General features: G+C 70.7%; 42 protein-coding genes (1 of these 42 running past the window's edge). 23 read left to right on the forward strand and 19 right to left on the reverse strand.

The window, feature by feature from the left end; all coding sequences use genetic code 11:
• From WG209_RS02025 to WG209_RS02035, 3 genes are all read right to left on the reverse strand, one after another.
• The coding region (locus WG209_RS02025; protein WP_337173323.1) for a S8 family serine peptidase at positions 1 to 10,503 on the reverse strand (10,503 nt) is incomplete at its 3' end.
• A gap of 667 nt (positions 10,504 to 11,170) precedes the next feature.
• Positions 11,171 to 11,812: an HAD family phosphatase gene (locus WG209_RS02030; protein WP_337173324.1), complete on the reverse strand. Its 642-nt coding sequence runs from the start codon at positions 11,810 to 11,812 to the stop codon at positions 11,171 to 11,173.
• A 4-nt stretch (positions 11,813 to 11,816) separates the two neighbouring features.
• Complete coding sequence (locus WG209_RS02035) at positions 11,817 to 12,698, reverse strand: DUF1559 domain-containing protein (RefSeq protein ID WP_337173325.1); 882 nt, start codon at positions 12,696 to 12,698, stop codon at positions 11,817 to 11,819.
• 265 nt (positions 12,699 to 12,963) lie between these two features.
• Between WG209_RS02035 and WG209_RS02040 the strand changes: the two genes are divergently transcribed.
• Entirely contained in the window at positions 12,964 to 14,334 is a 1,371-nt protein-coding gene (locus WG209_RS02040) for a DUF1501 domain-containing protein (RefSeq protein WP_337173326.1), read from the forward strand.
• Position 14,335: 1 nt separating this feature from the next.
• On the opposite strand, the gene WG209_RS02045 is transcribed toward WG209_RS02040, so the two are convergent.
• From WG209_RS02045 to tal, 4 genes are all read right to left on the reverse strand, one after another.
• Positions 14,336 to 14,800, reverse strand: a complete 465-nt coding sequence (locus tag WG209_RS02045; protein WP_337173327.1) for a hypothetical protein — start codon at positions 14,798 to 14,800, stop codon at positions 14,336 to 14,338.
• A gap of 28 nt (positions 14,801 to 14,828) precedes the next feature.
• Positions 14,829 to 16,298: a serine/threonine-protein kinase gene (locus WG209_RS02050; RefSeq protein WP_337173328.1), complete on the reverse strand. Its 1,470-nt coding sequence runs from the start codon at positions 16,296 to 16,298 to the stop codon at positions 14,829 to 14,831.
• An 800-nt stretch (positions 16,299 to 17,098) separates the two neighbouring features.
• Positions 17,099 to 17,716, reverse strand: a complete 618-nt coding sequence (locus tag WG209_RS02055; protein ID WP_337173329.1) for a DNA starvation/stationary phase protection protein — start codon at positions 17,714 to 17,716, stop codon at positions 17,099 to 17,101.
• A 221-nt stretch (positions 17,717 to 17,937) separates the two neighbouring features.
• On the reverse strand, positions 17,938 to 18,909 hold the full coding sequence (gene tal / locus WG209_RS02060; RefSeq protein WP_337173330.1) for a transaldolase: 972 nt from the start codon (positions 18,907 to 18,909) through the stop codon (positions 17,938 to 17,940).
• A 395-nt stretch (positions 18,910 to 19,304) separates the two neighbouring features.
• On the opposite strand from tal, the gene WG209_RS02065 reads away from it, so the two are divergent.
• From WG209_RS02065 to WG209_RS02075, 3 genes are read left to right on the forward strand one after another with little or no spacing between them, the layout of a single operon-like run.
• The gene (locus WG209_RS02065) at positions 19,305 to 20,108 is read left to right on the forward strand and encodes an HAD-IIA family hydrolase (protein ID WP_337173331.1); all 804 of its coding nucleotides are present in this window, start codon (positions 19,305 to 19,307) and stop codon (positions 20,106 to 20,108) included.
• A gap of 60 nt (positions 20,109 to 20,168) precedes the next feature.
• Positions 20,169 to 20,747, forward strand: a complete 579-nt coding sequence (locus tag WG209_RS02070; protein WP_337173332.1) for a YceI family protein — start codon at positions 20,169 to 20,171, stop codon at positions 20,745 to 20,747.
• Between the two features lie 40 nt (positions 20,748 to 20,787).
• Positions 20,788 to 21,849 carry a hypothetical protein gene (locus WG209_RS02075; protein ID WP_337173333.1) on the forward strand — a complete coding sequence of 354 codons (1,062 nt, stop codon included), beginning with the start codon at positions 20,788 to 20,790 and terminating at the stop codon, positions 21,847 to 21,849.
• Between the two features lie 13 nt (positions 21,850 to 21,862).
• Here WG209_RS02075 and WG209_RS02080 read toward each other — a convergent pair whose 3' ends face one another.
• The 3 genes from WG209_RS02080 to WG209_RS02090 form a co-directional block, all read right to left on the reverse strand.
• Positions 21,863 to 23,020: a DUF4339 domain-containing protein gene (locus tag WG209_RS02080; RefSeq protein WP_337173334.1), complete on the reverse strand. Its 1,158-nt coding sequence runs from the start codon at positions 23,018 to 23,020 to the stop codon at positions 21,863 to 21,865.
• Positions 23,021 to 23,222: 202 nt separating this feature from the next.
• A complete protein-coding gene (locus WG209_RS02085; RefSeq protein WP_337173335.1) occupies positions 23,223 to 24,098 on the reverse strand; it encodes a DMT family transporter in 876 nt (291 codons plus the stop codon).
• Positions 24,095 to 25,978 (reverse strand): pyrroloquinoline quinone-dependent dehydrogenase, encoded by a 1,884-nt coding sequence (locus tag WG209_RS02090; protein WP_337173336.1) that lies wholly within the window; start codon positions 25,976 to 25,978, stop codon positions 24,095 to 24,097. The genes WG209_RS02085 and WG209_RS02090 overlap by 4 nt, the downstream gene beginning before the upstream one ends.
• 112 nt (positions 25,979 to 26,090) lie before the next feature.
• Between WG209_RS02090 and rsmD the strand changes: the two genes are divergently transcribed.
• From rsmD to WG209_RS02110, 4 genes are read left to right on the forward strand one after another with little or no spacing between them, the layout of a single operon-like run.
• Positions 26,091 to 26,747: a 16S rRNA (guanine(966)-N(2))-methyltransferase RsmD gene (rsmD, locus tag WG209_RS02095; RefSeq protein ID WP_337173337.1), complete on the forward strand. Its 657-nt coding sequence runs from the start codon at positions 26,091 to 26,093 to the stop codon at positions 26,745 to 26,747.
• The gene (locus WG209_RS02100) at positions 26,740 to 27,996 is read left to right on the forward strand and encodes a CCA tRNA nucleotidyltransferase (protein ID WP_337173338.1); all 1,257 of its coding nucleotides are present in this window, start codon (positions 26,740 to 26,742) and stop codon (positions 27,994 to 27,996) included. The genes rsmD and WG209_RS02100 overlap by 8 nt, the downstream gene beginning before the upstream one ends.
• 57 nt (positions 27,997 to 28,053) lie before the next feature.
• Entirely contained in the window at positions 28,054 to 28,719 is a 666-nt protein-coding gene (locus WG209_RS02105) for a 7-cyano-7-deazaguanine synthase (RefSeq protein ID WP_337173339.1), read from the forward strand.
• Positions 28,716 to 29,156 (forward strand): 6-carboxytetrahydropterin synthase, encoded by a 441-nt coding sequence (locus tag WG209_RS02110; RefSeq protein ID WP_337173340.1) that lies wholly within the window; start codon positions 28,716 to 28,718, stop codon positions 29,154 to 29,156. Before WG209_RS02105 ends, WG209_RS02110 begins: the two co-directional genes overlap by 4 nt.
• Before the next feature lie 64 nt (positions 29,157 to 29,220).
• Here WG209_RS02110 and WG209_RS02115 read toward each other — a convergent pair whose 3' ends face one another.
• From WG209_RS02115 to WG209_RS02125, 3 genes are all read right to left on the reverse strand, one after another.
• Positions 29,221 to 30,243: a DUF4190 domain-containing protein gene (locus tag WG209_RS02115; protein ID WP_337173341.1), complete on the reverse strand. Its 1,023-nt coding sequence runs from the start codon at positions 30,241 to 30,243 to the stop codon at positions 29,221 to 29,223.
• A gap of 131 nt (positions 30,244 to 30,374) precedes the next feature.
• Positions 30,375 to 30,905, reverse strand: coding sequence for a hypothetical protein (locus tag WG209_RS02120; RefSeq protein WP_337173342.1), 531 nt, complete (start codon positions 30,903 to 30,905; stop codon positions 30,375 to 30,377).
• Between the two features lie 175 nt (positions 30,906 to 31,080).
• Positions 31,081 to 32,535: an efflux RND transporter periplasmic adaptor subunit gene (locus WG209_RS02125; protein ID WP_337173343.1), complete on the reverse strand. Its 1,455-nt coding sequence runs from the start codon at positions 32,533 to 32,535 to the stop codon at positions 31,081 to 31,083.
• 906 nt (positions 32,536 to 33,441) lie between these two features.
• Between WG209_RS02125 and WG209_RS02130 the strand changes: the two genes are divergently transcribed.
• The 4 genes from WG209_RS02130 (at position 33,442) to WG209_RS02145 (ending at position 38,248) form a co-directional block, all read left to right on the forward strand.
• Positions 33,442 to 35,988: a DUF3656 domain-containing protein gene (locus tag WG209_RS02130; protein ID WP_337173344.1), complete on the forward strand. Its 2,547-nt coding sequence runs from the start codon at positions 33,442 to 33,444 to the stop codon at positions 35,986 to 35,988.
• Positions 35,989 to 36,008: 20 nt separating this feature from the next.
• Positions 36,009 to 37,556, forward strand: coding sequence for a uroporphyrinogen-III C-methyltransferase (cobA, locus tag WG209_RS02135; protein ID WP_337173345.1), 1,548 nt, complete (start codon positions 36,009 to 36,011; stop codon positions 37,554 to 37,556).
• Positions 37,557 to 37,664: 108 nt separating this feature from the next.
• Positions 37,665 to 37,925: a type II toxin-antitoxin system ParD family antitoxin gene (locus tag WG209_RS02140; RefSeq protein ID WP_337173346.1), complete on the forward strand. Its 261-nt coding sequence runs from the start codon at positions 37,665 to 37,667 to the stop codon at positions 37,923 to 37,925.
• Positions 37,925 to 38,248, forward strand: a complete 324-nt coding sequence (locus WG209_RS02145; protein WP_337173347.1) for a type II toxin-antitoxin system RelE/ParE family toxin — start codon at positions 37,925 to 37,927, stop codon at positions 38,246 to 38,248. The genes WG209_RS02140 and WG209_RS02145 overlap by 1 nt, the downstream gene beginning before the upstream one ends.
• A 27-nt stretch (positions 38,249 to 38,275) precedes the next feature.
• On the opposite strand, the gene WG209_RS02150 is transcribed toward WG209_RS02145, so the two are convergent.
• The 4 genes from WG209_RS02150 to WG209_RS02165 form a co-directional block, all read right to left on the reverse strand.
• Positions 38,276 to 39,106 carry a HAMP domain-containing sensor histidine kinase gene (locus WG209_RS02150; protein ID WP_337173348.1) on the reverse strand — a complete coding sequence of 277 codons (831 nt, stop codon included), beginning with the start codon at positions 39,104 to 39,106 and terminating at the stop codon, positions 38,276 to 38,278.
• Between the two features lie 88 nt (positions 39,107 to 39,194).
• The gene (locus WG209_RS02155; protein ID WP_337173349.1) at positions 39,195 to 40,286 is read right to left on the reverse strand and encodes an alpha/beta hydrolase; all 1,092 of its coding nucleotides are present in this window, start codon (positions 40,284 to 40,286) and stop codon (positions 39,195 to 39,197) included.
• 137 nt (positions 40,287 to 40,423) lie between these two features.
• Entirely contained in the window at positions 40,424 to 41,476 is a 1,053-nt protein-coding gene (locus WG209_RS02160) for an iron-containing alcohol dehydrogenase family protein (protein ID WP_337173350.1), read from the reverse strand.
• Entirely contained in the window at positions 41,473 to 42,129 is a 657-nt protein-coding gene (locus WG209_RS02165; protein ID WP_337173351.1) for an MtnX-like HAD-IB family phosphatase, read from the reverse strand. The genes WG209_RS02160 and WG209_RS02165 overlap by 4 nt, the downstream gene beginning before the upstream one ends.
• A gap of 442 nt (positions 42,130 to 42,571) precedes the next feature.
• Between WG209_RS02165 and WG209_RS02170 the strand changes: the two genes are divergently transcribed.
• The 3 genes from WG209_RS02170 to WG209_RS02180 all read left to right on the forward strand — a co-directional run bounded on the left by WG209_RS02170 (position 42,572) and on the right by WG209_RS02180 (position 48,046).
• Positions 42,572 to 43,042 (forward strand): hypothetical protein, encoded by a 471-nt coding sequence (locus WG209_RS02170; RefSeq protein ID WP_337173352.1) that lies wholly within the window; start codon positions 42,572 to 42,574, stop codon positions 43,040 to 43,042.
• A 93-nt stretch (positions 43,043 to 43,135) separates the two neighbouring features.
• Positions 43,136 to 44,689: an efflux RND transporter periplasmic adaptor subunit gene (locus tag WG209_RS02175; RefSeq protein ID WP_337173353.1), complete on the forward strand. Its 1,554-nt coding sequence runs from the start codon at positions 43,136 to 43,138 to the stop codon at positions 44,687 to 44,689.
• Positions 44,690 to 44,968: 279 nt separating this feature from the next.
• On the forward strand, positions 44,969 to 48,046 hold the full coding sequence (locus WG209_RS02180) for a CusA/CzcA family heavy metal efflux RND transporter (protein ID WP_337173354.1): 3,078 nt from the start codon (positions 44,969 to 44,971) through the stop codon (positions 48,044 to 48,046).
• A 104-nt stretch (positions 48,047 to 48,150) separates the two neighbouring features.
• On the opposite strand, the gene WG209_RS02185 is transcribed toward WG209_RS02180, so the two are convergent.
• Positions 48,151 to 50,121: a helicase C-terminal domain-containing protein gene (locus tag WG209_RS02185; RefSeq protein WP_337173355.1), complete on the reverse strand. Its 1,971-nt coding sequence runs from the start codon at positions 50,119 to 50,121 to the stop codon at positions 48,151 to 48,153.
• 34 nt (positions 50,122 to 50,155) lie between these two features.
• Entirely contained in the window at positions 50,156 to 51,193 is a 1,038-nt protein-coding gene (gene thiS / locus WG209_RS02190) for a sulfur carrier protein ThiS (RefSeq protein ID WP_337173356.1), read from the reverse strand.
• A 384-nt stretch (positions 51,194 to 51,577) separates the two neighbouring features.
• On the opposite strand from thiS, the gene WG209_RS02195 reads away from it, so the two are divergent.
• The 8 genes from WG209_RS02195 to treS all read left to right on the forward strand — a co-directional run.
• Positions 51,578 to 52,642, forward strand: coding sequence for a DUF1559 domain-containing protein (locus tag WG209_RS02195; protein ID WP_337173357.1), 1,065 nt, complete (start codon positions 51,578 to 51,580; stop codon positions 52,640 to 52,642).
• 49 nt (positions 52,643 to 52,691) lie between these two features.
• Positions 52,692 to 52,916, forward strand: coding sequence for a hypothetical protein (locus tag WG209_RS02200; protein ID WP_337173358.1), 225 nt, complete (start codon positions 52,692 to 52,694; stop codon positions 52,914 to 52,916).
• Positions 52,917 to 53,038: 122 nt separating this feature from the next.
• Positions 53,039 to 53,434: a response regulator gene (locus WG209_RS02205; RefSeq protein WP_337173359.1), complete on the forward strand. Its 396-nt coding sequence runs from the start codon at positions 53,039 to 53,041 to the stop codon at positions 53,432 to 53,434.
• Between the two features lie 22 nt (positions 53,435 to 53,456).
• Positions 53,457 to 54,851, forward strand: a complete 1,395-nt coding sequence (locus WG209_RS02210; RefSeq protein WP_337173360.1) for a Mur ligase family protein — start codon at positions 53,457 to 53,459, stop codon at positions 54,849 to 54,851.
• Positions 54,852 to 54,880: 29 nt separating this feature from the next.
• Entirely contained in the window at positions 54,881 to 55,318 is a 438-nt protein-coding gene (locus tag WG209_RS02215) for a DUF423 domain-containing protein (RefSeq protein ID WP_337173361.1), read from the forward strand.
• 64 nt (positions 55,319 to 55,382) lie between these two features.
• Positions 55,383 to 55,985: an ACT domain-containing protein gene (locus tag WG209_RS02220; RefSeq protein WP_337173362.1), complete on the forward strand. Its 603-nt coding sequence runs from the start codon at positions 55,383 to 55,385 to the stop codon at positions 55,983 to 55,985.
• Entirely contained in the window at positions 55,972 to 57,348 is a 1,377-nt protein-coding gene (locus WG209_RS02225) for a PFL family protein (RefSeq protein WP_337173363.1), read from the forward strand. The genes WG209_RS02220 and WG209_RS02225 overlap by 14 nt, the downstream gene beginning before the upstream one ends.
• A gap of 127 nt (positions 57,349 to 57,475) precedes the next feature.
• Positions 57,476 to 57,671, forward strand: partial view of a maltose alpha-D-glucosyltransferase gene (treS, locus tag WG209_RS02230; protein ID WP_337173364.1) — the 5' portion only. The gene runs 3,176 nt beyond the window's last position; only the first 196 of its 3,372 coding nucleotides appear in the window; it begins with the start codon at positions 57,476 to 57,478; its stop codon lies off the right edge, out of view.

A 57,671-nucleotide genomic window follows, 5' to 3' on the forward strand; every position in this document is an offset into this window, starting at 1 on the left:
GGGCGTCGGGGCCGGGGCGGGCGCCGGGGTCGGCGTAACGATCACGGCCGGGGCCGGGGCGGGCGTCGCGACCGTGGTCGACGGACGGGCGACCGGCACCGGGGTGGTCGCCCTCGGGTTCGTCGGCGGGTTGGTCGGCGCCGGGGCCGGCGTGGCCGACCCGGAGGCGACGTGCTCGAAGGCGCCGACGTCGCGGGGGCCGTAGCCCGGCAGCTTGAGCCCACGGCTGACCGGGTTGGGGTTCTGGAAGTTCCCCAGGAGGTCGGTCTGGGTGGCGACCGACGCCAGGGCGTTGTTGATGGCGGCCGAGTTCTGCAGGAGCCCGAAGTTGGCGCTCAGGTAGAACTGCGCCGGGCCGTCCGCGCCGGGGCGGGGATCGACGGGCGAGACGAACGCGGGCCAGCCGGTGTAGTTGCCGAGGTTCGCGGCGGCGTCGGCGGCGTTGGGGCCGAGCTTCGCCACGTCGAACCCGTTGCCCACGTTGTAGGCGGCCCACCAGGGGAGCGTGTCGCTCTGGCCGTTGCCCGAGAAGAGGTTGTTGTTGAGGATCAGGTGGTTCGGCGTCGACGACATGACGCCCAGGCCGTTGCGGCTCGGGGTCTGGTCGTGGTTCTGCCAGAAGATGTTGTTCGCCACGTAGGCCTGGTTCGAGCCGGTGGTGGCGTCGTTGATGGCCCGCAGGCCGTAGGTGTTGTAGGCGAACGTGTTGTTGATCACGTTCACGGTGGAGGTGGCGGAGGTCGGCGTGCCGCCGAGGTCCTGGACGATCAGGCCGGTGGTGTTGCCGACGATCGCGTTGTTGACCAGGGTCGGGGCGCCGGGGGCGGAGGCCGAGGTGCCGACGTAGACGCCGACGCCGGAGTTGATGAAGTAGTTGCCCTCGACCCGGACGGCGGAGCCGTCGAGGTACAGGCCGACCGAGTTGAGGTTGGCGAAGCCCAGCGCCGGGTCGCCGATGAGCGACGAGGCGATGGTGAGGCCCTGGATGCGGGTCTCCAGGGCCGCCCCCGTGGTCGGGTCGATGAAGGAGGTCAGGCCGCTGGCGTAGACGCTGACGACGCCGTCGGTGGCGTTCGGGCGGATGACGGTCCGCAGGGCGTCGCCGCGAACGATCGAGGCGTCGGTGCTGGCCACGCCGGCGGAGACCAGGCTGACCTGGTTCCGCATGATGACCGACTCGGTGTAGATGCCGGGCAGGACGTACACCGTGTCGCCGAAGGCGGCGGCCTGGATGGCCTCGTTGATGGTGGCCCAGGGGTTGGCCCGGCTCCCCTCGGGGGCCGTCGGGTCGGTCGTGTAGCCGGCGCCGACGAAGGTCCCCCGCGCCGTCGACGGGCTGTAGACGGCGAAGACCTGGACGAGGTCCTCGCCCGGCATGTTGCCGGCGATGTCGCGGATGCCGTCCTGGCCCGTCCCCAGGATGGTCAGCTGGTACAGGCCGTTGGTCAGCGCGGTCGCGGCGCGGAAGGTGATCCGCTCGCGGCCCTTGCCGCCGCCGCCGCCGAGCGCCGCCGAGTCGAGCAGCTGGACGTCGATGCTGGAGGGGTCGATGGCGATCGTCGTCCCGCTCTCGAACGTCCCGTCGGCCCCGGCCCGCACGAGCTGGATCTGCGTCGCCGTCAGGCGCGTGAGGTCCAGGTTCTTGTTGGCCGAGATCTGGAAGCGGTAGTCCGCGGGGGGGTTGGTGATCACCGAGCCGGCGCCCGGGCTGTCGATCGTGACGACGACGGGGACGCCGCCGTTCTGGGGCAGGGCGTCGTCGACGACGAACGGCGTCTGGGCGGAGGACAGCAGGTTGTTGGAGATGTTGCCGCTCTGGTCGACGATCCGGACGCGGGCGACGTAGTAGCCGCCGACCGAGCCGGGGATCGGGACGAGCTGGCCGCTGCCGCCGACGTTGTAGGGCGACGACCGCAGGGTCGAGCCCACGGCGACCCAGCCGGTCCCCGCGGCGTCCTGGCCGACCGTGACGGCGAAGGAGCCGTCGTCCAGCGTCCGCCCCGTGCCGGCGTTGGGCCGGATGAACGAGCGCAGGTTGGCCGGGGCGGAGTCGGCGGACCAGTAGGTCGTCCGGTCGCCGTTGCCGTTCAGCGAGACGATGCCGATGTCGACGATCGCGGTCTGGCCGCCGAGCGGGACGAGGCCCGTGTTGGTGTTGCTGATCGAGCCGACGAAGGTCGGCGTCGTGTCGCTGGTCACCCGGTCGCCGACGATGTTGCTGTCGCTCTCGGCCGAGAGGCCGAACGTCCCGGGGACGACCTGCGAGGGGACCGTGTTGATGATGAAGGTGCTGTAGAAGTTCCCGCCCGGGTCGCCGTTGCCCGAGGGGAGCGGGCGCTGGACGCCGGTCGCCGGGTCGTTGCCGTTGGTGAGGTTCTCGCCGTCGAGGGCGACGCCCTGCGGGTTGGAGAGGACCTCGGAGCCGGAGCCGACCAGGACGAAGCGGTAGGCGTCGCTCGCCAGGTTGATGCCGCTGTTGGCCAGGCTGACGCGGATGAACCGGCCGTTGACGTCGTAGCTCAGCAGCCCGGCGAGGCTGATGAACGAGCCGGGGACGTTGTTGCCGGTGCGGCCGAGGGCCTGGAGCCGCACGGTGTTGGCGTTCACCGAGTTGGGGTCGATCGGGCTGTCGAAGCTGAACTGGACGTAGTCGGGCGTCCGGTTCGAGCCGGCCGTGCCGCCGACCGAGTAGAAGTCGCGGAAGGTGACGAGCCCCGCGGCGCCGACGTAGATCGCCGTGACGGCGGTGACGCTGGCGGGGTTGAGGTCGACGTACTCGAACGCGCCGATGTCGGTGAACGGGTTGGCGCCCGTCCCGGTGTTGGGCGTGCCGGGGGAGTCGATCCGGATGAAGCCGCGGAGGTCGCGGCGCCCCAGGCGCTGGGCCGGGAGGCGGGAGTAGTAGAACGTCCCCGGGATGTGGTTCGGGTCGGGGATAGCCGGCTCCTCGAGCGTCGGCGCCCAGAGGTCGTCGATCCCGAACGAGCCGGAGCCCGGCAGGGTCAGGATGCCGACCGACGGGTAGACGAGCTGCCCCGCCAGGTTGGGGCCGATCTCGCTGCGGCCGCCGTCGATGGCCGCGGAGCCGGGCTGGATCGCGAAGTTCAGGGTCGCCGGGTCGACGAACATGGGGTCGCCGAACCGGGGGCTGATGTTCCCCGCGAAGCCCTCGCCGGGCGAGGCCTGGACGTTCCGCGCGTTGTCGTCGAACAGGTTGTACTGGAGCTGGGCCCCGTACTGCTGGCCGACCACCTGGATCGCGATCGACGAGGAGGTGCTGAAGATGTTGTTCATCAGCAGCGAGTAGGCGTAGGAGTCCGAGTTCTGGCCGTTGAAGCCGGGGGCCCAGACGTACACGCCGGTGGGGTTGTTGTAGAACGTGTTGTTGAGCAGGACGACGAGCGACGGGATCGGGCCGTCGACGTTGTTGCTCGACTGGGCGTTGCCGCGGACGCCGACGGGCATGTTGGAGATGGTGTTGTTGTACATGTACAACAACGTCGCCTTGCCGGCGAACGGGACGCGCTCGCCGCCGACGATGGCGGTGCTCGCGACGTAGGACATGGCGCCCACGGTGGAGAACGAGTCGAGCTTGGAGCCCGAGATCCGCAGGCCCATGCGGACGACCCGGTCGGTGAGGGCCTCCAGGCCGCCGCCCTCGACCGCGACCCCGCTGATGTAGCGGATGTCGGCGTTGTCGATCAGGCTGCCGCCGCGGGGGTCGGTGAGATCGTCGGTCGTCCGCGAGTTGGCGCCGACGGTGATGAAGCCGCCGTCCCCGGGCTGGGGCTCGGTCAGGCTCTGGCCCGCGTAGCGGGTGTAGGGGCCGACCGGGTAGCTGTTGAGGATGCGGTTGTTGACCACGCCGCGGGCGGTGGTGCCGACGGTGGTGTCGCGGAGCGAGGTGATGATCACCGGCACCCGCTGCTGGCCGATGCTCTGGTCGCCCGGCACGCCGAGGATGCGGATCTGGGAGTTGACGCCCGGGTCGATCAGCGGGTTGACGTCGCTGGTGACGCCGTCGTCCACGCCGATCAGGAAGCCGGCCCCGCCCCAGACGGCCGCGCCGTCGACCGGGCCGTTGTCGACGTTGCCGGACCGGACGTTGGTGTTCTCCGTGAGGAGCTTCACGACCACCGAGGCGCCGGGGTTGGCGATCCTCGTCCCGTCGGCGAGCAGGGTGCCCGGCAGCGCCGACTGGATGGTCAGGGTGCGCCCCTGCGGGACGATGGTCCCGCGGAGGACGTAGGTGATGTCGGTCAGATCCCAGAGGGCGTCGACCGACTGGTTGGAGCCGAACCGGGAGAGGTTCGCCTCGACCGGGCCGACGAGGGCGTAGTCGGACGCGGCGTTCGTGACGAAGGTCCGGTTGGCCAGGACGGCGAGGCCGTCGATGCCGTTCCGCTCCATGACGTTGCCGCGGAGGAACGGGTGGCCGGACAGCAGCGGCCGGAGCGGGTCGCCGGCCAGCAGGCCGTCGGGCTCCACCTGGATCGCCGCGTCGAAGTTGTCGTGGAAGTCGTTGTTGGTGACGTAGACCCGGCTGCCCTGGGCGCCGGGGCCGCGGTTGACGTTGTAGGTCGTCTCGAACGTGATGAGCGAGAGGACCGACTGCATCGGCAGGGTCACGTTGGACGTGTTGACCGAGCCGCCGCCGTACCGGAACTCGGCCGCGTTGATGACGGCGCGGGAGCCGGTGAGGATGCCGACGCTCCCCCACACCCCGGGGCCGAGCTGCACCGGCGGGGTGCCGCCGACGACGTTGATCGGGCTGGGGACGAGGGTCGTGGTCGCGGAGTTGTCGTACAGCGACGTGAACAGGACCTTCGGGTCGTCGGCCGAGAGGGGCTCGAAGTTGTCGCTCTCGGGCGAGTAGTTGTTGTCGGCGTCGAACTTCCGCATGTAGTCGCGCGAGCCGACGTTCAGGCTGGCCTGGTAGTTCAGCACGCTCAGGGCGCTGTTCTGGCCGAACCGGAGCATCGTGCCGGAGTCCACGTTCAGCCGGTCGGCGACCCAGCGGGTCTGGCCGCCGGTGTTGACGGCGAGCTGCTGGCCGACGATCAGCTGGGCGAGCACGACCAGCGGCAGGGGCTGGAAGAAGGTGTACTCGGCGCCCGCGACCTGGCCGTTGACGGCGAGCCGGGTGGCGTCCGTCGGCTGGATCCGGCCGTTGTCCTGGGCGATCAGCCAGAGGCCGTTGATGCTGTTGTTGCGGACGGTGACGCGGCGGATCAGCGGCCCGCGGGCGACCTCGTCCTCGAGGAACGAGTCCATGTCGGCGCCGATGGCGCCCTGGGTCGCCCCCGCGGCGCCGGTGTCGGTGATCGACGTGTTGGTGATGGAGGGGCGGGTGTTGTACAGCGTCACGCCGCTGTAGGTCCGGCCCGAGCTGCGCGGGACGGCGCCGCCGCCGTAGCGGAGCGTCGCGTAGTTGATCCGCGACATCAGCTCGTCGGCCCCGCCGATCGCGGCGCGGACGGGGTCGGACGGGTTCTCGCCGATCCCCTTCAGGACGCCGTCGACGGGGAAGTTGGCGGTGGCCTGGCGGGTGCCGGTCCGCTGGTTGTAGTTGCGGAAGACGACGCCGCCCCAGTCGCCCGGCCTGGGCGTGGTGTTGGGGTTGCCGTTCGTCGGGCCGCCCGCCTCGGCGGAGGCGTCGTTGTACGACGTGATCAGCACGCCGTTGCCGGGGATGGACGAGCCCTGGATCTGCAGCGCCGAGCCCTGGTTCTGGACGAACAGCGAGGCGTTGAACGCCTTGAGGGTCGTCCCCGGGGTGAAGACGAGGGTGGTGTTGAACGGCACCGAGGCGCTGGCGTCGTTGTACGTCTGGGGGCCGGCCGGGGCCTGGAGGACGAACGGCTGCTGGGTGACGACGCCGGTGACCGGGTTGCGCTGGGGCGTCCCGGGGATGGCGATCGTCACGACCGGCCCGGTGTGCGCGAGCTGCGAGGCCGCGTAGAGGACCGAGCGGTCGAACCGGCCGTTGCCGTTGCGGTCGTAGTTCGGGTTGAAGCCCGAGAGGAAGAACCGGCTGTCGTTCAGGCCGCCGTTGGGGTCGCGCGTCGGGTTGGCCGGGGCGCGGGCGGGGTCGCCCTCGGGGGCGAGGGTGGAGTACGGCTTGGCGAGGCTGCCGTCGGGGGCCGTCGAGGGGTCGAACGGATCCTCGACGTAGTCGGGCCGGGCGTAGAGGATGTGGCTGGTGGCCGCGACCACGAAGCCCATCATGTACGCGCCGCCGGCCACGCCGTCGCCGGTCATCCGGCTGACCGGGGCGGGGGTGGCGTACCCCGTCGTCAGGAGGGTCTCGTAGTTGTAGATGTTCCGGTCGCCGGGGAAGATCCGGGCCGGGTTGGTGGAGAAGCCCCTGAACTGCGAGCTGACGGTGCTGGTCGGGTTGCCGAGGAACTCGCCGTCGAGCTGGTTGCCGAAGACGTCGCGGATCGTCCGGTCGTCGCCGCCGGTGCCGGAGTCGTCGGCGTTGGCGATGTAGACGCGGTAGTAGTCCGGCGTCGAGGCGAGCGTCGGGGAGGTCAGGACGAGGCGGGTCCCCTGGGGGGTGCCGGGGCCGGCCGGCCGCCAGACGCCGCTGGCGGGATCCTGGTAGTAGAGGGTCGCGGTGGTGCCGGCGACGATCGTGAAGCCGGAGCCGGTGTCGCGGAGGTCGTCCTGCCCGAGGGTCCCGAAGTTGCCGTCGGGGACCGAGCCGGGGGCGTCGGCCGAGCGGACCAGCGAGAAGAAGTCGGCGTAGTCGATCGGGACGCCGTTGCGGGCGTAGGGGAGCGGGTTGGAGAAGTCGAACATCCAGCCGCGCGGCGGCGCCAGGGCCCGAGTCCCGGCGACGTCGAAGTAGGCGCCCGGCCCGCCGATCGAGTTGTAGGCGTTCGGGTCGGGCGAGTCGGTCATCGCCATGTTGGTGATGTAGACCGGCTGCTGCTGGAGGTTGAAGTTGATGACGTAGCTCGGCACCAGCTCGTTGCCGGCCGCGTCGACCAGGCCGGACCGGCGCTGGCCGTCGATCGTCCGGCTGCCGTAGGCGATGAACGTGTAGCGGCCCGCCGGCAGGCCCGGCGCCAGGGTCAGCCGGACGCGGCCCTTGTAGGAGACGATCGAGCCGCCGCTGACGGACGGGGCGTCGGGGATGTAGGTCGCCTGGGTGATGTACTGGCTGATGTTGATCATCCGGCCGTCGATCTCGACGAACAGCTCATAGTTGCCGAGGTTCTCGGCCGAGCCCGCGGAGAGCGCCGGGTAGATGACGTTGCTGGGGGTCGCCAGGTATCCGGCGGCCTGCCGCGACGGGTCGACGACGTCCAGCTCGATGAACGGCAGCGAGGAGATGGCGCTCTGGCCGTTCGGTTCGATGAGGACGCGGTGCCCCAGCGCGTCGGTGTTGTACGCCGACTGGACGTAGGGGCTCGTCCTGTCGACCCGGAACGCGCGGTCGAGCTGCGAGGCGGCCCCGGGCAGCGGCGGCTGGTCGGACTGGCCGACGACCACCGCGCGGGCGCGCTGGAAGCCCTCGGGCAGGTAGGTGTTCGGGATGAAGCTGAACGCGCCGTTGGCGTCGGTGACGCCCGTGACGTCGGGCGTGCCGGCGAAGCCGCGGCCCCCGGCGCCGACGCTCAGGTTGAAGGAGCCGCCGTGCAGCGAGTTGAACTGGATGTAGTACGCGAGGTTCGCGACCGTCCCCGGGAAGCTGCTGTAGACCTGGCCGCGGAACAGCGGCGTGGTGTTGCGGGTGTTGGAGTCGCCGCCGATCCCGGTGTCGTTGATCGACGAGGAGTCCAGCGCGAACAGCGTGATGACCGGCGCCGAGACCTGGAGGAAGCCCAGGTCCTGGAGGAAGCTGCCGCCGTTGGTCCCGTTGCCCGAGGGGAACGAGCCGGAGAACTCGCCGTCTAGCTGGTTGCCGACCGCGTCCTTCACCCCGTTCGGCCCGCTGATCACCACGATCGCGTAGCTGTCCGAGGGCAGGGCCGTCTGCGGCAGGGCCGAGAGGTCGAGGATGGCGGTGTTCGTCGCCGCGTCGTAGCGGATCGTCGTCCGCGGGTCCAGCGACAGGTTGACCAGCCGGGGGTCGCCCGACCACGAGGACGCGCCGTTGCGGCGCACGATGATGACGTTCTCCCGGGTGATCGTCGCCGGGTTCATGGGCTCGTTGAACTTGACCATGACCTGGCGGCCGAGGGTGCTCGTGGAGGCGACCCTGGGCCCGGAGACGTCATTGAGCCGGAACGAGATCAGCGGCGACTGCCGCAGCGTCTTGCCGTCGACCGAGCGGATCGGCCCGGAGACGACGTACTGGTACAGCCCGTTGGCGGTCGTCGCGGAGTTCGGGTTGTAGGCGATCGAGATCGGGAACCGGACGACGGTCGGGGTGGTCGGGTTGTCGACGGCGATCGGCCGGCCGACGGTCACCGTGACGCCCGCCGGCAGCCCGGGGAACGTGAGGTTCTGGGGGACGACCGTGGAGAAGTTGATCGCCTTGCTGAACGTCACCTCGACGTAGGAGGGCACCGACGTCAGCGTCTGGTTGACGGGCGTGGTGGACGCCACCGTCAGGACGTCGACGGCCGAGATGGCCTCGACCGCGTTGATGAGGCCGTAGCCCGCCTGCGCGTTCCAGTTCCCGGTCCCCGCCCCGTTCATCCCCCGGGCGGAGGCGATCAGGCCGGCGCGGACCTGCGAGACGGTGAGGTCCGGGACGCGCTCCATCATCAGGGCCGCCACGGCGGCCGCGTTGGGCGCGGCGGAGGAAGTCCCGAAGAAGCTGGGGAGATCCTGCGAGAGGTTCGTCTGGGTCGCCGGCTGGCCCGGGAACGGCGGGTTGTTGGTCTGGATGACGTCGCCGAAGAAGGTCGTGTTGCCGCCGTCGGGAGCCGTGAAGACGGGGTTCCGCGGCGTGATCGGCGTCGCCAGCAGGTTGCCCACCGAGTCGCGCACGATCCGGCCGGGCCCGAACGAGCTGAACGGCTCGCTGGCCAGCGGCTGCTGGTTCAGGAACGGGGAGGGGGCCCACCACGGGGTCGCCCCCACGCCCATCGAGTTCGGGGTCGTCTCGTGGCCGAAGGAGGTCACGTAGGCCGTCCCCCCCGCCGTGCCGAACTGCTGCGAGAATTCGACGGGGAAGTCACCCCACTCGCGCATCCAGATGTTGCCCGGGTCGGCACCGCTGACCACCCGGACGACCACCGTGTAGGTGCCGGCGCTGGGGATCGTGACGAACTGCCAGGGCATCTGGGTCGCCGTGGTGTCGTCGGCCCCCTGCGCGACGACGGCGCCGGAGGCGTCCAGGACGTAGACCTGGACGTTGGACGTGACGGCGTTGGTCGAGCCGGCCGGCTGCTGGGTGGCGAACGGCTGGTCGAACTGGAAGATGAAGCTCGAGTTGTCCGCGACCGTCGTGATCGGCAGGCCGGTCGCGACCGCGCCGCTCCCGCCGTTGAAGTTCATGTAGCGGCTGGCCGCGCCGTCGTTAATGGCGGCGATCGTCGCATTGACGCCGCGGAACCGCGACAGATAGCCGTTGTCGGACGAGTTGCCCGCGGAGGTGAAGTAGGGGATGTTCCGCGCCACGACCGAGTTGACGGCCTGCGAGACCATGCCGTCCTGGAAGAACGGCTCGAACGCGTTGGCGACGTCGTCGACGATGATGTCCGACCCGGCGTTCGCCAGGGCGACGATGTTGTTGGCGAAAACCAGAGTGCCGCCGAACGCGGTGGCGAACTGGAGGCCCGCCCCCGGCGCGATGTCATAGATATTCTGGGCCATCGCCCGGCCCTCGTCCGAGGGGTCGGCGGAAGTGCCCTCGGCGACGATGCGGACGTTGGCCGGCAGGTCGCCGCTAGCGACGTCGGCGTCGTAGCCCCCCAGGCGGTTGAAGCTATCGCTGAGCACGCCGACGGTCACCCCGGCGCCGGAGACGTTGTAGCGCGTGGACGCCACGTCGGCGAACATCGACTGCTGCGCCTGGTTGTTCGCCGTCCCCTGGGCGTGCGTGATCGACCTGATCTCGGCCCGGCCGGAGACCAGGCTGGGGATCTGCGCCGTGGCCGGGAGCTGGTTGATCGGCATCCACCCGACCACCATCCCGTAATGGGCGCTCGAGGCGGTGACCCGCATCCCCTGGTTCATCACCGTCCGCTGGAACGACGCGAAGTCGCCCCAGGTCGTGAGGCTCATCAGGACCGCGCCATCGCGGAATTCCAGGTGGGGGAACTTGGCCGCGAGCGCCTGGTCGCCGTGCGTGCCCGACTGGAACGCCTGATAAACCTTGATGAGCTGGCCGCCGAGCGGGGCCATCGGGCCGTTGCTGATGTCGCCGATCTCGGTCGCCGTCGGCCGCCAGATCGGGTTGCCGCCGGCGAAGGCGTCAATCGCCAGGAGGAGCCTCCCCTCCAGCCACTCCAGCCGGGGGGAGGAGCCCTGGCGCTTCACCTGCTTCTTGCCGCGACGCCGATTGGGCCCCTTCTCACCACCATCCGCCTTGAAGCTCCCCATCGACAGACTCCCCCGGTTTGCGTGGGAGGGACCGCCGCGAGGCGACCGCCGCGTTACGCCGCGGCACGCCCCGGACCGGCCCTCCCGCCGTCAAAGGTGACCCAATCCCCTCTCGCGGGCGCGGCGACGTCGAGGAAGTCCCTCGCATCCGTCCCGGCCGCGCGGCGCGTCGCTGCCGTCCCCTAGCGAGACCGCCCGCGCCCGCCCCGGCTCTATCTCCGCACGAGGGCCCCCGGGCGGCCCTCTCGACTGTCACATCCCCGGCCCGGCCCGCCGGCGGCGACCCGACGGCCCTCGCGAGCCGCCCCGTCCCCGCCCCGATCCCCGGCCTCGATCCCTCATCGCCCGCCGTCGCCCGCCCCAAAGGCCGCGCGCCGACCGGTCAACCGAATTGTGTGAATGGCTCCATGCACGCAGTCAATGATGATTGTCGATTTTCCGTTCGTCAATACCCCGCGCCCGGTTTTTTTCGAGGTGTGCGTCGATGGGTGTGGCTTCGGGCGGACGGGGTGCGCGCCATGGTTCGGATATGGCGACTCATTCGAGAGTCTGCAACGCGGCCGGGGGATGTCAAAAATCCAGCGTGAAAGGGGATGCGCGCCGCTCGGGGCTCCATCGGTCGGGAGGGTCGCGCGCCGGGGCGGCCGATTTCCCCGGCCCCGGCGCTTCAGTTTCCGGCGTCGACGGCCGACGCCTCGACGCCCAGCCGTCGCAGCTCGGCGACGAGCCCGGCGGGGTCGCGATAGACGATGCCGAGCAGGCCGGCGTCGCGGGCGCCCTGGACGTTCTCCTCCACGTCGTCGATGAAGACGCACCCGCCGGCCGGGACGCCGACGGCCTCGACGCACGCCCGGAAGAACTCCCGCCCCGGCTTCATCGCCTTGACTACATAAGAGAGGACGACGTGATCGAAGGCCGCGAGGGCCTCGCGGAACTTGTGCCGGTAGAAGGCGGCGTGGAGCGCGTTGGTGTTCGAGCCCAGGACGAGCGTGTAGCCCCGGGCCTTGAGGTCGGCGGCGACGGCGGCCACGGGCTCGTTCAGCTCGAAGATGTCCTCCCAATCGGCGACGAAGTCCGCGAACGGCACGTCCAGGCCGACGGCCGCCTGCACGCGCGTCGAGAACTCCTCGGGCTCGATCGCGCCGGCCTCGAACTCCGCCAGGATGGACTTCATCCCCTTCGCCTCGACCAGCTCCCGGAAGGCGTCGGCCGTCATCCCGAGCCGTGCGCCGAGCTTCCCGAAGATGACGTCGTAATCGAAGAAGCCCAGGACGTTGCCGAAATCGAACATGACGACCGACGGGGGCATGGCGTCAATTCCTCGGTGCGGGGTCGACGTCCGGCTCGGGGCCGACGGACCCCATGGCGCGCCAGACGTCGGCGTCGATGGTGGGGGCGACGAGTCGCGCGGAGCCGTCGAGCATCAGCACGTTCACGCCGCCGACGTGGGCGCTGGTCGAGCCGATGTCGGACGAGCGGCCGTCGCGGGCGACCCTCGGCGAGGCGGCGCCGGGGGGGCGGGCGTGGGAGTAGAGGGTGTACCGGAAGTCGGCCGGGAGCCACGTCGAGCCGGCGTCGCCCCGCCAGTCCACGGCCGAGGGTGCCTCGGCCAGCGACGAGACCAGGCCGTAGTTCACGCGCGAGGGCGCGTCCCGGCCGTCGCCCAGCAGCCGCTCGGCGAAGGCGGCGGTGAAGGCCATGCCGTCGCGGCGTTCGACCTCGTGGAGATCCATCGGCCGGCCGAGCGCGAACGGGCCGTCGGTCCCCTCGGGGTCGGAGCCGACGCTCGCGCGGTAGCTGTTCGGCGCGGGGAAGCGCCCGAAGGCCACGGCGTCGCTGGGGCAGAGGAAGCCCGCGACGATCCCGCCCGCCGGCGCCGCGCCGCCGGAACGGGGCGCGTCCTTCTTCAACGCGTCCACCCCGAGGAAGTCGGCCACGCCGAGCGCGTCGAGCATCTGGCGCTTCGGGCTCGGCGGGGCCTCCTCGATCGGCCGGTCGACGGCGATCGGGAGCCCGACGAACGGCAGCGACCCGGACAGCTCCTGATAGGAGAGGAGGGCCTGCCCGATCTGCGCCAGGTTCCGCCGACAGGACGCCAGCCGCGCCGTCTCCCGCGTGCGCGGCAGCGCCATGAGGACGAACAGGATCACGACCACGACCACGGCGAAGCCGACGACGACGTCGGCCGGGGACACGCCGGCGCGCCGGCGTCGGGACGATGGGGACGGTCGCACGATCGGCGGGCCTTCACGTTCGAGGGGATGTTGATTCGTCGGTGCTCGGCTCGATGCTTCCACCATAACGAGGCCCGCTCACGTTTGGCCACCCCACCCGCCGGGGAGGATGGCGTCGGTCGCGCGGACCGCCAGGATCTTGCGAATTGTTGAATCGAGGTTAAACTTCAAGGCTTAGCGTCTCATCATGACGGGATTTGCCGCGACGCGACGAAGGAGCACGTCCATGCTGAACATCTCGGGATCGGCGGGGTCGGGGATGACGCGGCGGACGCTCCTGAGGGCGGGGACGCTGGGGCTCTCCGGCCTCACCCTGGCCGACTTCCTGCGAGTCCGGGCGGCGGGGGACGCGACCGGGCGGGGCGGGGACGATCCGTCGATCATCCTGGTCTGGCTCGACGGCGGGCCCCCGCAGCATGAGACCTACGACCCCAAGCCCGACGCCGCCCCGGAGGTCCGCGGGCCGATCGGCTCCATCGCCTCGGCCGTCCCCGGCGTGCGGATCTCGGAATTGCTCCCCCGCCACGCCGCGATCCTGGACAAGGTGGCCCTGCTCCGCGCCGTCCATCACGACAACGACGACCATTTCACCGCCGCCCACTGGATGCTGACCGGCTACTCCGGCCCCAACGGTGCCGACACGACGCCGGTGAACCCGTCGTTCGGGTCGATCATCACCCGGATCAAGGGGACGAAGCGGCCCGGCATCCCCCCCTACGTCGGGCTCCCGCATACGCACTCGGTGGGGCTGCCCATCGGCTACCACGGCGCGGCCTACCTGGGGCGTTCCTTCGACCCGTTCAACGCCGACGGCGACCCCAACAACGACGCCTATCGGGCCGCGAACCTGGAGCTGCCGCCGGGGGTCGACGCCGGCAGGCTGGCCTCGCGCAAGGCGCTGCTGGATCGGTTCGACGCCGTCCGCGAGGCGGCCGATCGCGTCGCGTCGGGGGGCGAGCTGGACCAGTTCCAGTCGGCCGCGCTGGAGATGGTCTCCGGGCCTCGCGCCCGCGCCGCGTTCGACCTTTCCCAGGAGCCGGAGTCGCTCCGCGACCGCTACGGCCGGCACCAGTGGGGCCAGAGCGCCCTGCTGTCGCGGCGGCTGGTGGAGGCCGGCGTCCGGTTCGTCACCCTGACCTTCGGCGGCTGGGACTGGCACGCCAGCATCGAGAGCGGGATGCACAGGGTCCTGCCGATCCTCGACGCCGCGGTCGCCACGCTGATCCAGGATCTCGACCAGCGCGGGCTGCTGGAATCGACCATGGTGATCGTGATGGGGGAGTTCGGGCGGACGCCACGCCTGAACAACGGCCTGCCGAACGACCCGATCCCGGGCCGCGACCACAACGGCCGGGTGATGAGCGTGCTGATGGCGGGCGGCGGAATCCCCGGCGGCCAGGTGATAGGGGCCTCGGACGCCCGGGGCGGCTCCCCGGCCGAGCGCGGCGTCCGGCCGCCGGACATCATCGCCACGATCTACGACCGCCTCGGGATCGACCCGGAGACGGCCTTCCTGGACCGGACGGGCCGGCCGATCACGATCGGCTCCACCGGCGTCGTGATCCCCGAGCTGACGGGCCGCTCGGGGATGGCCTGACTCACCCCCCCGGCGCGGGCGAGTCGTCGGCGTCGGGGTGCTGGCGGCGGGCGTCGGCGGCGCCGCGCATGCGGCGTCGCAGGTCGTCGACGTGATCGCGGACCATCTCGCGTCGGCGGTCGCGGGCGTACAGCCAGGTCGCGGCCGAGTCCCACAGGGCGACGCCCAGCGTCACTACGATCAGCGCCAGGATCCCCACCCAGAGCGCCACGAAGGCCGGGTTGCCCCGCTCGCCGACGCGGGGCTCGACCCGGGAGCCGAGGAGCACCAGCGCGGCGAGCGTCCCCAGGACCGCAACGCCGAGCCAGCGACGGACGGCCTGGCGTCCGTGGAAGCGGCGGTCGACCTCGTCCTGCTCGCCGCGCGAGCGGTGCTCGTACCACTGCCGCAGGCCGAGGAACAGGGCGATCAGCGAGACGCCGACCCCGAGGCCCCGGATCGCCGATTGCAGGTCGGTCCCTTCCACGCGGCGATCCTCTTCGACATGGCGTTGGTTAGTAGAGGTCCATCCGGGTCATCTGGGCCTCGATCCGGTCGGCGTTGTGGGCGATCTCCACGATCGCGTCGCGGAGGTCGCCGACCCGGGCGCGGTCCCTCGCGAAGGTCCGCGACATGACGAGCATCGGCGCGCCCAGGACGTAGCGGATCGAGAGGCCGCCGTAGGTCAGCCGGCTGTTGAGGGCCAGGGCGTAGCCGAAGTAGGCCGGCTCGGCCGGGCCGCAGACGGAGAAGACCGACAGGTAGCGCTCGTCCCCCTCCTCGCCGTCGTTGACCTCGATCATGACCTCCTGTAGCCGGTCGTTCGGCTGCGGGACGAGGACTCGGAAGCTATCCCGACTCCCCTGGATGAACGAGTCGACGCCGCGGAGGCTCTCCCGGATGAGGCCCTCGGTGTCCTGGAGTCGATGGATGAGCACCTGGAGCTGGTCGGCCAGCTCGTCGGCCGAGGCGAACCGGTCCGCCGGCGACTTCGCCAGGCAGCGGTCGACCAGTTCGACCAGCCGGGGGTGCAGGCCGGGCAGGATGGCGCGCAGGTCGGGCACCGGCTCCCAACGGTGGAGGCCGATCAGGGTCGCGATCTTGTCGGACGTGAACGGCAGCCGGCCGGAGAGGAGGTAGTAGAGCATCACGCCGACGGCGTAGATGTCCGACCGGGGGCTGGCGGGGGTGCCGCTGAACAGCTCCGGGGCCATGAACGTCGGCGTGCCGGCGAGCGGCTGGTTGGACCCCGTCAGGTTGGCCCGGGTCTGGGCCAGGCCGAAGTCGGCCAGCTTGGCGTCCCCGTCGGCCGTGAGCAGGACGTTGGCCGGCTTGACGTCGCGGTGGACGAGCCCCGCCCGGTGCGCGGCGCCCAGCGCGCCGACCACCTGCCGGGCCAGCCTGGCGGCCTTCTGGGCCTCGAACGGCCCCTGCTTGACGATGGTGTCGCGGAGGCTCACGCTCCCGGGGACGTACTCCATCTCGATGAAGTGGTAGCCCGAGTCCGAACCGAGGTTGTGGATCGTGACGACCTGGGGATGCACGAGGTTGGCCGCCGCGCGGGCCTCGGCCCAGAACTGGTCCTTGAGGACGGGGCGGCGGGCCACGAGGTTCGGGTCGATGATCTTCAGGGCGCAGAGGCGTTCCAGGCCCAGGTGGCGGGCCTTGAAGACGCGGGCCATCGAGCCGCGGCCGAGATCCTCCAGGATCTGGTACTGCGAGAGCCTGCGGCCGATGAGGTCGTCGTTCCACTCGGCCTGCGGGCGATGCTCGGGGGCCTTGGAGACCGAGCGTCCTCCCTGGTGGGAGACGTGGAGCCGCGTCGCCTCCGGGTCGACCGGCTCCGGGAGTCGGCGAGGCGCGGGCGAGGCGTCGGGCTCGGCATCGGGCATGGGGAACGCGGCGTCGGCCACGGCCTCGGCGGCGTGAAGTCTGTCGTCATCCATGACGGGCGCGGAGGTCACCGAGAAGGGACCTGATCTCATGACACCAAGCAACCTGGGGTTCCAGTCGGGGGACGCGGAGTGCGTCGGGCGTCCCTGGAGAAGAGTACGTCGAACCGGCCCGCGTCCTGGCGACACGGGGCTCGACGGAATAGGAAACGATCCGCCGCGAGGGGGCCGAGCGAGGTATGGTCAAGGCACGTGGCGCCTTGCATAAGCGGCCGAGGCGATCGCTCCGCCTATCCATTCTATTGCTAGTTCGGCGAGGTTTCCAGGTCCCTGGAGGAAACCCGCCGATTTCGCCGACCGACGTCGCGGCGAGGCCAAGCTCGGGCCCCGCCCCCCGGCCCCCCCCGCGTCGCCCGCGGCTGGCTTCGTTCGTCGTCCCGCGTAACTCGGCAGCCGAGCATAAATCGTAATCCGAGGAGCCTTTGCGTCCCGGGCATCCTGGCTTCGTTCGTCGTCCCGCGAAAAAATTCGTCGAGCGACCGCAATGACCCGGGCCGTCCAGGATCGTCCTCGCTCGTCCCGGGGCGAGGGAGCCAGGCCAGCGGCGGGCGAAGGGCTCCGGGACGAGGGAGTTGCGTCGGCCCCGCCGATTCCGGGCGACGACCGTCTCCGAGATTCGATGCCCCTCCCTCGACCCTTCGGGCCCCCCTCCCCCGGCGTGGGATGGGACACGCGCCTGGCTCGTGAACGTCGCCGCGATCTCCAGCATGGCTCGCCCCCTCGGTCCGCCCTCCCGACGCTCGCGCCGAGTCCGGGATATCGATGAGCGGCGTCATCGACATCCCGAATGCTCCGCGGCGGCCGGGGATGGATTTCATGCTATCCGCGAAATCTCACGATCCGCCGGGGACGATCGGCGTGTCGACGAGGTGCTCGACGAGGAACCAGACCTGCAGTTCGCCGACGCGGACGACGTCGGAGACGAGGAGGTCGTTGGTGCCGTCGTCGCCCAGGTCCGCCGCCTTGCGCGCGGCGTCGCGGGCGTCGGTCAGGATCATCTCGTGGGCTTCGAGCAGCCGCGAGAGCATCGACGGGACTTCCTCGCAGCCGTCGGGCGGCCGGGGGATGCGGGTCAGCTCGGCGACGTGGCGGGGGTCGCCCACGGCCAACCCCCCGAGCGCCTGGATGCGCTCCGCCAGCTCGTCGATCAGCTTGAGCTGCTCGTCCGCGTGCTTGTCCAGCAGGAGGTGGAGCTGGTAGAAGGTGGGGCCCCGCATCACCCAGTGGTGCTTCTTGTACAGGGCGTGGAGGATTCGCGTGTCCGCGAGCACCTGGTTGAGCCGCTGGCACGAGTACATGCGGGCGTCGTGAGACAGCCCGATCGGGAGCAGTCTCACCGTCCCGAACTTCTGGATCTCGACGCCGGTGACCTGGATCCACGGCTGGCTGTGCTCGGCCGTGGGCGTGCCGTCCGCCTGGGCCCCCTTGCCTTCCTTCGTCGCGACCGCCATCGATCGACCTCCTTCCGGCCAAGATCAGCCGGCGCGTCGAGGGATCGACCCTCGGCGACGCCCCGGCTACCAGACCCCCGCGAGTCGAACATATATGCAGCGGTTGTGCCGGGCCGCGGATCGCCGCGGGGCGATCCGCGGCCGATGGCGCGACCCCGGCTCGATGGAGCGGACCGGCCCCGACGCGAGGAGTTTCGCGTCGGGGATTTGGGCGAAGGGGGTCAGACGGTGACGGGCTGGTCGATCAGCTTGGCGACCAGCTTCTCCAGCGAGACGATGTCGGCGGCGAACTTGCGGATGCCGTCCGAGAGCTTCTCGGTCGCCATCGCGTCCTCGTTGAGCATCCAGCGGAAGGCCTTCTCGTCGAGCGAGATCTTCGGCTCGACCTCGGCGCCGCCGTCCGGGGAGAGCTTGCGCTCGAGCTCGCCGTCGGCCGCTTGCAGCTCCTTGAGCAGGTCGGGGGAGATGGTGAGCAGGTCGCAGCCGGCCAGCTCGGTGATCTCGCCGATGTTGCGGAAGCTGGCGCCCATCACCTCGGTCTTGTAGCCGTGGGCCTTGTAGTAGTTGTAGATGCGCCGGACGGACTCGACGCCGGGGTCCTCGGTCGCGGGGATCGACTTGACGCCCCGGTCCTTCAGGTGCCAGTCGAGGATGCGGCCGACGAACGGGGAGATCAGGGTGACGCCGGCCTCGGCGCAGGCGACGGCCTGGGCGTAGCTGAACAGCAGCGTCATGTTGCAGTGGATGCCCTCGGCCTCCAGCACCCGGGCGGCCTGCACGCCTTCCCAGGTGGTGGCGAGCTTGATGAGGATGCGGTCGCGGGAGATCCCCGCCGCCTCGTACATCCCGATCAGGTGGCGGCCCTTGGCCACGCTCCCCTCGACGTCGAAGGAGAGGCGGGCGTCGACCTCGGTGGAGACGCGCCCGGGGACGATCTTGAGGATCTCCTTGCCGAAGCCGACGGCCAGGCCGTCCATGCAGGCCTCGAGCTGGGCCTTGCGGTCCCCCTCGACCTCGCGGGCGTGCTCGACGGCCGCCTGGACGATCGGCTGGTACTGAGGCGCCTGGGCCGCCTTGTACAGCAGCGAGGGGTTCGTCGTGGTGTCGCGAGGCTTGTACTGGGCCATCGCCTCGATGTCCCCGGTGTCGGCGACGACCACCGTCATCTCTCGCAACTGGTCAAGCAGGTTCATTACCGTCCCTCGCCCGCGGGCATTCTTGGAGTCTTCTGGCGTTTGGTCCCTTGACGGAGCACGCCCAAATTATAGGGGACCGCCCCCGGGCGTGGTAGACTCGTCGCCTCGCGAGAGACGCCGGCGGGACCCGAGGCCGCGGCGACTTCCGGGGATCGTCATCATGAACGTCCTTCCCCCCTCGCGGGTGAAGGTGGCCCGGAAGGCCGGATGAGGGGGAAGACTAGCGAGACGGCCGTCGCGAGTCCGAGCCGGTTGGGCCTTCGATCGCTCCAACGGCCTCCGCGCTCGTCGTCCCCCTCTCCTGACCGCTTCGCGGCCTGTCCTCCCCCGCGAGGGGGGGAGAGGTTATTGGGCTGGTATTACATGCGATGGTGCCGCGCGGGGGCCTGGCCTTGACGAGCTTGCGATCGATCCGGGGGTTCGCCTTCGACCTGGACGGCACCATCTGGGCCGGCCCCCGCCTCCTCCCCGGCGCGGCCGAGCTGGTGGCCGACGTCCGCGCCGCCGGGCTCCCGGTGGTCTTCGCGACGAACTCCTCGCAGAAGGGCGCGCGCGTCGTCGCCCCCATCCTGGCGAGCCTGGGGATCCCGGCCGAGCCCCGCGAGGTCGTCACCGCGTTCGACCTGGCCGCCGGGGAGGTCCTGCGACGGATGGGCCCGGTCCCCGTCCTGGTCCTCGGGAACGATGACCTGTCCGATTCCATGGCGAGCGTCGGGCACGCCCCGTTGCCGTTCGATCGCTGGGAGGAGGCCCGCGCCGTGGTCGTGGGGGTCGACCCCGCTTTCAGCTACGGCCGCCTGCGGGCCGCGTCGCGCGCGGTGGCGGCCGGGGCGGCGTTTTTCGCGGTGAACATGGACGCCCGGTTCCCCGTCTCCGACGGCTTCGACCCCGGCTGCGGCGCGCTCGTGGAGGCCGTCGCGACGGCCGCGCGGGTCCGGCCGATCGCGCTGGGCAAGCCCCACCCGGCGTTGTTCGAGGAGGCCGTCTCGCGACTAGGCTGCCCGGCGGGCTCGGCGGCGATCGTCGGCGACAGCCAGGCGTCGGACATGGTGGGGGGGAAGGCGGCCGGCATGGTCACGATCTGGGTCCACCCCGCCGCCGACGTCCCGGCGCTCGTCGAGCCCGACCTGACCGTCGACGACCTGGTCGAACTTCGCCGCCTCTGGCTTGCGGCGTCGGCGCCCCCGGCGCGTTAGAATCCGGCCTGGTTCCGCGACGGAGCCCGCCACGACCCATCCACCCGGAGCGACGCACAGATGAAGCTGAATCGCGCCTTCGCCACGACCTGGGGCCTCCTGGCCGCCCTGGTCCTCTCGACGCCCTCCCCCGCGTCGGCCGACGACTACACGATCGACCCGGCCCACACGTCGGTCGCCTTCAGGGTCAACCACGGCGGATTCGCGTCGATCTACGGCCTGTTCCAGGACGTCTCGGGCAAGTTCTCGGTCGACGCCCAGGATCCGTCCGCGTCGGAATTCGACGTGACCATCAAGGTCGACAGCATCCGGACGGGCGTCGACAAGCGCGACCAGCACCTCAAGTCGCCGGACTTCTTCAACGCCGCGCAGTTCCCGACCATCCGCTTCGTGAGCAAGTCGGCCTCCAAGGAGGGCGACGGCCTGAAGGTGGAGGGGGACCTGACCCTGCACGGCGAGACGAAGCCCGTGACCCTGGTGCTGACCGGCGGCAAGGTGGGCGAGTTCCCCAAGGGGACGGCCCGCACCGGCTACGACGCCACCGCCACCATCAAGCTGTCCGACTTCGGGATGGACGGAATGGGCGCCCTCGGCGACGAGGTCGTCATCATGATCGGCTTCGAGGGGACCAAGTCCTGACGACGCGCGAGCCTCGGGAGGGCCGCCGGGAGATCCGCCCATGCCCCAGCCCCTCCTGATGCTCGACTCGTTCGCGGCGGCGTTCGTCGTCTCGGCGACGGCCGCCGCGCTGGGGCGGGCCCTCGGCCGGCGGGGGAGCGCCGTCCGCGAGGCGTTGGCGATCGCGCTTGGCGTCTGCGCGGGGATGTTCGCGCTGGGCGTCGTCCCCCGCTGGCCGCCCCGCGAGGACCGCGACCGGTTCCTGCTGCTGGTCCTCCCCGGGATCGCCCTGCTGGAAGCCCTGCTCCCGTCGCTCGGCCTCCCCCGCCGGGCCCGACTCGCGGCGCGGCTCCTGGCCGCGGCGGCCGTCGCGCCGGCGATCCTGCACGGTTCGCGCCTCGTCGCCGACCTGGCCGGGCCGGGCTCCGCGACCTGGCCCCCCTTCCAGCGGTCCATGATCCTGGCCACTCTGGGCGCGGCCCTGTTCGCGGCGTGGCTGACGCTGGCCTGGACGAACCGCGTGTCGGGCTCGGCGCGCCGCTCGCCGTTGGCGCTGGCGGTGGCGATCGCGGGGGCGTCGGCGTGCGTGATGCTCTCGGGCTACGCGACCGGCGGCATGCGCGGGCTGCCGATCGCCGGCGCGCTCGCCGGCGCGGCGTTCGTCTCCCTTCGGCCGGGAGGGGGCGAGGCGGGGACCGGCATCGGCTCCGTCGCCCTGCTCGGCCTCCTCCTGAGCGGCTGGGCCTTCGGCTCGTTGAAGCTGGACGCGGCCCTCGCCCTGTTCCTCGCCCCCCTGCTCTGCTTGATTCCCGAGGCAATCCCATCGGGCCGGCTCAAGCCCTGGGCGCGGACGGCGCTCGCCCTGTTCCTTGTCGCGACGGCCACCGCCGCGGTGGTCGCCATCACGGCGCATCGGTTTGGCGTCACCGTGGCCGCGACGCAAGGCGGCGGGCCGTCCGACGCCGATGAAGCGAGGCTTGCGAGCAGGGTATGCCTCTCTAAGCGACTGAGGGGGCCAATGCAGGACGCAAAGACGCAGAGAGCATGCAGCAGACGTCGGATAGTACTCATCCCATGCCAGGCCTTCGATGCTCAAGAGTTGAGCAGCGACGAGGATTCCTAAGCATCTTCAATCATCAGTACTCCCGTGCTGGCAATGCAAGAAACGCCCTTGCATTATAAAGCACACTGTCATCAACAAGAGCCCAATACCCTGCCTTGTAATTACATTTAACGATCCGCGGTTTTTGCTTGGCATTCCTTTTGGCGGCAGGAATCAGTTCTCTCGCTAACCCACTCGTCTCCATTGTGGTTTCAACAGAATATCCGATGTAAATCTCGGCCTTAAACGGAGATAGAACCGAGTCGGACTTCAGAACATCGTAATCAAAATTATCATCAACCGTGATAACCATGGTATACTCAAGCGTGCTGCTAGAAATTTTCTCCGCATGCTGCAACCGATGACCGTCAGCGCTCGCCTTGATTCTTGAATGAATCTCTCTGGCAAACTTCTTTAGCCGCTCCGTAGCATCCTTCTCTTCATCCTCTTCATCGTCTTCTGCACTCTGAATATACTCAGAAGAAGTAGAAATGACTGGCTGCGAAACCATATCAAAACTACCACCAGATTTCACCTCCTCGCTTGAAGACAGAACCGCACTCGACTCAATAGAATGATCAACATCAGGAGACAACCTTACGAAGAACATGGAAATCACCACAAAGACAAAGACTGCAAAAACAGCAAGTAAAGCAACGTCGCCTCGACTATCAATCGCGGATGAGCTGCCTGGCCCATTTGACGCAAGCCCTTTCCCTAGAAGAGTAGGGGCGTTGACTGCGCTCTCATTTTCAGGGACTCGTTCGTTGGGTCCGATTTTTAACGAATCCAAAAGGCAATCAATGCACGAAACCGGTCTCCAATCTGGGGTTCCCGCCTGCCAGACTAAGTCAGCGGGCCCTACCTCCCCACGCTCGATAAGGTTCTGGAGCGTGGAAAGCGTCATAGGGCCTTGTCGCTTATGTCCAATAGCACAATACCATTCCAGCAGTGGAAGAGGCGGAGGGCCAGAGCCCGCTTGCCTGCCTGCATCGCAGTTTTCAATACCAGTAGATTGAGAGGCGATCTCAACACTTGGGCCCACATCCGGCGGCTGGCATTTCGATTCTACAGATCGGGGCGCATGTACACAAAGAATAGACCCGCAGTAAGGACATTTAACCTTCTTGCCAGCAGCCTCATCCTTGGCTCGCAGATTCTTCCCGCATTCACAGATCACCAAAATCGACACGACCACCTCCTATAAGTCACAACCCACTCGCCCTGCCGCAAAAACATCGGAACAACAATTTATTCGTACTCACCATGACTTGGCAACTAATTAGTTTTGCACCGGAGCAGAAGAAGGCCGCAGACAGCCCACGCCATGATGGACGCATCCTAACAGTGGGTCAATTTCTCCGCAAGGAGGGATCGGCCCGGACTCTGCCGTCTTACGAAACATCACTGCTGTTGTTCTTACCCTGGGACCACGTCACCGCGCAGGCCGTGGAGCAGATGATCACGCCGCCGAGGAGGGTGCGCGGCGCGGGAGTCTCGTGCAGGAGGTACCAGGCCAGCGCGATCGCGTAGACCGGCTCGAGGCCGAAGACGACGCTCACCGCGCGGGCCTTCAGGTGGCGCAGGCAAGCGACCACCAGGCCCTGGCCCAGCGCGGTGAAGACGATCCCCAACACGGCCAGGCCGAGCCAGTCGCGTTGGGATATGCCCGCGAGCCCCGTCGCGGCGAACGGGACCGAGACGAGCGCGGCGCCGAGTTGCTGGTGGAACGTGATCGCCAGGGGAGACTGCCGCGCGTTGTACGACCTGGTCGCCAGCGACAGGACGGCGTACAGGAGCGCGGAGAGCACGCCCCAGAGGACGCCGCGCGTCGGGCCGTCGCCCAGGTCGAAGCTGGGGACGATCAGGGCCAGGCCCAGGCAGACCAGGAGGGCCAGCACGACGTCCCCCCGGCGCAGGCGTTCGCCGAAGGCGAGCGGCTCCAGCAGCGTCGTGAACAAGGGGAACGTCGAGAACGCCAGCAGCCCGACGGCCACCGTCGACACCTGGATCGACAGGAAGAACATCATCCAATGCGCCGCCAGAGCCGCGCCGCAGAGCAGCAGGCCGAGGGCGTCGCGCGTCGGCCGGGCCGCCAGGGGGCGGCCGGCGAGCGTCGCGAACGTCAGCACCGCCGCCGTCCCGAAGACGGTCCGCCCGGCGGTCAGGACGTCGGGTCCGACGGGGAGGAGCTTCGCGAACAGCCCGGAGCCCCCGGCGAGCAGCACCGCCAAGTGGAGCTGGATCAGGGCGAGGCGGGGGCCGCTCATTCGGGGAGGGCGAAGGCGACGAAGGCGTCGCCGGCCTTGGTCCTCAGCTTCCCCGCGCCGCCGGCCGCGATAACGACGTACTGCTTGCCGTTCACGGCGTACGTCGCGGGGGTGGCGTAGCCGCCGGCGGGGAGGGGGCGCTCCCAGAGCAGGCGGCCGTCGTCCTTGTCAAAGGCGTGGATCCGCTCGTCCTTCGTCCCGGCGATGAAGACCAGGCCGCCGGCCGTCACGATCGACCCGCCGAAGGTCTCCGTCCCGGTGCGCGGGACTCCCCGCGCGGTGAGTTCGGGATGCTCGCCCAGCGGCACCCGCCAGGCGATCTCGCCGCGGTTCAGGTCGATCGCCGTCAGCACGCCCCAGGGGGGCTTGATGGCGGGGTAGCCCTCGTGGTCCAGGAACTGGATGTAGCCGGTGTGGCGATAGGGGCCCTCGGTCAGGATGTCCTCGGCCTTGGACTCGGTCATCGTCAGGATGTTGGGGACGTCGTTCGAGTTGACGTAGAGCCGGCCCGTCGCCGGGTCGAACGACGCGCCCGACCAGTTCGCCCCGCCGTGATAGCCCGGCATGACGACGGTCCCGCGACGGCTCGGGGGGAGGAACGGCCCGCCGTGGTCGAGCTTCGCCAGTTGCTCCAGGACCGACGCGCGGTTGGCCTCGCCGATGTCCGTGGCGTCGGCGTCCGTGAACACCTGGCGCGAGAACGGCGGCGGCTTGACCGGGACCGGCTGCGTCGCGGCGGCGCGCTCGCTCTCGATCTCCGACGCCGGCGCGGGGTGGTCTTCCACGTCGAACAGGGGTTTGCCGGTCTCGCGGTCGAGGAGGAAGACGTGGCCCGTCTTCGTCACCTGCGCCGCGGCGTCCACCTTGCGGCCGCCGTGCTCCACGGTGACGAGGTTCGGGTAGACCGGCAGGTCGTGGTCCCAGAGGTCGTGGCGAAGCGTCTGGAAGTGCCAGGCGCGCCGGCCGGTCGCGGCGTCGAGGGCGATGACGCAGTTGGCGAAGAGGTTGTCGCCGGGGCGGTCGCCGCCGTAGAAGTCGAACGCGGCCGAGCCGGTGCCGACGAAGACCATCCCGCGAGCCACGTCCACGCTGACGCCCCCCCAGGCGTTGGCCGCGCCGCGGTCCTTCCAGGAGTCGCCTTCCCAGGTCTCGGCGCCGACCTCGCCGGGGAGCGGGACGGTGCGGAACCGCCAGGCCTCGGCGCCGGTGCGGACGTCGAACGCCCGCACGTCCCCGGGCGCGGCGATCCCCGGGCCCTCGCCGCAGGAGAAGCCCAGGACCACCACGTCCTTGCAGACCGCCGGCGCGGAGGTGGGCCCGTAGGGGAGGTGCCTCGTCTTCTCGTCCATCCCCGCGCGGAGGTCGACGATCCCCCGCTCGCCGAAGTTCGGATCGAGCTTGCCCGTCGCGGCGACGATGGAGAACAAGCGGCCGTCGCCCGTGCCGTGGAGGACGCGGCGCTCGCCGTCGGGCCGGCCGTCGGACCAGAACGCGACGCCCCGGTTGACGCCCCCGGAGGCCGGCCCATAGGGCGAGGGGTGGTCCTTCACCGGGTCGAACTTCCACAGCTCGGCGCCGGTCGCGGCGTCGAGGGCGACGACCTTCAGGTAGGCGGTCGTGATGTACATGACGCCGTCGACGACGACCGGCGTGCATTCGATCGTCTTGCCGAGGCCGTTGGCGTCCAGCTCGCCCGTGTGGTACGTCCAGGCGGGCTCCAGGCGGGCGACGTTCTCGCGGTTGATCTGGTCGAGCGGCGAGTGCCTCGCGCAGCCCGGGTCGTTGCCGACGCCCGGCCAGTCGACCGTGCCGGCGGACTCCCCGAAGGCCGTCGCGCCGAGGCCGACGGTCGCCAGGACGAGCGGGAACAAGCGACGCATCCGCGCCTCCTTCCGGGTGCATGGGGCGGGCCCGGATTGCTCGCGAGCGGCGGCGGACCCTATGATTGAGCTTCGGCCCCTCCGACGGCGGGCCGTCGGGGAGCCAGCGGACATGAGGATCATCGCGGGTCAGAAGCGCGGGCACAAGATCGAGGGCCCGCGCGCCTCGGCCAAGACCCGGCCGACGAGCGACCTGGTGCGGGAGTCGCTCTTCAACATCGTCGGCGCCATGATGCCGGGCCGCACGGCGGTCGACCTGTTCGCCGGCACCGGCGCGATCGGCCTGGAGGCCCTCAGCCGCGGCGCCGACGGCGCGGTCTTCGTCGAGCGCGACCGCGACGCCGTCGCGCTGATCCACGCCAACGTGGCCAAGCTGCGCTACCAGGACCGCTCGCAGATCCGCATGGCCGACGCCTACCGCTGGGTCCGCGCCCACGCCGCCGAGCTGGACCGGCCGCTCGCCGTGTTCCTCGACCCGCCGTACCGCGAATACGAGATCGGCGCCAAGCGCATCCGGGCCATGCTCGACCACCTCGTCGAGCATCTCCCCGAGGGCTCGATGATCGCGCTGGAGGCCGGGCGGATCCTCAACGACAGCATCCTGCCGGACATGGACTCCTGGGACGTCCGCCGCTACGGCGACACCCGCGTCGCCTTCTGGCTGCGCGACCAGGGGGATGGCGTGATCGCCGACGCCCCCGAGGACGCCGAGGCCCCGGCCGAGGGGCCGGGCGCCCCCGAGGACGTCGAGGAGCCGGGCGATGCCTGACGTGGACGCGAAGGCCCGCCGCGACTTCGCGGAGGAGGTCGTCGTCAAGCTGCGCCGCGCCGGGTTCCAGGCCCTCTGGGCCGGGGGCTGCGTGCGCGACATCCTGCTGGGACTGACCCCCACCGACTACGACGTGGCCACCGACGCCACGCCGGAGCAGGCGATGGCCACGCTGCCGTATCGGGCGCTGGCGATCGGGGCGTCGTTCGGCGTGGTGAAGGTCCGCCACCCCCGCCAGAAGGGGAACGAGGTGGAGGTCGCCACGTTCCGCAGCGACCTGGCCTACGTCGACGGCCGCCGGCCGGTGGGCGTCGTCTACAGCTCGCCCCGCGAGGACGCCGAGCGACGGGACTTCACCATCAACGGCCTGTTCATGGACCCGACCACCGGCGAGGTGATCGACCACGTCGGCGGCCGCGCCGACCTGGAGAACCGCCTCCTCCGGGCCATCGGCGACCCCGCCGCCCGGTTCGAGGAGGACAAGCTGCGTCTCCTCCGAGCGGCGCGGTTCGCGGCGAGGTTCGGCCTGACCATCGAACCGACGACCTGGGAGGCGGTCCGGGCGATGGCCCCCCAGATCGTCGTGGTCTCGCCCGAGCGGATCGCCGAGGAGCTGCGCAAGATGCTGACGCATCGCCTCCGCGCCCGCGCGACCGGGCTCCTGATGGACGCCGGGCTGCTCTCGGCCGTGCTGCCGCCGTTCGGGGCGATGGACTCCGAGGCCCAGGCGCGGGCCGCTCGGACGCTCGACCTCTTGCCGGACGCCCCGAGCTTCCCCCTGGCGATGGCGGCGCTGCTGCGCGAGGCCGGCGGGCCGAGGGTCGCGGACGACATGGCCCGGGGGCTGCGGCTGTCCAACACGGAGCGCGAGCGGCTCGTCTGGCTCGTCCGGCATCAGGGATGCCTGATCGACGCCGAGCGGCTGCGGGCCTCCGCGCTGAAGCGGCTGCTGGCGAGCGCCGGGATCGAGGAGCTGCTGGCCCTCCACCACGCAATCGCGCTGGCGACCGACGCCGACGCCGGCCACGTGGACTACTGCCGGCGCTACCTGGCGCGTCAGCCGGACGGGCCGATCGACCCGCCGCCGCTGCTCACCGGGAACGACCTGATCGGCCACGGGCTGAAGCCGGGGCCCCATTTCGCGGCGATCCTGGAGAAGGTCCGCGACGCCCAGCTCGAATCGCGGGTCCGCGACCGGGGCGAGGCGTTGGAGTACGTCGACCGCGAGCTGGCGGCGGGACTCCCCTGAGCGGCCGGCCCGGCGCGATCCGCGGGCCTATCTCAAGAGATGCGGGGCGAGGGACGAATGGCGGGCGATTCATCCGAGACGGCGGCCGTCCTCACCAGCGGCGGGGTCGAGAGCGCCGTGCTGGTCGCGACGATGCTGGATCGGCACGCCCGGGTCCACCCCATCTACGTCCGATGCGGCCTGAGGTGGGAGGACGTGGAGATGGCCTCGGCCCGCTCATTCCTGGCGGCGATCGCCCGCGATGGGCTGGAGCCGCTGGTCGTGCTGGACGAGCCGATCCGGGACGTGTACGGGCCCCACTGGAGCACCGACGGCCCGGAAATCCCCGACGCCACGTCGCCCGACGAGGCCGTCTACCTGCCGGGGCGGAACCTGCTGCTGACCGTCAAGGCGGCCGTCTGGTGCCGGCTGCGGGGGGTCTCGGCCCTGGCGCTGGGGTCGCTGGGCTCCAACCCGTTCCCGGACAGCACCGACGAGTTCTTCCAAGGGCTGGAAGGGGTGCTGTCGCGGGCGATGTCGGGGGGGCCCAGGCTCCTCCGGCCGTTCGCCGGGCTGCACAAGCCGGACGTCGTGAGGCGCGGGGCGGGGCTGCCCCTGGAATTGTCGTTCTCGTGCATCCGGCCGGTCGACGGGCTGCACTGCGGGCGCTGCAATAAGTGCGCGGAACGCCGCGAGGGGTTCCGCCAGGCGGGCGTCGTCGACCGGACGCGCTACGCGGATTGACGCATACGGCCATCGAGGGGACGAACGCCATGTACCGGGTGACGCGCCAGATCGAGTTCTGCTACGGGCACCGCCTCATCAACTATGAGGGCAAGTGCCGGCATCTCCACGGCCACAACGGGCTGGCGGTGGTGACGCTGGAGGGGCCGAGCCTGGACGACCGGGGGATGCTCGTGGACTTCGGCGAGATCAAGCGGAAGCTCCAGAGCTGGATCGACGCCGAGCTGGACCACAACATGCTTCTGCACCGCGACGACCCGATCCTCCCGGTGCTGCGAGAGCGGGGGGAGCGGGTGTTCGTCATGGACCTGAACCCGACCGCGGAGAGCATCGCCCGCCTGATCTACGACCAGGGGAGGTCGGCCGGGCTCCCCATCGTCGAGGTCGTCCTCTGGGAGACGCCGAACTGCTTCGCGACCTACACCGGCGCGGATTGAGCCCGCCGAGGGGACGCTCTAGCCCCTTCCTCCGCGAGGGAGGAAGGGGGCGAGGGGCGGGCGGTCAGTGGGCGTGGCCGTGGCCGTCGTCCACGGGCTTCTGGGTCTCGGGGAGGGCGGCCGTCTTGGGCTCGTAGGGATAGACGACGTCGTCGATCCACCACTCGTACGCCGATTTCCCCTCGGGCACCATCCCCTTCACGACGGCCATCGCGTGCGCGTCGACCGGGCCGCGCCTGGGCGCGTCGCCGTGGTCATGGCCGTCGCCCTCCTCGTGGTCGTGGCCGTCGTCGTGCTTGTGCTCCTCGCCTTCCTTGTGGTCGTGGCCGTCGCCCTCCTTGTGGTCATGGCCATCGCCTTCCTTATGATCGTGGCCATCCCCTTCCTTGTGGTCGTGGCCGTCGTCGTGCTTGTGGGCGTCGCCCGCCTTGGGCTCGCGGGGATGCTCGGCGATGTGGACGTCGAACCGGGCGATGGCGACGACGATGAGGTCGTCCTTGCCCAGGCTCTCGATGCCGCTGAAGCTGATGGTGTTCTTGTCCGAGGCGTTGATGTCCGCGACGAGCTTGCGGAGGCCGGCGTACTTCATGTCCGCCATGGCCGCCTCCTGCTGGCCCTGCATCTGCTTGAGGTTGTCCTCGGGCGAGGTGACGGCCCGGGCCCTCGGGTCGAGCTGGATCCAGTAGAGGTCGGCGAGGGGGCGGGACCGGACCATCTGGGCGTACTCGGCGGCGAAGGCGCCGGCCTGGCGGGTGGTCAGGTACTTCTGCACGGACGTCACGGTGAAGATGGAGAGGCCGAAGATCAGGCCCATCGCGACGCCGGCGCGGGCCAGGCCGCCGCCGGTGAGGATGTCGGGGTGGCGACGGATGGCGCGCTCGGCCGACCAGCCCAGGAGGACCGCCGCGACCGCGAACAGGTAGAACATCGGGTGCGTGAAGCTCAGGCCGGCGAGGAGCCCGCAGATCAGGGCGACCACGGCGCGGGTGCTGACGGCCCTGTACGTCGGGATCTCGTTCTCGATGGCCGAGCGTCGAAGCATCTTGAGGTCGGCGGCGTCGGGGTTGGACTCTTGCTCGATGGCCACGAAAAGCTCCTCCAGGCGCCCGGCCCGGACGGGGCGGCGTCGCGACGAATGGGATGAGTACGAGGGAGATCCGAGATCCGGGCGCGCGTCGTGATTCCGAGGCTAATCGACGCGCCGGCCATCGTCAAGGATCACCGCGAGGCGAGCCCCGCGGTCAGCCCGGGGGCGGGCGCGAGCGTCCAGGTCGCGACGGCCATCCCGACCCAGAACAGGCCCAGGGCCCAGCCGGTCACGTTGGTCCACGACCAGTCGCGGCCGGCGAGGCCCGACCGCAGGCCGGCGAGCATCACCGCCAGGATGATGAGGCCCATCGCCCGGGGGCCCAGCGGGGTGGCCCAGTCGATGCTCCGGAGGTCGCCGTTGGCCACGCCGACCAGGTTGAAGATCCAGATGAGCAGGCCGCCGGTCATCCAGATCAGCTCGCCCAGGCTGCCGCCGGCCTTGCCCGACCGGGCCAGGATGATCGGGCCGACCAGGGCGAGGCAGCCGGCGATGGTCGCCATCCCGGAGAGGAGCCGGGTCGGCGGCCAGGCGAGCATCCCCTTCTGGAAGAGGAGGCCGAACGCCCAGCCGATCGCGCCCAGGAGCAGGATCGTGGTGACGACGGGGTGCGAGGGGGAGCCCCCCTGGCCCCCCCCGCCGTTGCTGCGTTTCGGTGGCATGATGTTCGTCGCGGGCCGTGGCCGAGGCCGGTGCGTCGAGCGCCGGGCTCGCGCCATGGAGCCGGGGCGGCGGACTCGATCCCATGCCTGGATCGGCACGGACGCCGCCGGGCCGTGAGCGCCGGCGGGCCGTCGGGGGGCGGAATCGCGCCGCCTCCCCGCGCGTCCGTCGCGATCAGTGCAACGCGGCCACCGGGACCTCGGCCTCGATCGCGGCGGGGGCCGGCTCGGGCTCGAAGGCGGGGAAGTCGGCCAGGTCGTCGAGCAGCTCGTCGGGCCGGGGGTTCAGGACGACCCGCTCCCCTTCGTTGAGCCCCTCGGAGACCTCCAGCATGTCGTGGGTCGCCTGGCCGAGCGCGACCTTGCGCTTCTCCAGCGCCCCGGCCTCGTCGCGCAGGACGTAGCAGTATTCGCCCCCCTCCTCGCTGGTCACGGCCTCCACCGGCACGGCCAGGACGTCCCCCTTGGGGGGCATGGCGACCTCGACCTGGGCGGTCATGCCGGGCATCAGGTCGCGGGCCGCCTGCTCGTCGATCGACACGATCCCCTCGAAGTAGCGGACCTCGGTTCGGTGCTGGATGAGCGGCAGGGGGGCGATGGAGCGGATCCGGCCGGTCAGGGCGATGTCCGGGACCGCTTCCAGGGCGATGCGGGCCTTCATGCCCCCCTTCACGCGGTCGACGATGGACTCGTGCAGCAACGCCACGACCTCCATCCGCCTGAGGTCGGGGAGGTAGAACAGGTGCTGCTTCTGCCGCACCTCCAGCCCGGGCTCGATGACGATGTCGCGACGGGGATCGTTGGCGTAGATGACGAAGCCGTCGTGGGGGGCGCGGATGGTGCAGTTCTCGACCTGCTTCTCCAGGCGCTCCAGGCGCTCGATCTCGCGACCGAGCCGGATGCTCTGGTAGTGGAGGCTGGCCTGCTTCGAGAGGACCACCCCTTCCAGCTGGCGGATCACCTTCTGGGAGGTGAACTTCTCGAACACCTCGCGTGCGCCGCGGGCCTTCTCCATGGCCACCTCGGCCCGGTCAAAGGTCTGGGACTCGGTCTTCAGGACGCTAAGGGAGACATAACCCTTCTCGTTCATCCGGGTGGCCCAGTCCAGCCGGTCCCGGCCGCGGCTCATCTCCGACTCGGCCAGGGCGATGAGGCGGTCGTGGTCCTTGAGGGTCTCCGCCATCACCCCCTGCTTGTACTCCTCGACGGCGAGCTTGGCGACCTCCAGGTCCAGGTCCGCCTGGCGATGATCCGAGCGGGCGCGCTCGACGGTCATCTTCTGCTGGCGGAGCAGCTCCTCGTAGGGGGAGGAGTCCAGGGTGGCCAGCACGTCCCCCTGCTTCACGGCGGAGCCGTCGGGGATCACCGTCAGCAGGATCGACGAGCCGCCGCCGGCCAGCGCCCGGCCCGCGACGCCGATCGTGACCCGCTCCAGCTCGCACTCGATGACGGTCCGCTTGGAGCTTTCCAGACGGCCCTGGGTGGTCAGCGAGCCCTCCAGGACGGTCCGGCTCACCGGGGCCACCTGATACTTCTCGCCCAGGTTCATCTGGCGGCCACGGCCGGGCAGGCCATAAGACGCCGAGTAGGCCCAGAGCGAGGCTCCCGCCGCGGCGGCGATCGCGATCATCGTCCAAGACGATCGGACTTTCCTTGAGGCGGACATCGGGGGACTCCTGACGGTTCAAGGTCGTCGCGCCGCCGGGGGGATGGGCGGCGCGTGACGTTCATCGGGCGGGCGGGGTCGGATCGGGGCGATGGCCCCGTCCCGGTGGGTAGGCGAGGTCGACGTTCATTCCCAGGATGATTGGGCGGCCTCCCTGCACGGTTGTGTGGTCGGCATTCGACCTGGCGATTGTAAAACAATAATTTCGCACGTTCAAGGCCCCGACGCCCGACGCGGCGGCGATTCGCCCGAAAGTTGGCTTCGTTCGTCGGCGCGCGACCACCGACGCGACACCACAAGCCCTTTACCGAAAATGATTTTCGTCGATTATCATTTGGCTTCGTTCGTCGTCCTCGAAGCCATTTTCTCGCGAGGCCCCGCCCGCCCGACCAGGGTGAAACGCCCATTTCCAATCCCGCGAGGAGGAGTTGGCCGCCGTCCCCCGCTCTCCGTGGGCAAGCCTGCTCTCCCTGGACTCTAGGACCGGAACATCGCCACGGTAATGACTCCGGAGGGAACGTCGCCGACGAGGTCTGGCCCCGACGCCCCGCGGCGTCCCTCAACCGATTCCGGATTGTCAATGAGCGCCATCAGCAATCACCCACATGGTCCGGGGCCATGCCGTTGGGATTTCAGGTTTTCCGAGATTTCGGCCGATTCCCGCGCGGGGTCGCCCGCGAATCGACGTAAGTCCTTGCCAGAAAACAGCCCGCGAAATTGACACGCGAGCCTCCTCGGAGCCCAGGCGGGGGACGCGACGGCCCCGCCGTCAACGTCCCTTGTTCGATCGTCCCGCGGGCCGATAATGGTGGGATTGCGTCGCGCCCACGGGGCGCGCGTCGGCACGGGCGTCATCCGGGATCCAACAACTTGAGCGCGGCGGCCACGGACATCGAGCGATTGACGACCACCGAGGGGACGCCCGACCATCCGGCCGGGGGGCGGGTCAAGCCCGAACTCCTGGCCCCGGCGGGAGATCCGGATTGCGTGCGCGCGGCGGTCGCCAACGGGGCCGACGCGGTCTATTTCGGGCTCAAGCGGCACAACGCCCGGATCCGCGCGACGAACTTCGACGGGCTCGACCTGGCCGAGACGATGGCCTATCTCCATCGTTACGGCGTCAAGGGTTACGTCACGCTCAACACGCTGATCTTCCCGTCGGAGCTGGCCGACGTAGAGGATTACGTCCGCGAGCTGAACGACGCCGGGGTGGACGCGGTCATCGTCCAGGACATCGGGCTGACCCGGCTGATCCGGGCCGTCGCGCCGGGGCTGGAGATCCACGGGTCGACCCAGATGTCCATCACCAGCGAGGAAGGCGTCAGCCTCGCCGCCGAGCTGGGCTGCTCGCGCGTGATCCTGGCCCGCGAGCTTTCGCTGGACGAGGTCCGCAAGGTCCACGCGGAATCGACGGTGCCGATCGAGGTCTTCGTCCACGGCGCGCTCTGCGTGGCGTACTCGGGCCAGTGCCTCACCAGCGAGGCCCTCGGCGGCCGGTCGGCGAACCGGGGCGAGTGCGCGCAGGCGTGCCGGATGCCCTATCAGATCGTCTGCGACGGCCGCGACGTGGACCTCGGCAAGACCCAATATCTCCTGAGCCCGCAGGACCTTGCCGCCTACGACCTGGTCCCCGAGCTGATCCGCGCGGGGGTCGCCAGCCTCAAGATCGAGGGGCGGCTGAAGTCGCCCGAGTACGTCGCGAACATCACCCGCCACTACCGCCGCGCGATCGACGAGGCGTGGGCGGGGCGGCCGGTCGAGTTCACCTCGCGCGAGGTGGAGGACATGGAGATGTCCTTCTCGCGCGGGTTCAGCCACGGCTTTTTCGACGGCAACAACCACAAGGTGCTCGTCCGGGGAGACTACGCCAAGAAGCGCGGGGTGCCGCTGGGGGAGGTCGAGTCCGTCGGCCGATCGGGGGTTCGCCTGAGGGCCGCGACGGCGGTCAAGCCGGGCGACGGGTTGGTCTTCGACGGCGACGAGGAGGCCAACGTCCCCGAGCAAGGGGGGCGCGTCTACGAGGTGGAGCCGGTCGCCGGCCGCGCGGGGGTCGTGGAGCTTCGGTTCGGCCGGGGCGGCGTCGACCTGACTCGACTCCATCGCGGCCAACGCGCGTGGAAGACCGACGATCCCGAATTGACCTCCCGCCTGAAGCGATCGTTCGAGGGGACGCCGACGGGGTTGGTGGGCCTGGACGCGCGGGTCCGCGCGGCGGTCGGCGAGCCGATCCGCGCGGAGGCCCGCGCGACGACGGGCGCGGTGGCGGAGGTCGTCGGCGACTCCCCCCTCGCCCCGGCCACGTCGCGACCGGCCGACGAGGCGCTGATCCGCGAACAGCTCGGGCGGCTCGGCGGGACCCCGTATCGGCTCGACGCCCTGATCGTGGAGATCGAGGGGGGGCCGATGGTCCCCAAGAGCGTGCTCAACCAGGTCCGGCGCGACCTGGTCGCCAGGCTGGACGCGCTGGCCGAGGTCCCCCCGAGCCGGCCGACGGCCCCGGGTCCGGTCCTGCCGACGCTGCTGGAGCCCTTGCGGATCGAGGCCGAGCGCCAGCGGGCCGCCCGCCCCGAGGGCGAGCCCTCGCGACTGGCCGCGCTCGTCCGCCGCACCGACCAGATCGAGGCGGCGGCGTCGGCCGGGGCGTCGGCGATCTACGCGGACTACCAGGACATCAAGGGGTACAAGGAGGCGGTCGCGGAGGCCCGGCGGGTCGGCCTGCCGATCCACGTCGCCAGCCCCCGCGTCGAGAAGCCGGCCGAGCGGAACCTGTTCAAGGCGCTGGAGAAATCCGGCGCCGACGGCCTGCTCGTCCGCAACGCCGGCGGCCTGGCGTTCTGCGCCGAGCGCGGCGTCCCGTTCGTCGCCGACTTCTCCCTGAACGCCGCCAACCCGCTGAGCGTCGCCCTGCTCCGCGAGCGCGGGGCCTCGCTGGTGACGGCCTCCTACGACCTGGACGCCGGCCAGTTGTTCGACCTGGTGGACGCCACCCCGGCCGACTGGCTGGAGGTCGTGATCCATCAGCAAATTCCCATGTTCCACATGGAGCATTGCGTCTTCTGCGCGTTCCTCTCCCCGGGGACCGACCACACGAACTGCGGGCGGCCCTGCGACCATCACGACGTCAAGCTCCGCGACCGGGTGGGGAAGCAGCACCCGCTGAAGGCCGACGTCGGCTGCCGCAACACCCTGTTCAACGCCACACCCCAGACCGCCGCGGAGTTCCTCCCCCGGCTGATCGCGCGGGGCGTCCGGAACCTCCGCGTGGAGTTCCTCGACGACTCGCCGGCCGCCGTGGCGAAGACGCTGACGCTCTATCGCGAGACGGCCGCCGGCCTCCGCGACGGCAAGACCCTGTGGCGGGAGCTGCGGGCGACCAACCAGTACGGGGTCACTCGCGGGCCCCTCGCCGTCCTTTGAATGGATCACGCCCCCCCGACATGGCCCCCCAAGACCGCCCCGGAATCGTCCATCTCGTCGGCGCCGGCCCCGGCGACCCCGGCCTGCTGACCCGCCGCGGCGCCGAGGTCCTCGCCCGCGCCGACGTCGTCGTCCACGACCACCTGGCGAACCCGCGCCTGCTGGACCTCGCGCCCCCCGGGGCGCTGCGGGTCCGGGCGGGGAAATGGTCCGGCCGGTGCCAGCTCACGCAGGACCAGATCAACGCCACGCTCGCCGAGCACGCCCTCGCCGGCCGGGCCGTGGTGAGGCTGAAGGGGGGCGACCCGATGGTCTTCGGCCGGGGCGGCGAGGAGGCGGAGCACCTCCGCGCCCTCGGCATCCCGTTCGAGATCGTCCCCGGCGTGACGGCCGGCGTGGGGGCGACGGCCTACGCGGGGATCCCGGTGACGGGCCGCGGCGTGGCCTCGGCCGTGGCGTTCGTGACCGGCCACCAGGCGCCCGGCCTGGCCGACCCGACTTCGCCGGCGCGGATCGACTGGGACGCCCTGGCGCGCTTCCCCGGCACGCTGGTCTTCTACATGGGCGTCGCCCACCTGGTCCACATCGCGCGGTCGTTGATGGCCGAGGGGAAGCCGGCCGACACGCCCGCCGCGGTGATCGAGTCCGGCGCGACGCCGTCCCAGCGCGTGGTCGAAGCGACCCTGGGGAGCATCGCCGATCGCGCCCGCGAGGCCCACGTCCGGCCCCCCGCCTTGCTGGTGGTCGGCCGGGTCGTGGAGCAGCGCGAGCGGCTGACCTGGTTCGAGTCCCGCCCCCTGTTCGGGCGTCGGATCGTCGTGACCCGCCCCCGCGAGGAGGCCCGGCGCGCGGCCGAGGGGCTGGAGGCGATGGGCGCGGAAGTGCTGATCGCCCCGACGGTCGACGTCCTGCCCGTCGCCGACGCCGCCCCTCTCGACTCGGCCATCGACCGGCTCGACGGCTACGATTGGGTCGTCTTCACTTCGACCAACGGCGTCCGCATGTTCCTGGATCGGCTGTTCGCCCGGGGCAAGGACCTTCGGGCGCTGGGTCGCGCGAAGCTGGCGGCGATCGGCTCGACCACGGCGGAAGCCCTGTCGCGCTATCACCTCCGGGCCGACCTGGTCCCGCCGTCGTTCCGCTCGGAGTCGCTCGCCGAGGAGTTGGCGAAGGTCGCGGCCGGCTCGCGGATCCTGCTGGCGCGGGCCGATCGCGGGAGGACGATCCTGCAAGACGAGTTGGGCGGCGTGGCGGACGTGGAACAGGTCGCCGTCTATCGCAACGCCGACGCGGAATCGATCCCCGCCGACGTGCTGGCCCGGATCGAATTCGGCTCGGTCGACTGGATCACCCTCTCCAGCCCGGCGATCGCCCGACGCCTGCACGCCCTGCTCTCCCCCGAGGCCCGGCACCGCGTGGGCCGCGACGTGAAGCTCGCCACCATCAGCCCCGTCACCACCACCGCCGCGCGCGAGCTGGATTGGGACGTCGCCGCCGAGGCGACGGTTTACACCTGGGACGGGCTGGTCGAGGCGATGGTGGAAGCTGTTCGAGCCGCGGGACGCTGATGCCGACAGGCTCATGATGCCGGACGTCGTGCCAGGTTCAGGGATCGATTGGCAATGGGTTGACAAGAACCATCGCGAAGTCTAGCCTTCCCAACGGAGGATCCCGCCATGGAAACGATGAACGTCGCGCTTCCCGAATCGATGAAGTCGTTCGTTCAGGAGCGGGTCTCGGAGGGGGGCTATAGCAGCGTCAGCGAGTACGTCCGTGATCTCATCCGGGCCGACCAGAAACGACGCGTGGAAGAGCGGGTCGACGCACTCCTCCTGGATGGGCTCAATTCGGGCCCGCCGATCGAGGTCACTCCCGAGTACTGGGAAGATAAGAAGCGGCGTCTGGTGGAGAGGCTCTCGAAGTCCAAGGGGAAGTAATGCCCCGATTCTCCATCCTTCCCGACGCCGACCGGGACGTGGATGAGCAGACTGGTTATCTTGGCGATCACGCCAGCTTCGAGACCGCCCTTCGATTCCACGACGCGGCCTATCAGACGTTCGCCTTTCTCGCCCGGAATCCTGGCGTCGGCGCCATCCGGGATTCGCGGAATCCTCGGCTCGCCGGCATCCGCGTCTGGCGGGTGGACGGCTTCGCGAACCACCTCGTCTTCTACCGCCCGGTCGAGGGCGGCATTGAAGTCGTCCGCGTACTCCACGGCCGCCGAGATATCGACCGCCTGATGGACTTCGAGGATCGATGACAAAGGTCGATCTCGGGCCTTTCGGCCTCAAGCCGCGCCGACGTGGGGCTCGGCGAGTGCGGGCGGGGGACAGGTGGGGAGGATGAGGGTGAAGGTGGAGCCCTTGCCGCGTCGGCTCTCGGCGCGGATGCGGCCGTGGTGGGCCTCCACGATGTCGCGACAGACGGAGAGGCCCAGGCCGGAGCCCCCCAAGCCGGCGGCGTCGGGGCCGGACTTGGTCGAGAAGAAGGGTTCGAAGATTCGCCTGAGGTCGGCCGGGGCGATGCCGACTCCGTGATCGGCGACGCTCAGCTCGACCCTCCGACCGGCGGGGTCGGTCGCCAGGCGGAGCGTCACGAGGCCCCCCTCGGGCATCGCCTGGCGGGCGTTGATGAGCAGGTTGACCAGCACCTGCTGGATCTGCGTGGGATTGACCCGCGCGAAGGGGCGGTCCGCCATCTGGACGTCCAGGCGGACGTTGTGCCGGTTCAGGTCCTTGCCGGCCAGCATGATCACCTCGTCCACCAGCCGGCCCATGTCGGTCGGCTCGCGGTGGTTCGGGGTCCGGCCGGGCCGGGTCATGCCGAGCATGCCGCCGGTGATCGCCGCGGCGCGCTCGCCGGCCTCCAGGATCTTCTTGAGGGCACGTTCGCGATATTCCGGGTCCGGGTTGCGCAGGGCGAGCTTGGCGTAGCTGATGACGGGCGTCAGGGCGTTGTTGAGCTCGTGGAAGACGCCGCCGGCCAGCAGGCCCATGCTGCTGATGCGCTGGAGGGCCGTCACCTGACGCTTGAGGGCCTCGAGCGTGTCGATGCCGTCGACCTCGGGGGTCGAGCGGGCGTCGGGAACAACGGCCTTGTTCTTCGTCGTGCGCGACATTCCCCGCCACCTCCTGGCCCCGATTCGCCTCCACCCTTCCTATCGGCAGGGGGGCGCGGTCGGGATCAGTCGGCGGGAAGGTTGGCCGTCAGCGCCGCTCGCGGGCCGCCTCGGTGTTGGAGGCGGCCTTGAGGTTGAAGTCCCAGGGGATGATGCGGATCCCGTTGGTCAGGATGACGCGGGGGACCGCGGCGAGATCGTCGGCCACGATGGGGGGGGTGACCCTGCGGCCGTCGCTCCAGTATCCGAGGTGGGAGAGGACGTCGGGGTCGGCGGCGACATCGTCGAGGGTCTGGCCGGAGAACGCGGCGTCGAGCGTGGCGTCGGCCGCCCGCCAGAAGCCGGCGCGGTCCAGCGCGTTGACGCTCCCCATGCCGAGCTGGAGGTTCCGCAGGATCCCCTCGCCGTTGTCGAGCTTCGGGTTCGCCCCGGAGGGGGCCGTGTGCTCCGTGACGAGCGGCGGGCTGCCGCGGCGGTCGGAGCGGTAGAGGATGAACCGCTTGCGCGAGCGCGGGACCGACGTCGCCTGGGCGAAGATCTGCCGGCCGCGCTGGTCGCCCACGAGGACGTCCTCCTCGCCGACGGCCACCAGGAGTAGCGTCGACTCGGGGATCCGGTCGAAGGAGGGCTCGCGGCTGGGGAAGACCTCGCCGGGGAAGAAGGCCATCGCCGCCTTGACCTCGGGGAGCCCGTTGGCGGGGTCGGCCGAGAGCGCCGCGAGCTGCGCGGCCAGGTTCCCCCCGGCCGAATGACCGATGAGCGCGAACTTCCCCGGCTCCGGCCGGACGTGGTCGCGGCCGGCGTGCAGCACGTCGAGCGCGTCGCGCACGGCGTGCAGGGCGTTGGGGAGGAACTCCCTCGGCATCGTGCCGACGTCGTTCTGGTATCGCGGGAAGATCACCGTCTTGCCGTCGCGCACCAGGTGATCGATCCAGGCCCCGTAGATCGCCGGGTTGACCGAGAACCAGCCGTGAAGGAACACGACCACGGGCGCGTTCTCGGGCTTGGGGTCGGCGGGTTCGAACAGCCAGTACGACCGCGGGCCCGAGCCGATCTCATACCGCGCGACCCGGCCGTGGGGCTTCGAAGGCTCCGATGCCGACTCCCCGGCGAGCCCCGCCGGCGCGACGGCCGCGAGCGCCAACGCGCACGCGACGACGATCCGCAACGTCTGGTTCATGGCCGGTCCCTGGCGTTCCCGGCCGGGCATCCCGCCCGGCGAATGGCCGATCATCCCCAACCTTGGGCCGAACGGACATTTTGCCCATCTTGCGCGACGTGTCAACCTCGTGTGGCCGGACGGGTCGGTCGAGGGCCTCAACCGCCGAAGCAGGCGCGGAGGCGGTCGTCGGAATCCAGCAGCGCGATCGCCCGGTCGATGGCACCCTCCTGGGACAACGCCGTGTAGAAATCCTCCTTGATCGACGGCGCCATCCGGATGGCGCCGGCCCACTCGTCGCGAGAGAACGGGTCGGCCTTGATCGTCTCCCAGAAACCCGCCTGGTCGAACAGCCGGTCGATCCGCGCCGACTCGTTCCGCTGGAGCAGGCTCATCAGGTAGGTCGCCACGCCGACCTGGAGGCCGTGAAGCCGGGGCCGCGCCGAGATCGCGTCGAGCGCGTGGGAGATCAGGTGCTCGCCGCCGCTGGCCGGGCGGGACGAGCCACAGATCTCCATCGCGATGCCGTTGAACATCAGCGACGTGCTCAACAGCCGCGCGCCCTGGATGTCGAACGTCGGCTGGCCCAGATACTGGTACACCGTGGCGTCGGACAGCAGCGCCGCGAAGTCGTCCACCGGCTCGCCGACGGCGTGAAACGCCAGCTTCCAGTCGAAGACCGCCGTGATCTTCGACGCCAGGTCGCCGACGCCGGACATCCAGAGCGGCCGGGGGGCGTCCTTGCAGACCTCCAGGTCGATGATCACGCCGAACGGCAGCGCCGCGGCCAGGGATTTCCGCCGGCCCCGCATGGTGAGGCTGGATTGCGGCGAGCAGAAGCCGTCGTTGGACAGCGACGTGGGGGTCGCGTAGTACGGCAGCCGGGCGAGGAACGCCACGTACTTCGCCACGTCGAGCGCCTTCCCCCCGCCGAGGCCGACGACGGCCTTCGTCTCCTTGCGGAGCGACTGGAACAGCTCGGCGGCCGTCTCGAACGACGCCTCCTCGACCTCGACCCAGTGGTCGCGGGCGATCCCGTTCGCGGCCAGGGTCGCCCTCGCTCGCTCGACGTAGGCCGGGACCATGCCGTGGCTGACGAGGACCACCGCGCTGAGGTGGTCGTTGCGCTTGAGGTAGATCCCCAGCCGGTCGAGCGCGCCGGCCTTGGCGCGGACGAGCGAGGGGATGCCGATCTGGGTCTTCGCGATCATGACGGCCTCCCGCAAAGGTCCCGGGCGACCTCCGACCACCGGTCGAAGGGGATGAAGCCCTGGCCGGCCTCGGCGAGCGCGGCGGCCAGGTCGGAGCGGGCGAACCGGAGATCCGCGGGGACGAGCAGCGCGGCCTCCTGGTCGGGGAAGCCGTCCCCGGCGAAGGCGACGCGCCGCCCCTGCCCCAGCGCGTGCCGGACGACGCCCGCCTTGTCGACGCCGAGTTGGCGTGAGGCGAACGGCCCCGGCGGGGGAAGCTCCATCACCAGCCCGCGACCCTCGACGAACCGCCCGGGGTTCGCGTAGACCTTCAGGTCGACGCCCGCCTCGGCCAGGAGGATGTCGATGTACCACGAGCACCCGGCCGAGGTGACGACCACGTCCCAGCCGGCGGCGTCCAGCTCGCGCAGGCACTCCGCCAGACGCGGCTCCAGCACCATGCGGCCGACGACTTCTCGCACCTCCGCCTCGCTCTTGCGGATGTGCGAGAAGTAATTGCGCAGCCCTTCGAAGTGCGTGAGCCGCCCGGCGCGATAATCTCCCCAGTAATCGGGGAGGTCGCGCGGCAGCAGCTCCTGGATGGCGAGCTGGTAGAAGTCGTGGCGGGTCAGCGTGCCGTCGAAGTCGGTGACGAGGAGCGATCGTGCGGGCATGTCGGGACTCGGGGGGGGCGACGCGGGGCGGGGGCCTCGATCGCGGCGGTCCGCATTTCAACCTAACGGCCTTCCCCCCTGGAGGGGGAAGGTGGCCCGGAGGGCCGGATGAGGGGGGGACGAGCGACACAATCATCGCGGTTCCGACGGGCCTGCCGGGGCCTCGGCCGGGGCGGGAGTTCCGAGCCCCAAGGCACCGTGGGCGGGCTCCCCCTCATCTGACCGCCGCGCGGTCTTTCTTCCCCCTCCAGCGGGGGGGAAGACCGTTGGTTGTGGACTCCGGGAACGATCCCCCCGGCGCGTCGGCTTGACCGGGTGAATTCGGCCTTCCATAATACCTTGAACCTTGTGCGGGCCGGGAGGCCCGTTTCCTCCGGGGGTCATGGGGCGCGGAATGCGACGAGGACGGCCGATTAGCCTGCTCGCTCGCGTTCTCGGGATCATGCTGTTGATCCCGGGGCTGCTCCACGTCCCGCTCCCGCGGGCCGATTTCCACGTCATCCGCCACCATCACGGCCCCGGCGAGGTCTGCCCCAAGCACGACCACCTGCTGCGATGGCATCCCCTGGCGGGCGAGGGGGACGAGGTCGCGGTCCTGCACTGGCACTGGCTGCTCCCCCGCTCCGCGGGCGAGGCCGACCCGGTGGCCGACCCGTCGATCCCCGTCGCGCACGCCGACGACGGCGACCCGAACTCCCTGGATCCGATGTCGGGCCGGGCGATCGTCCGCGACTTCTCGGACGTCGGATCCCGGACCGCGACGGCATTCGTCCAGCACCTGGCGAAGGCCCCCGCGTGCTGGCTCGCCCCCCCTCCTCCCGCCCCGCCCGAGCTGGGCCCCGCGCTCCACGCAAGTTCGGATGGGCTCCCGGCCGACGCGGCCCTCGCGCGGCTCGTCCGCCGGAATTGCTGAACCTTACCGCGCCTCGCCCCGCGGGTGCCCTCGCGCCCGCCGTGGATCGAACGTGGGTAAGGACGATCGGCTTTCCGCAGCGGAGTGGACCCAATGTCTAGCATCTCGGCTTCCGGCGCGCGCGCGTCGCGTCGGCCATCCTCCGGCCTGGTCCCGTGGGGCGCGGCGGCCGTCCTGCTCGCCGTGCTGATACTGCACCTGACCATCGAACTCCCCGGCCACCTGCGGACCATCGGCGCGGCGCCGGGCCCGGCGGCGGCCCCGTCTCCCGAGCCGACACCCGAGGCGCATCCAGGCCTGGTGCGGCTCACCGACGCGAAGTTGAAGGCCGCCGGCGTGGGGACCGTCGAGGCGGAGGCGCTGGAGCTGCCCACCGAGCTGGGCGTCGCCGGCCGGATCGAGGTCGACGCCGACCGCCGCGTCGAGGTCCGCTCTCGCGCCGCGGGGATCGTCCGCGAGGTCCACGTCTCGCTCGGGGCGACGGTCAAGAAGGGGGATCCGCTGGTCACGCTGGACAGCCCGGACGTCGGCACCGCCCGGCTGAACCTCCGCGCCCGCCAGCGCGAGCTGATCACGGCGCGGGTCGAGGCCGACTGGAAGTCCAAGGTGGCCGAGACCGTGGCGAAGATCATCCCCGAGATCACGAAGGGGGTGGAGCCCGCCGTGCTGGAGAAGGAGTTCGCCGACCAGCCGCTCGGCTCGTACCGCGGGCTGCTGATCCAGGCCTACACCAACTTCGACATCGCGAGCCACGACGAGGAGAAGGCGGAGCTGCTCCGGGGCAAGCAGATCCTCGGCGAGCATCCGGCGGTCGTCGCCAGGCACACGCGGGAGGGGCTACAGGCGCAGCTCTACGCCACGGTGGAGCAGGCGCGGTTCGACGCGGATCAGCAGCGGCGGCTGGCGGACCAGGCGTTGAAGCTGGCCGAGTCGGCCGTCGTCGACGCCGGCCAGCGGCTGCGGATCCTGGGGGTCGACGAGGACATCAAGCGCCTGCTGGACCGCGCCGAGGAGGCCGAGACCGCGGCGCGCGAGGAGGACGTGACGGCCTACCGGATCGTCGCGCCGTTCGACGGCACGATCATCACCAAGTCGGCCGTCCCCAGCCAGCGAGCCGACCCGATCGACCTGCTGTTCGTCCTGGCCGACCTGGACGACGTGTGGGTCACGGCCAACATCCCCGAGTCCGACCTGGCGAAGATCCCCGGCATCGCGGGGGGGTCCGTCCGCGTCACCGCGACGGCCTACCCGGGCCGCGTCTTCGAGGCGGAGATCCTCTCGGTGGGCGCGATCCTCGACCCGACGACGCGCACCGTGCCGCTCCTGGCGCGGACCGGGAACGGCGACCGCGTGCTGCGTCCCGGCATGTTCGCGCGCATCCTGTTCGACGGCCCGACCTCGGCGCCCGCCCTGACCATCCCGGCCTCGGCGCTCGTCGAGGTCGAGGGGAAGCCGGGCGTCTTCCGTCCCGAGGGGGACGCGGAGGGCGAGGCGGCCTTCGCCCTCCACTCGATCGAGGTCGGCCGCTCCGTCGGCGACCGCGTCGTGGTGGAGTCTGGCCTCGCCCCCGGCGATCGCGTCGTCGCCCAGGGCGCCTTCGTGCTCAAGAGCGAGCTGATCCTCCAGAACCAGGGCGACGACGACTGAGCGAGCAAGGCGTCGCACGCTCATCGAACGGGCGACGCGCCCCCTCTCCCCCCGGGAGAGGGTGGCCCGAAGGGCCGGGTGAGGGGCGTCGCGCGTCGGGCATCGCGACGCTTCATGGTCCGCGAGACCGGCGTTATCCCCGAAACGCGACGACCCTCACCCTCCGCTGGCGCGGCCGCTCTCTCCCGGCGGGAGAGGGGACGAATTTCGTCTCCGTATTCCTCGGTCAAACCGCGGCCCACCGATTCCGCCCCCCGCCCCGCCTTCCCCCGGAAAGCCATGCTCAACGCCATCATCACCTGGTCGCTCCACAATCGATTCTTCGTCCTGGTCGGCACGGCGCTGGTGGCGGGGATGGGGGTGTACGCGGCGGTCAACCTGCCGATCGACGCGATCCCCGACCTGACCAACGTGCAGGTGCAGGTCATCACCGAGGCGCCCGCGCTCTCGCCGCTGGAGGTGGAGTCGCTGCTGTCGTTCCCGGTGGAGTCGGCGATGAGCGGCCTGCCGAACGTGGAGCAGATCCGGTCGATCTCCAAGTTCGGGATCTCGGTCGTCACGATCATCTTCCACGAGGGGACGGACATCCTCCGCGCCCGGCAGCTCGTCAGCGAGCGCATCCCCCGCGCGATGGAGGCGATCCCCAAGGGGTACGGCACGCCGACGCTCGGGCCGATCGCCACGGCGCTGGGGGAGGTCTTCCAGTTCCAGGTGAAGGCGGAACCCGGGTCGTCGGTCACGCCCATGGAGCTGCGCTCGCTGCTGGACTGGTTCATCTCGTACCAGTTGCGGAAGGTCCCGGGCGTCACCGAGATCAACGCCCACGGCGGCGAGCTGAAGACGTATCAGGTGGAGGTGGACCCGGACCGGCTGGGCGAGTACGGCCTCTCCATCACCCACCTGTTCGACGCGCTCCAGACCAACAACGCCAACGCCGGGGGGGGCTACCTCGTCCACGAGGGGGAGGCCCGGTACATCCGCGGCGTGAGCCAGGCGAGGACGGTGGAGGACATCGCCGCCATCGTCGTCGACGAGCGCGACGGCGTCCCGGTGACGATCGGCAGCGTGGCGAGCGTCCACCCCGCGCCGATGATCCGGTCCGGCCTCGCCACGCGCGACGGCCAGGGGGAGATCGTCGTCGGGCTGGTGATGATGCTGATCGGCGAGAACGGCCGGCGGGTCGTGGAGGACGTCAAGGCGGAGCTGGCCGAGCTGGAGAAGTCGCTGCCGCCGGGGGTCACGATCGAGCCGCTCTACGACCGCGCGCACCTGGTCCGCGACACGCTCGACACCGTGCTGCACAACCTCACGGCGGGGGGCGTCCTGGTGATCGCGGTCCTGCTGGTGATGCTGGGGAACCTGCGGGGCGGGATCATCGTGGCGATGGCGATCCCGCTCTCCATGCTGTTCGCGGCCGACGTGATGTACCTGACGGGGGTCTCCGCCAGCCTGATGAGCCTGGGGGCGATCGACTTCGGGCTGATCGTCGACAGCTCGGTCATCATGGTGGAGAACTGCGTCCGGCGCCTGGGCCACGAGGGGGGGACGCGGCCCAAGGAGGACATCGTCCGCGACGCCGCCATCGAGGTCCGCAAGCCGACGATGTACGGCGAGCTGATCATCATGACGGTCTATCTGCCGATCCTTGCGCTTCAGGGCCAGGAGGGGAAGCTGTTCCGGCCGATGGCGCTGACGGTGGTCTTCGCGCTGGCGGGCTCGCTCGTCCTTTCTCTGACGTTCATGCCGGTGATGGCGTCGCTGGGCCTCAGCGCCCGGCCGGAGGAGAAGGAACTGTGGCTGATCCGCCAGCTCAAGCGGCTGTACGTCCCGGTTCTCGACTTCTTCATCCGACGCCCCGCCTTCGCGGCGACGACGTCGCTGGCGCTGGTGGGGGCGAGCGTGCCGATCGGCTACAACCTCGGCGGCGAGTTCATGCCCAGGCTGAACGAGGGGGACCTGCTCATCGAGGCCGTCCAGATCCCCTCCGCGCCGCTGGAGCGGGCCGTGGAGATCTCCACCCATATCGAGGAGCTGCTGCGGACGTTCCCGGAGGTCCGCACCGTCTTCTGCAAGACGGGGCGGCCGGAGATCGCCAACGACGTGATGGGCGTGCATCAGACCGACGTCTGGACCATGCTCAAGCCCCGCGACCAGTGGCGACCGGGGATCACCCGCGACATGCTCATCGAGGAGATGGACGCGCTGCTGGGCGAGAACGTGCCGGGCGTGAAGTTCGGATTCAGCCAGCCGATCGAGATGCGCGTCAACGAGCTGGTCGCCGGCGTCAAGAGCGACGTCGCGGCGCTGATCTACGGGCCCGACCTGGACGTCCTGCGCCAGAAGGCGGCGGAGGTCGAGCGCGTGCTTTCGCGCATCGAGGGGGCGCACGACGTGAAGATCCCCTCCGCGGGCCGGCTCCCCATGCTCCAGATCGAGGTCCGGCGCGACCAGTTGGCCCGCTACGGCATCAAGGGCTCCGACGTGCTCGACGTCGTCTCGGCGCTCGGCGGGACGACGGTCGGGACGGTCTTCGAGGGGAACATCCGCCGGCCGCTCCAGATCCGGCTGCCCCTCTCCTGGCGGGACGACGCCGAGAAGATCGGCTCGATCCGGGTCGTCGATTCCATGGGCCGGCCGATCCCGCTGAAGGACCTGGCCGACATCCGGATGGAGGAAGGGCCCGGCGAGGTCGAGCGGGAGAACATCAGCCGTCGGGTGTACGTCGGCGTGAACATCCGGGGCCGCGACCTGTCCGGGTTCGTCCACGAGGCGCAGGAGGCCATCGCGGAGCAGGTCGAGCTGCCGCCGGGCTACATCCTGAAGTGGGGCGGCCAGTTCGAGCACCTGGAGTCGGCCGAGAAGCGGCTGGCGATCGTGGCCTCGGTGGCCCTGGTGCTGCTGTTCCTGCTGCTGTACAGCTCGTTCCACTCGATGCGGCTGTCGATGTTGATCTTCACGGCGGTCCCCACCGCGGCGACGGGGGGCGTCTTCGCGCTGGCCGCGCGCGAGCTGCCGTTCTCGATCTCCGCGGCGGTCGGCTTCATCGCGCTGTTCGGCGTCGCGGTGCTCAACGGCCTGGTCTGGGTCAGCGCCGTGGAGCACCTGCGCGCCGACGGCGTCGAGGCCCACGATGCCGCGCGCGAGGCGTCCATCGTCCGCCTGCGGCCGATCCTGATGACCGCGCTCGTCGCCGGCCTGGGTTTCATCCCCATGGCCACGGCCACGACCCCCGGCGCGGAGATCCAGCGCCCGCTGGCGACGGTGGTGATCGGCGGCCTGTTCACCTCGACGTTGCTGACGTCGCTGGTCCTCCCCGCGATCTATCCGTGGTTCGCGCCGCGGCACGGCGAGTCGTGACAAGGCCGCCGAGAGCGGCCGATGGAAGTCCCCCCTCCCCCCGGGGAGGGGGACGCGCGTTTCACCCTTGATGGGCATGCTCCGGCGTCAACGGCAACGGCCCGTCATCGGCCGAAATCGCGGGTGTCGACGACGCGGGGGCATTCGGGGAGCGAGTTGAGGAAGGTCTTGCCGTAGGGCTTGGTCAGGACGCGGGGGTCCAGGATGGCGACGATGCCGTGGTCGGACTTGGAACGGATCAGGCGGCCGAAGCCCTGCTTCAGCTTGATGACCGCCTCCGGGATCTGGTAGTCGAAGAATGGGTTGCCGCCGCGCCGCTTGAGGTCCTCGAGCCGGGCCTCCAGCAGCGGGTGGGTCGGGACCGAGAACGGCAGGCGGACGATGATGACGTTCGAGAGCGTCTCGCCCGGGACGTCCACCCCCTGCCAGAAGCTGTCGGCGCCGAAGATGACGCTGTTGACGTCGCTCTTGAACGCCTCCACCATCTTGGTCCGGGACATCCCCTCCCCCTGCGCGAACAGGGCGATGTTCCGCTCGGCCAGCCACGGCGCCAGCGTCCTCGCGGCGGATTCCAGCATCTTATACGACGTGAACAGGACGAACGCCTTGCCCCGCGTCTGATCCAGGTAATGCGCGATCGCCATCACCACGTCGCGTTCGAAGTCGCGCGGGGCGGTCGAGGGGTCCGGCAGGTTGCGCGCGAGGTGGATCGTCACCTGGTTGGGGTAGTCGAAGGGGCTCCCCAGGGCGAGCGTCGCGGCGCGGGTCAGGCCGACGCGCGCCTTGAAGAAGTCGAACTTGGGCGGCGAGCCGACGCAGAGCGTGGCCGAGGTGAGGACGCACGTCGGCGTCGCCTCGAACAGCGTGCGCCGGAGCGTCGGGCCGACGTCCAGCGGCGCGGAGGCCAGGCGCATGCGGCGTCTCGGCCCGGGCTCGGACTCGACCCAGTAGACCTGCCCCTCGACCGCCTGCCGGACCCAGGTCCGGACCTCCATCGCCAGGCCCTCGCAGCGCTCGGCGGCGGCGGAAAGCTCGATCCGCTGCTCGTCGGTCTCGACGTGCTCCGCGCCCCGGTCGATGGCCGTGGTCAGCCGCTTCAACTCCTCGGCCAGCGTGTCGGAGACGTGGATCGGCTGGCGAACCCTCGCCGTGGGGGACGACTGCCGGCCGTGCCACTCGGTCATCACCTCGAAGAAGTCGTCGGCCGCGGCGCGGACCCGACGCACCTGCTCGACGGCGTCGGAAAGCCCGTGGGCGGCGAGGATCCCCTTCTTCGTCCGCTCGCTGTGGAGCCGCGACAGGACGTAGTCGATCCCGACGTTCGATAGCTGGATGCCCAGGTGCTCGCCCGCCACCGACTCCAGCGTGTGGGCCTCGTCGAAGATGGCGACGTCGTAATCCGGCAAGAGTCCGTAGCCCGACGACCGCATCGCCAGGTCGGAGACGAACAGCGCGTGGTTGACGATCAGGATGTTGGCCGTCCAGATCCGGCGACGGGCCTGGAAGTAGAAGCAGTCCTTGTGGCGCGGGCACTGGCGGCCCATGCAGTTGCCGTTCTCGCTCTGGACGGCGTCCCACACCGAGGGGAGCGGCTTGAAGTCCAGGTCGGAGCGGGTGCCGTCCTTCGTCCTGGCGGCCCAGAGCTTCATCTCGGCGAGCTGGTCGAACTCCTCGGGCTTGCTGAAGGTGGACCCGGCGCGGGCGGCGGCGGCGTCGAGCCGGCGCAGGCTGACGTAATTGCCGCGGCCCTTCACCAGCACGGCCGAGAACTCCTGCGGCATCACCGAGCGCAGGAACGGCACGTCCTTCTGGAGCAGCTGCTCCTGGAGCGCGATCGTGTGCGTGGAGACGACGACCTTCTTCTTCTGCTCGACCGCCGCGAGGATGGCCGGGACGAGGTAGGCGAAGCTCTTGCCGACCCCCGTGCCGGCCTCGACGACGAGGTGGCCCCCGCCGTCGATGGCCTTCGCGACCGCCTCGGCCATGCGCAACTGCTCGTCGCGGGCCTCATAGCGGGGGAGCCGACGCGCGACGGCGCCGTCGGGTCCGAGGATCGAGGCCGTGTCCAGCGGCATGCTTGGGGTCGTCCCTGTGAGTGCGCGGCGAGGTTCAGGCGCCGCGGCCGGCGATCAATCCCTGGGTCGGGCTGGAGGCGGTGGCGTACAGCTTCCGCTCGATCCGCCCCGCCCCGGCCGCCAGCCGGCCGGCCTCGACCGCCAGCCGCATCGCGTGGGCCATGCGGAGCGGGTCGGCGGCGCCGGCGATCCCGGTGTTCAGCAGCACGCCGTCGCACCCCAGCTCCATGGCGATCGCCACGTCGCTCGCCGTGCCGACGCCGGCGTCGATGATGACGGGGTAGTTCGGGTCGTCCCGCTTGAGGTCTTCCAGGATGATGCGGATGTTGTTGGGGTTGAGGACCCCCTGGCCGCTGCCGATCGGGCTGCCGGCCGGCATGACCGTCGCCGCGCCCGCCTCCTTGAGCCGGCGCGCCATGATCGGGTCGTCGCTGGTGTAGCAGAGGACGTGGAAGCCCTCGGCGACCAGCACCCGGGTCGCCTCCAGCGTGGCGACGGGGTCCGGCAGCAGCGTGCGCGGGTCGGCGAGGACCTCCAGCTTGACCCAGTCGGCACCCGGGTTGCCGAGGCCCTGGAGCAGCTCGCGGCCCAGCCGCGCGGTGCGCAGCGATTCCTCGGCGTTGAAGCAGCCGGCCGTGTTGGGGAGGATCGTGTACCGCTTCGGGTCCAGGAAGTCGAGGATGTTGCGGCCTTCGCGGTCGAACAGGCGCTCTCGGCGGACCGCGACGGTGACGACCTCGGTCCCGCTGGCCTCCAGGCACTCGCGCATCAGTTCCAGGGACGAGTACTTCCCGGTGCCGACGAACAGGCGGCTGCGGACGGAGTGGCCGCCGATGGTCAGCTGCGGGGGCTCCGGCGCGGCGGGGTCGGGGGCTCCGCCGCCGACCAGCGTGACGATCTCCACCTCGTCGCCGGGGGCGATCGTGGCCCCCTCGTGCCGGGAGCGGGTGACGAGGTCGCGATTGACCTCCACCGCGACGTGCTCGGGCTTGAGTTCCAGCAGGCCGAGCAGCCGGGCCACCGTGAGGTCGTCCGGCACGTCGCGTCGCTGGCCGTTGAGCGTGATCTCCACGATCGATCCACCGTCCCGCGGCCCGCCCGACCCCCGCCGGGCCTCGGCTCGCCGCCCCTGAATGTCTGAAGGATGTCGCCCGGCCGCCCGGCGGCCATCGGTCGGGCGTGGACGGATCCATCGTAGCCCCGCCCCGGCCGGGGGGTCAATCGCGGTCTCCCACCGATCCCGATCCGCGCCCGCGCCCCCGCGCGTCGGGACCGGGAGTTGCATAATTAAGAAATCCTCGGCCGGCATGTTAAGTTTTTCCATGCGGGAACGCCGGGCGGGCGCGTATCGAGCCGGCCGCGGCCCTGGCGCTTCCTCGCTCGGAGAATCGCCTTCGGCCTTCCCGGACCATTCGGGGTCGATGGCGATCCCGGACGGACCCCATGGAGTCCAGCCATGTATCGGCCTCGACGATTCGACCGCGGCTTCACGCTGATCGAGCTCCTGGTGGTGATCGCGATCATCGCGGTCCTGATCGCCCTGCTGTTGCCGGCCGTCCAGGCGGCCCGAGAGGCGGCGCGGCGGGCGCGATGCGTCAACAACCTGAAGCAGATCGCGCTGGCGACCCTGAATTACGAGTCCATTCATGGCAGCCTCCCGTTCGGGCGTCGCACGGTCAGCCGGACGCCGTTCTCGCGGACCGTCAGGGAGCCGTGCTCGTGGGAGTCCGCGCTGAACCACACGGCGTTCTGCTACATCCTCCCCTATCTTGAGGCGGGCGCGGGCTACAACGCCTTCAACCTCATACGCCCGTACAACAGCGCGGCGAACGTGACCGCCGGCACGACCATGGTGTCGACCTACGTCTGCCCCTCGGACACCCAGGCGGCCCGCCTCGTGGGGCCGGGGCTCATCTCGTCGCCGCAGGCCTCCTACGCGACCAGCAACGGCCTGGAGGAGCAGTACCTCCTGAGTTGGTCGACGACGGGGGCCATGCCGGATCCGGCGGGGAGGCACCCCGAGCTTTGCAACCAGGTCCCCGGCGACGGGGCGTTCGGGACGAACGCGACGCATCGCCTGCCGGCGTTCGTGGACGGGACGAGCAACACGTTCCTCTTCGGCGAGACCTCGCGTTTCAAGGACGAGCCCGGGTCGTCGTTCTTCTACCTGAACTACATCGGCGGCTGGTGGAACGGCCCGGACGCCGGCGACGACGCCTGGGGCGACATCCGCGTCACCGGGGGGGCCTCCTGCGTGCCGAGGCTGAACGCGCCGCGCGACCGTGGCAGCTCCGTCTTCCTGGGATGCCTCGGCGTCGTCTCCTACCCTCCCGACTGGATCGCCGTACCGGCCTGCCTGAACCTCGGCAACATGGGGTTCCGCGGCCCGCATCCGGGGGGGGCCAATTTCGCGATGGTCGACGGTTCGGTTCGATTCGTCCGGGATTCGATCAGCGTCCCGACCTACAGGTCGCTGGCCACGCGGGCCGGCGGCGAGGTCGTGAGCGCCGACACGTGGTAAACCGGCGGCTTGTCCGCCGCGCGTCGTTCCCCCCTGGAGTACGCCCGTCGTGAAGATTCGCCGTTTCCTCGCGGCCTGCCTCGTCGCCGCCGCCTGCTTTGCGGGCTGTCCCGAGCCCGCGTCCACGCCGCCGCCGGGGCCGGCCGTCGACGGGCCCCCCGCCGCGACGAAGGCGCGGATCGGCAAGCGGGCGAGGCCCGCCAAGGAGCCCATCGGCCCCGGGACGCCGAAGCCCGGGACGGCCCCTTCTCCGCGCATCCGGGACGACCTCTAGTCCGCCCGCCCCGGGCGCGGGCGGGTCGCGGCCCCGGCCATGGCGGACCGACGGCGGGGAAGGTATGCTGGTGACGGCGTGAGGAGGGGCGCTCGGTTCTCGCGGGGCGATGGGGGGAAGGCGTGGGCGCGATCGTCGTGCTGGCCGAGGACGAGCCCGATCTCCGGGCCGTCTACGCCGAATTCCTGCGACGGCTGGGCTGCGTCGTCTGGGAGGCCGCCGACGGCGCCGAGGCGGCGGAGCTGGTCCGCGCCCACCGGCCGGACCTCCTGGTGCTCGACCACTGGATGCCGGTCCTCAACGGGCTGGAGGTCCTGGAACAGCTCCGCGACTCCCGCGAGGCGATCGGCCTGAAGGTCGTCATGCTCACCCACCAGCGGGACGCCGAGACCCGGCTCGAAGGCTTCGCGCTGGGGGCCGTGGCCTACTGGACCAAGGATCTCTCGCTCGCCGTGCTGGCCGACCGGATTCGCGCCCTTCTCGGGCCGGACGCGGCCGACGGCCCATCGCCCCCATAACGTCGACACCCTCGGGTTCGTCATGCTCGACCCCCACCAGGATCGCCTGGACTACCTCTACGGCCGGCTGGACTACGAGCGCGTGGGCATGCCCCGGGCGCTCGCGGATCTCGGCCTCGGGCGCATGCGCCGACTGCTGCGGCGGCTGGGCGACCCCCACAAGGGCCTGCGCGTCGTCCACGTCGCCGGGACCAAGGGGAAGGGGTCGACCGCCGCCATGATGGCCGCGGCGCTGGCCGCCGCCGGGGTGAAGACCGGCCTGTACACCTCGCCGCACCTGGAGCGGCTGGAGGAGCGGTACGTCATCGACGGCCGGCCGATCGCCCCCGACGAGCTGGCCGGGCTGGTGGACGAGGTCCGCGCGGCGGTGGAGGCGATGGAGGCCGCGGATCGGGGCTCGGACCGGATCGGGCCGACGTTCTTCGAGATCACCACCGCGATGGCCCTGCTCCACTTCGCCCGCCGGGGGACCGGGGCGGTCGTCCTGGAGGTGGGCATGGGGGGGCGGCTGGACTCCACCAACATCGTCCGGCCGCTGGTGGCGATCGTCACGAGCATCGCGCTGGACCATACCCGGCAGCTCGGCGACACGCTGGGGGCGATCGCGCGGGAGAAGGCGGGGATCTTCAAGCGCGGCGCGGCGGCCGTGAGCGGCGTCCGCGAGGAGGAGGCCCGCGCGGTCGTGCGCCAGGTCGCCCGGGCGCGTCGGCGTCGGCTCCGGGAGATCGACGCGGACTTCCGGTACGAGGAGTTCCCGCCGGCGCCGCCGATCGACCGGCCGACCCCCTCGCGCGCGGCGGCGCGGACCTGGCGGACCGACTGGGGCGTGCTCGACGTGCCGCTGCTCGGTCCACACCAGGCGCACAACATGGCCGTGGCGCTGGCGGGCCTCGACGCGCTGGCGGAGGTCGATCCGTCTCTGGCGGTCTCGCCGGCGGACGCGGCGCGGGGCTTCGCCGGCCTGAGCTGGCCGGCGCGTGTGGAGGTGATGGGCACCCGTCCCTGGCTGGTGGTCGACGGGGCGCACAACGTGGCCTCGGCGGCGGCGCTCGCGGAGACGCTGCGGGCGCACTTCCCGGACGTGCCGCGGGCGCTGGTCTTCGGGACGACCCGCGAGAAGGACCTGCCCGGCCAGCTCCGCGAGCTGCTCCCCCTGTTCCGCGACCGGGTCGCGACGCAATACCTGCACAACCCCCGGGCGGTGCCGGCCGGGGAGGTCGCCGCCGCGGCCGAGGCGATCGACGGCCGGCCGGTCGTCGTGGCCGGCGACCCGGCGGAGGCGCTGGCGACCGCTCGAAGGCTGGCCGGGCCGGGCGGCCTGGTCTGCGTGACCGGCTCGCTGTTCCTGGCGGCCGAGGCGCGGGCCGTCGTCTCGGGCCGCGAGCCGGCGGCCGTCGCCCCCGCCCCCGCGCCATGACGAGAGACCGCAACGGAGACGCAACCGAGATGCAAGACGGCTTCTGGCTGAGGGCGGGCGCCGCCTGGGGGTTCCTGGGGGTGGCCATCGGGGCCTTCGGCGCGCACGCGCTGAAGCCGCAGCTGGAGGCGGCGGGCAAGGCCGCCAGCTTCCAGACCGGCGTGGACTATCATATCTACATGGCGCTGGCCCTGGTCGCCGTGGGAATCCTGCAGGCGCTCGGGCGGCCCGGCCCGGCGCTCCACCTGGCCGGCTGGATGTTCCTGGCCGGCGGCGTCCTGTTCTCGGGCTCGATCTACGCCCTGGCCCTGACGAGCGTGAAGGGGATCTGGTGGGTGACGCCGACCGGCGGCCTGCTGATCCTGGCGGGCTGGGCGGCGCTGGCGGTCGCGGCGGGCTCCGTGGGGCGGCCGGCGGCGGATCGGGCCGAGGCCGGCGCCGGCGTGGTGGCGGCGGAATCTCGTTGAATCGCGCGGCCCGAGGGCCGGGCGGCGGCGTCCCCCCTGAACGAAAGGCGATCGGTCAGCGTCCATGAGCAGCTTCATCATCTCCGTCACCGCGGCCGACCGCGTCGGCATCGTCTACTCGGTGACGGGCGCCCTGCTCGACCTGGGCGGCAACGTCCTGGAACTGAGCCAGACGGTCATGCGGGGGTACTTCACGATCATCCTGGAGGCCGAGTTCGCCTCCTCCCCCGCCACGAGGCAGCAGATCGTGGACGCCATCCACGAGCGCGGCCGGCGGTTCGACCTGCAGGTCCAGGTGACGGAGATCAAGGACGGCGCCGAGCCGGTCCAGGTCCCGTCCGGCGAGCGGTTCATCCTCACCGTCCTGGGGGACGACAGCCCCGGGATCGTCCACGGCATCGCCGGGTCGCTGGCGGCGCACGGGGCGAACATCGTCGACCTGCACGCGCGGGTGGACGGGGAGCGCTTCTCGCTGGTGATGGAGGCGCTGATCCCCCACGACCTGACCCCCGCGGCGATCCGGTCCGAGCTGGAGCGGTACGGCCGGGCGCACAAGCTGGAGGCGTTCGTCCAGCACGAGAACATCTTCGCCGCCACCACCGAGCCCAGCCCCGTCCGCATCGGCGCCGCGCTTCGCGGCCAAGGAGACTCCGTTGCATCGAACTGAAGACGTGCTGGCGACCCTCAGCATGATCCGGCAGCACAAGCTGGACGTGCGGACGGTCACGATGGGGATCGACCTGGCCCCCTGCTCCTCGCCCGACGTGACGACGCTCTGCGACCGGATCCGGGCGCGGCTGATCCAGTACGCCGGCCGCCTGCGCGCCGTCTGCCGCGAGGTCGAGGGCCGCTACGGGATCCCGATCGTCAACCGCCGGATCGCCCTGAGCCCGATCGGCCGGGTGGCGGCCGGCCACTCGACCGAGGGCCTGCTGGCCGTGGCGAGGACGCTGGACGCCGTCGCCGCGGAGGTCGAGGTCGACCTGGTGGGGGGCTTCACGGCGCTGGTGCAGAAGGGCTGGACCGAGGCCGAGCGGCGGCTGATCGCCGCCCTGCCGGAGGTGCTGTCGACGACGAAGCGCGTCTGCTCGTCGGTGAACGTCGGCTCGACGGCGGCCGGGATCAACATGGACGCCGTGGCGGCGCTGGGGCACGTCCTGAAGGAGACCGCCGAGCGCACCCGGGACGACGACGGGTTCGGCTGCGCCAAGATCGTGATCTTCGGCAACGCGACCAACGACAACCCGTTCATGGCCGGGGCGTTCCACGGCCAGGGCGAGCCCGACTGCGTGATCAACATCGGGGTGAGCGGCCCCGGGGTGGTCAAGGCGGCCGTCGAGGACCTGGTGGCCCACGCCCCCAGCCGGCCGACGCTGGGCGACATCGCCGAGGAGATCAAGAGCACGGCGTTCCGCGTCACGCGGGTCGGCGAGCTGATCGGCCGCGAGGTGGCGGCGCGGCTGGGGGTGGCGTTCGGGATCGTGGACCTGTCGCTGGCCCCGACGCCGCAGGTGGGCGACAGCGTCGGCGAGATCCTCCAGGCGATGGGGGTCTCGCGGCTGGGGGGCCCCGGCTCGACCGCGGCGCTGGCCCTCCTGAACGACGCGGTGAAGAAGGGGGGGAGCTTCGCCAGCTCCAGCGTCGGCGGGCTCTCCGGGGCGTTCGTCGCCGTCAGCGAGGATTCGGCGCTGGCGAAGGCGGTGGAGGCCGGCGACCTCACGCTCGCCAAGCTGGAGGCGATGACCGCCGTCTGCTCGGTGGGCCTGGACATGATCGCCGTCCCGGGCGACACCGACGCGGAGACGCTCTCGGCGCTGATCGCCGACGAGGTGGCCATCGGCGTGATCAACCACAAGACGACCGCGGTGCGGGTCATCCCCGTGCCGGGCAAGAAGGCCGGCGAGCGCGCCGTCTTCGGCGGCCTCTTCGGCGAGATGGACATCCTGCCGATCCACGCCGCCGGCGGCTCCGCCGAGTTCGTCCGCCACGGCGGCCGGATCCCCGCGCCGCTGTCCAGCCTGCGGAACTGACCCCGGGGCCCTTCGGCACGGGATTTGAGTCCCCGGGAAACCCGACGAACCTCCCCCTCCGTCGGGGGAAGGGGGAGCACGCTCGCGACCGCCGCGGGTCGCGGCGCAACGCATTGGAGCCAGAACGATGCCGGACGACGGGCTGTGGTACAAGGACGCGATCATCTACCAGGCCCACGTCCGGGCCTTCCACGACAGCAACGGCGACGGCATCGGCGACTTCCCGGGCCTGACGCTCAAGCTCCCCTACCTCCGCGACCTGGGGATCACCGCGATCTGGATCCTGCCGTTCTACCCCTCCCCCCTGCGCGACGACGGCTACG

Source organism: Paludisphaera sp. (genome assembly GCF_037189885.1).
GTDB lineage: Bacteria > Planctomycetota > Planctomycetia > Isosphaerales > Isosphaeraceae > Paludisphaera.

What these genes read in the sequence shown, in the direction of transcription:
- WG209_RS02055 (WP_337173329.1), bottom strand. Translation starts at nt 17,716, where the DNA reads ATGGCGGTCGCGACGAAGGAAGGCAAGGGGGCCCAGGCGGACGGCACG.
- WG209_RS02195 (WP_337173357.1), top strand. Translation starts at nt 51,578, where the DNA reads ATGTATCGGCCTCGACGATTCGACCGCGGCTTCACGCTGATCGAGCTC.
- WG209_RS02105 (WP_337173339.1), top strand. Translation starts at nt 28,054, where the DNA reads ATGGCGGGCGATTCATCCGAGACGGCGGCCGTCCTCACCAGCGGCGGG.
- WG209_RS02120 (WP_337173342.1), bottom strand. Translation starts at nt 30,905, where the DNA reads ATGCCACCGAAACGCAGCAACGGCGGGGGGGGCCAGGGGGGCTCCCCC.
- WG209_RS02040 (WP_337173326.1), top strand. Translation starts at nt 12,964, where the DNA reads ATGCTGAACATCTCGGGATCGGCGGGGTCGGGGATGACGCGGCGGACG.
- WG209_RS02185 (WP_337173355.1), bottom strand. Translation starts at nt 50,121, where the DNA reads ATGCCGCTGGACACGGCCTCGATCCTCGGACCCGACGGCGCCGTCGCG.
- WG209_RS02220 (WP_337173362.1), top strand. Translation starts at nt 55,383, where the DNA reads ATGAGCAGCTTCATCATCTCCGTCACCGCGGCCGACCGCGTCGGCATC.
- WG209_RS02150 (WP_337173348.1), bottom strand. Translation starts at nt 39,106, where the DNA reads ATGTCGCGCACGACGAAGAACAAGGCCGTTGTTCCCGACGCCCGCTCG.
- WG209_RS02100 (WP_337173338.1), top strand. Translation starts at nt 26,740, where the DNA reads ATGCCTGACGTGGACGCGAAGGCCCGCCGCGACTTCGCGGAGGAGGTC.
- tal (WP_337173330.1), bottom strand. Translation starts at nt 18,909, where the DNA reads ATGAACCTGCTTGACCAGTTGCGAGAGATGACGGTGGTCGTCGCCGAC.
- WG209_RS02090 (WP_337173336.1), bottom strand. Translation starts at nt 25,978, where the DNA reads ATGCGTCGCTTGTTCCCGCTCGTCCTGGCGACCGTCGGCCTCGGCGCG.
- WG209_RS02155 (WP_337173349.1), bottom strand. Translation starts at nt 40,286, where the DNA reads ATGAACCAGACGTTGCGGATCGTCGTCGCGTGCGCGTTGGCGCTCGCG.
- WG209_RS02165 (WP_337173351.1), bottom strand. Translation starts at nt 42,129, where the DNA reads ATGCCCGCACGATCGCTCCTCGTCACCGACTTCGACGGCACGCTGACC.
- cobA (WP_337173345.1), top strand. Translation starts at nt 36,009, where the DNA reads ATGGCCCCCCAAGACCGCCCCGGAATCGTCCATCTCGTCGGCGCCGGC.
- WG209_RS02145 (WP_337173347.1), top strand. Translation starts at nt 37,925, where the DNA reads ATGCCCCGATTCTCCATCCTTCCCGACGCCGACCGGGACGTGGATGAG.
- WG209_RS02075 (WP_337173333.1), top strand. Translation starts at nt 20,788, where the DNA reads ATGCCCCAGCCCCTCCTGATGCTCGACTCGTTCGCGGCGGCGTTCGTC.
- WG209_RS02170 (WP_337173352.1), top strand. Translation starts at nt 42,572, where the DNA reads ATGCTGTTGATCCCGGGGCTGCTCCACGTCCCGCTCCCGCGGGCCGAT.
- WG209_RS02050 (WP_337173328.1), bottom strand. Translation starts at nt 16,298, where the DNA reads ATGAGATCAGGTCCCTTCTCGGTGACCTCCGCGCCCGTCATGGATGAC.
- WG209_RS02175 (WP_337173353.1), top strand. Translation starts at nt 43,136, where the DNA reads ATGTCTAGCATCTCGGCTTCCGGCGCGCGCGCGTCGCGTCGGCCATCC.
- WG209_RS02180 (WP_337173354.1), top strand. Translation starts at nt 44,969, where the DNA reads ATGCTCAACGCCATCATCACCTGGTCGCTCCACAATCGATTCTTCGTC.
- WG209_RS02160 (WP_337173350.1), bottom strand. Translation starts at nt 41,476, where the DNA reads ATGATCGCGAAGACCCAGATCGGCATCCCCTCGCTCGTCCGCGCCAAG.
- WG209_RS02085 (WP_337173335.1), bottom strand. Translation starts at nt 24,098, where the DNA reads ATGAGCGGCCCCCGCCTCGCCCTGATCCAGCTCCACTTGGCGGTGCTG.
- WG209_RS02070 (WP_337173332.1), top strand. Translation starts at nt 20,169, where the DNA reads ATGAAGCTGAATCGCGCCTTCGCCACGACCTGGGGCCTCCTGGCCGCC.
- WG209_RS02125 (WP_337173343.1), bottom strand. Translation starts at nt 32,535, where the DNA reads ATGATCGCGATCGCCGCCGCGGCGGGAGCCTCGCTCTGGGCCTACTCG.
- WG209_RS02030 (WP_337173324.1), bottom strand. Translation starts at nt 11,812, where the DNA reads ATGCCCCCGTCGGTCGTCATGTTCGATTTCGGCAACGTCCTGGGCTTC.
- WG209_RS02215 (WP_337173361.1), top strand. Translation starts at nt 54,881, where the DNA reads ATGCAAGACGGCTTCTGGCTGAGGGCGGGCGCCGCCTGGGGGTTCCTG.
- WG209_RS02140 (WP_337173346.1), top strand. Translation starts at nt 37,665, where the DNA reads ATGGAAACGATGAACGTCGCGCTTCCCGAATCGATGAAGTCGTTCGTT.
- WG209_RS02210 (WP_337173360.1), top strand. Translation starts at nt 53,457, where the DNA reads ATGCTCGACCCCCACCAGGATCGCCTGGACTACCTCTACGGCCGGCTG.
- rsmD (WP_337173337.1), top strand. Translation starts at nt 26,091, where the DNA reads ATGAGGATCATCGCGGGTCAGAAGCGCGGGCACAAGATCGAGGGCCCG.